The sequence below is a fragment of the Microcoleus sp. AT3-A2 genome (assembly GCF_036705685.1).
GTDB lineage: Bacteria > Cyanobacteriota > Cyanobacteriia > Cyanobacteriales > Microcoleaceae > Microcoleus.
Genome location: NZ_JAUBVF010000010.1, coordinates 57,672 through 107,582, shown reverse-complemented (window position 1 = coordinate 107,582; position 49,911 = coordinate 57,672). Strand labels below are relative to the sequence as shown.

The 49,911-nt window shown below is 46.0% G+C and carries 38 protein-coding genes and 1 pseudogene; 16 read left to right on the top strand and 23 right to left on the bottom strand.

Annotated elements, in window-relative coordinates; genetic code table 11:
- Nucleotides 1-804, top strand: an 804-nt coding sequence (locus tag QUB37_RS08970) for a Calx-beta domain-containing protein (RefSeq protein WP_333161077.1), incomplete at its 5' end; no start/stop codon positions are given.
- Nucleotides 805-1,263: 459 nt separating this feature from the next.
- Here QUB37_RS08970 and QUB37_RS08965 read toward each other — a convergent pair.
- Together QUB37_RS08965 and QUB37_RS08960 are read right to left on the bottom strand one after the other, a co-directional pair.
- On the bottom strand, nt 1,264-1,857 hold the full coding sequence (locus tag QUB37_RS08965) for a DUF4129 domain-containing protein (protein ID WP_333161074.1): 594 nt from the start codon (nt 1,855-1,857) through the stop codon (nt 1,264-1,266).
- Nucleotides 1,858-1,989: 132 nt separating this feature from the next.
- On the bottom strand, nt 1,990-2,115 hold the full coding sequence (locus QUB37_RS08960) for a hypothetical protein (RefSeq protein WP_333161072.1): 126 nt from the start codon (nt 2,113-2,115) through the stop codon (nt 1,990-1,992).
- 225 nt (nt 2,116-2,340) lie between these two features.
- On the opposite strand from QUB37_RS08960, the gene QUB37_RS08955 reads away from it, so the two are divergent.
- From QUB37_RS08955 to QUB37_RS08945, 3 genes are all read left to right on the top strand, one after another.
- On the top strand, nt 2,341-4,068 hold the full coding sequence (locus tag QUB37_RS08955) for a diflavin flavoprotein (protein WP_333161070.1): 1,728 nt from the start codon (nt 2,341-2,343) through the stop codon (nt 4,066-4,068).
- Between the two features lie 323 nt (nt 4,069-4,391).
- Entirely contained in the window at nt 4,392-5,021 is a 630-nt protein-coding gene (locus QUB37_RS08950; RefSeq protein WP_333161068.1) for a hypothetical protein, read from the top strand.
- Entirely contained in the window at nt 5,014-6,759 is a 1,746-nt protein-coding gene (locus QUB37_RS08945) for a diflavin flavoprotein (protein WP_333161066.1), read from the top strand. Before QUB37_RS08950 ends, QUB37_RS08945 begins: the two co-directional genes overlap by 8 nt.
- 104 nt (nt 6,760-6,863) lie before the next feature.
- On the opposite strand, the gene pgsA is transcribed toward QUB37_RS08945, so the two are convergent.
- From pgsA to QUB37_RS08920, 5 genes are all read right to left on the bottom strand, one after another.
- Nucleotides 6,864-7,382 carry a CDP-diacylglycerol--glycerol-3-phosphate 3-phosphatidyltransferase gene (gene pgsA / locus QUB37_RS08940; RefSeq protein WP_333161064.1) on the bottom strand — a complete coding sequence of 173 codons (519 nt, stop codon included), beginning with the start codon at nt 7,380-7,382 and terminating at the stop codon, nt 6,864-6,866.
- Between the two features lie 67 nt (nt 7,383-7,449).
- Nucleotides 7,450-8,295, bottom strand: coding sequence for an ADP-ribosylglycohydrolase family protein (locus tag QUB37_RS08935; RefSeq protein WP_333161062.1), 846 nt, complete (start codon nt 8,293-8,295; stop codon nt 7,450-7,452).
- A gap of 83 nt (nt 8,296-8,378) precedes the next feature.
- Nucleotides 8,379-9,089, bottom strand: a complete 711-nt coding sequence (locus QUB37_RS08930; RefSeq protein ID WP_333161060.1) for a sugar transferase — start codon at nt 9,087-9,089, stop codon at nt 8,379-8,381.
- A gap of 274 nt (nt 9,090-9,363) precedes the next feature.
- A complete protein-coding gene (locus QUB37_RS08925) occupies nt 9,364-11,262 on the bottom strand; it encodes a hypothetical protein (RefSeq protein WP_333161058.1) in 1,899 nt (632 codons plus the stop codon).
- 143 nt (nt 11,263-11,405) lie between these two features.
- Entirely contained in the window at nt 11,406-13,691 is a 2,286-nt protein-coding gene (locus QUB37_RS08920) for a hypothetical protein (protein ID WP_333161056.1), read from the bottom strand.
- A 1,226-nt stretch (nt 13,692-14,917) separates the two neighbouring features.
- Here QUB37_RS08920 and QUB37_RS08915 point away from each other — a divergent pair.
- The 4 genes from QUB37_RS08915 (at nt 14,918) to cobT (ending at nt 18,782) form a co-directional block, all read left to right on the top strand.
- The gene (locus QUB37_RS08915; protein WP_333161054.1) at nt 14,918-15,631 is read left to right on the top strand and encodes a Crp/Fnr family transcriptional regulator; all 714 of its coding nucleotides are present in this window, start codon (nt 14,918-14,920) and stop codon (nt 15,629-15,631) included.
- An 89-nt stretch (nt 15,632-15,720) separates the two neighbouring features.
- Complete coding sequence (locus QUB37_RS08910; RefSeq protein WP_333161052.1) at nt 15,721-16,209, top strand: universal stress protein; 489 nt, start codon at nt 15,721-15,723, stop codon at nt 16,207-16,209.
- A gap of 418 nt (nt 16,210-16,627) precedes the next feature.
- On the top strand, nt 16,628-17,383 hold the full coding sequence (locus QUB37_RS08905) for a DUF2232 domain-containing protein (RefSeq protein ID WP_333161050.1): 756 nt from the start codon (nt 16,628-16,630) through the stop codon (nt 17,381-17,383).
- A 292-nt stretch (nt 17,384-17,675) separates the two neighbouring features.
- On the top strand, nt 17,676-18,782 hold the full coding sequence (gene cobT / locus QUB37_RS08900) for a nicotinate mononucleotide-dependent phosphoribosyltransferase CobT (protein WP_333161048.1): 1,107 nt from the start codon (nt 17,676-17,678) through the stop codon (nt 18,780-18,782).
- 387 nt (nt 18,783-19,169) lie between these two features.
- Here the strand turns inward: cobT and QUB37_RS08895 are convergent, their stop codons facing one another.
- The 3 genes from QUB37_RS08895 to QUB37_RS08885 form a co-directional block, all read right to left on the bottom strand.
- On the bottom strand, nt 19,170-19,568 hold the full coding sequence (locus QUB37_RS08895) for a hypothetical protein (RefSeq protein ID WP_333161046.1): 399 nt from the start codon (nt 19,566-19,568) through the stop codon (nt 19,170-19,172).
- A 495-nt stretch (nt 19,569-20,063) separates the two neighbouring features.
- Nucleotides 20,064-21,359: a transposase gene (locus QUB37_RS08890; RefSeq protein WP_333161044.1), complete on the bottom strand. Its 1,296-nt coding sequence runs from the start codon at nt 21,357-21,359 to the stop codon at nt 20,064-20,066.
- Between the two features lie 162 nt (nt 21,360-21,521).
- Nucleotides 21,522-21,680 carry a hypothetical protein gene (locus QUB37_RS08885; protein ID WP_333161042.1) on the bottom strand — a complete coding sequence of 53 codons (159 nt, stop codon included), beginning with the start codon at nt 21,678-21,680 and terminating at the stop codon, nt 21,522-21,524.
- A gap of 39 nt (nt 21,681-21,719) precedes the next feature.
- Here QUB37_RS08885 and QUB37_RS08880 point away from each other — a divergent pair, with 39 nt between their 5' ends.
- A complete protein-coding gene (locus QUB37_RS08880) occupies nt 21,720-21,839 on the top strand; it encodes a hypothetical protein (RefSeq protein ID WP_333161040.1) in 120 nt (39 codons plus the stop codon).
- On the top strand, nt 21,836-22,948 hold the full coding sequence (locus QUB37_RS08875; RefSeq protein WP_333161038.1) for an extracellular solute-binding protein: 1,113 nt from the start codon (nt 21,836-21,838) through the stop codon (nt 22,946-22,948). The genes QUB37_RS08880 and QUB37_RS08875 overlap by 4 nt, the downstream gene beginning before the upstream one ends.
- 171 nt (nt 22,949-23,119) lie before the next feature.
- On the opposite strand, the gene QUB37_RS08870 is transcribed toward QUB37_RS08875, so the two are convergent.
- From QUB37_RS08870 to QUB37_RS08850, 5 genes are all read right to left on the bottom strand, one after another.
- Nucleotides 23,120-23,956 carry a DUF1963 domain-containing protein gene (locus QUB37_RS08870; RefSeq protein WP_333161036.1) on the bottom strand — a complete coding sequence of 279 codons (837 nt, stop codon included), beginning with the start codon at nt 23,954-23,956 and terminating at the stop codon, nt 23,120-23,122.
- Nucleotides 23,957-24,060: 104 nt separating this feature from the next.
- Nucleotides 24,061-24,591, bottom strand: coding sequence for a hypothetical protein (locus tag QUB37_RS08865; protein WP_333161034.1), 531 nt, complete (start codon nt 24,589-24,591; stop codon nt 24,061-24,063).
- A gap of 397 nt (nt 24,592-24,988) precedes the next feature.
- A complete protein-coding gene (locus QUB37_RS08860) occupies nt 24,989-28,222 on the bottom strand; it encodes a PAS domain-containing protein (RefSeq protein WP_333161033.1) in 3,234 nt (1,077 codons plus the stop codon).
- 671 nt (nt 28,223-28,893) lie between these two features.
- Complete coding sequence (locus QUB37_RS08855; RefSeq protein WP_333161031.1) at nt 28,894-30,024, bottom strand: aldo/keto reductase; 1,131 nt, start codon at nt 30,022-30,024, stop codon at nt 28,894-28,896.
- Nucleotides 30,025-30,029: 5 nt separating this feature from the next.
- Complete coding sequence (locus tag QUB37_RS08850) at nt 30,030-30,536, bottom strand: bifunctional nuclease family protein (protein ID WP_333161029.1); 507 nt, start codon at nt 30,534-30,536, stop codon at nt 30,030-30,032.
- 241 nt (nt 30,537-30,777) lie between these two features.
- On the opposite strand from QUB37_RS08850, the gene ribE reads away from it, so the two are divergent.
- Nucleotides 30,778-31,491 (top strand): riboflavin synthase, encoded by a 714-nt coding sequence (gene ribE, locus QUB37_RS08845; RefSeq protein ID WP_333150934.1) that lies wholly within the window; start codon nt 30,778-30,780, stop codon nt 31,489-31,491.
- Nucleotides 31,492-31,694: 203 nt separating this feature from the next.
- Here the strand turns inward: ribE and QUB37_RS08840 are convergent, their stop codons facing one another.
- The 3 genes from QUB37_RS08840 to QUB37_RS08830 all read right to left on the bottom strand — a co-directional run bounded on the left by QUB37_RS08840 (nt 31,695) and on the right by QUB37_RS08830 (nt 36,832).
- A complete protein-coding gene (locus tag QUB37_RS08840; protein WP_333161027.1) occupies nt 31,695-32,585 on the bottom strand; it encodes a glycosyltransferase in 891 nt (296 codons plus the stop codon).
- A 15-nt stretch (nt 32,586-32,600) separates the two neighbouring features.
- The gene (locus QUB37_RS08835; RefSeq protein WP_333161025.1) at nt 32,601-34,961 is read right to left on the bottom strand and encodes a hypothetical protein; all 2,361 of its coding nucleotides are present in this window, start codon (nt 34,959-34,961) and stop codon (nt 32,601-32,603) included.
- A gap of 74 nt (nt 34,962-35,035) precedes the next feature.
- Nucleotides 35,036-36,832: a peptidoglycan DD-metalloendopeptidase family protein gene (locus QUB37_RS08830; RefSeq protein WP_333161023.1), complete on the bottom strand. Its 1,797-nt coding sequence runs from the start codon at nt 36,830-36,832 to the stop codon at nt 35,036-35,038.
- A gap of 569 nt (nt 36,833-37,401) precedes the next feature.
- Between QUB37_RS08830 and pgeF the strand changes: the two genes are divergently transcribed.
- Nucleotides 37,402-38,280 (top strand): peptidoglycan editing factor PgeF, encoded by an 879-nt coding sequence (gene pgeF / locus QUB37_RS08825; RefSeq protein ID WP_333161021.1) that lies wholly within the window; start codon nt 37,402-37,404, stop codon nt 38,278-38,280.
- Nucleotides 38,281-38,523: 243 nt separating this feature from the next.
- Nucleotides 38,524-39,135 (top strand): CPP1-like family protein, encoded by a 612-nt coding sequence (locus QUB37_RS08820; protein ID WP_333161019.1) that lies wholly within the window; start codon nt 38,524-38,526, stop codon nt 39,133-39,135.
- A 146-nt stretch (nt 39,136-39,281) separates the two neighbouring features.
- On the opposite strand, the gene QUB37_RS08815 is transcribed toward QUB37_RS08820, so the two are convergent.
- Entirely contained in the window at nt 39,282-39,968 is a 687-nt protein-coding gene (locus QUB37_RS08815) for an HAD family hydrolase (RefSeq protein WP_333161017.1), read from the bottom strand.
- Nucleotides 39,969-40,545: 577 nt separating this feature from the next.
- Here QUB37_RS08815 and QUB37_RS08810 point away from each other — a divergent pair.
- Both QUB37_RS08810 and QUB37_RS08805 read left to right on the top strand, forming a co-directional pair.
- Nucleotides 40,546-42,597, top strand: a complete 2,052-nt coding sequence (locus QUB37_RS08810) for a diguanylate cyclase domain-containing protein (RefSeq protein ID WP_333161015.1) — start codon at nt 40,546-40,548, stop codon at nt 42,595-42,597.
- Nucleotides 42,578-43,111: a GNAT family N-acetyltransferase gene (locus QUB37_RS08805; RefSeq protein ID WP_333161013.1), complete on the top strand. Its 534-nt coding sequence runs from the start codon at nt 42,578-42,580 to the stop codon at nt 43,109-43,111. Before QUB37_RS08810 ends, QUB37_RS08805 begins: the two co-directional genes overlap by 20 nt.
- Nucleotides 43,112-43,131: 20 nt before the next feature.
- Here QUB37_RS08805 and hppD read toward each other — a convergent pair whose 3' ends face one another.
- Nucleotides 43,132-44,193, bottom strand: a complete 1,062-nt coding sequence (hppD, locus tag QUB37_RS08800) for a 4-hydroxyphenylpyruvate dioxygenase (RefSeq protein ID WP_333161011.1) — start codon at nt 44,191-44,193, stop codon at nt 43,132-43,134.
- A 401-nt stretch (nt 44,194-44,594) separates the two neighbouring features.
- Nucleotides 44,595-45,302, bottom strand: coding sequence for an SDR family oxidoreductase (locus tag QUB37_RS08795; protein WP_333161009.1), 708 nt, complete (start codon nt 45,300-45,302; stop codon nt 44,595-44,597).
- Nucleotides 45,303-45,442: 140 nt separating this feature from the next.
- On the opposite strand from QUB37_RS08795, the pseudogene QUB37_RS08790 reads away from it, so the two are divergent.
- Nucleotides 45,443-46,720 (top strand): annotated as a pseudogene (locus QUB37_RS08790) (RNA-guided endonuclease InsQ/TnpB family protein).
- Between the two features lie 73 nt (nt 46,721-46,793).
- Here the strand turns inward: QUB37_RS08790 and QUB37_RS08785 are convergent.
- Entirely contained in the window at nt 46,794-48,203 is a 1,410-nt protein-coding gene (locus QUB37_RS08785; protein ID WP_333161007.1) for an NYN domain-containing protein, read from the bottom strand.
- Nucleotides 48,204-48,245: 42 nt separating this feature from the next.
- Nucleotides 48,246-49,517: an APC family permease gene (locus QUB37_RS08780; RefSeq protein ID WP_333161004.1), complete on the bottom strand. Its 1,272-nt coding sequence runs from the start codon at nt 49,515-49,517 to the stop codon at nt 48,246-48,248.
- Nucleotides 49,518-49,911: the final 394 nt, after the last annotated feature.

Here is a 49,911-nt window from a genome sequence, read left to right as displayed (position 1 = left end):
TCGCCCGAAACGGTGAATTTGGTGCTCTTCGGTGGCAATGTCGGCAGTAGTCCGTCAATTTTGACGATTAATGATGTTGTCGCGCCAACTGGGACGACGGCAACTCCGACGCCGGCGGCGACAACTCCGGCGCCAACGGCCGTTCCAAACTATTTCTTCAGTGCGGCTAATTACAGCGTCAACGAGGGCAGCACTGCGCCGATTACCATCAATCGCAGTGGCAACGTTACGGCACCGAGTGCGATTTTGTTCCGCACGGGTGACGGTAGTGCTAGTTCTCCAGCGGATTACAACAGTGTGACTCAAGGGATCTTTTTTGCAGCCGGACAAACTAGCGCACAAGTTCCTGTTCAAACTTTATTTGACAGTCTCGCGGAGCCTACTGAAACGGTGAATTTGTTCTTGAGTGGTGGCAGCTTGGCTAGTCCGTCACTGGCAGTTTTGAGCATTATCGATCCTACTGCTGTCGCTCCGACTTCCTTCTTTTACGGTTCGTCTCCCGATCCTATTATTGATGGTGGTTCTGGAGCTTTTACAATTAATCGGACTGGCAATACTTCGGTTTCGGCTTCGGTGGACTATTTGATTGCTGGTGGTTCTGGTGTACCTCTAAACACCATAGACTACACAATTAGTCCATCGGGGAGTTTTACTGGAGGCACGGTTAACTTTAATCCCGGTCAAACTACCGTTAGTCTGATGATTACCAATAATCCAGGTTTGACTGGTGGGTCGGTGGGTTTAGGCTTTGGCCCAGGTGCGAATGTCGGCAATCCGGGATCGAATACAATTACTCTGATTTAAGGCTGTTAGTAGGGCGAGCAATCCTTGCTCTACTAATATGTCCCGCAAGTAGTTAAATGCTTTTTATCAGTCTGATTCCTCACTACAGCTTTTTTCAAGAAAGCGAGGTACGCGGGTAAAATCTTCGCTGTGTGACAGTCGCTGGCCCCGACAGCTAATGGGATTCACCTACAGGGCTGATTGTGGGCGGCCTCGACCAGAATCCCATTGCTGGTGCTAGTTTCGTGGCTTTCAACCCATTTGCTACTTCGGTCTGATAGAACCCCTTCAAGGTCGTACTCTTAGATGCTACGCGCGTTATTCGAGTACGACCTTGAACTCTTGTATATTGAAAGAAGTAGATGGCGATTTGCCCTTATGTGGGGGTTTTTGAGATTGTCGGTTTTTGCTAATTATTATAGGTAAAACCCGCCCCTAAAATTATCGATTGGATATTATTGTTTTTTTGCGTTTACCTACTTAATCCTTAATTTGTTGATAAGCTTGCTGACACTGTTCAAAGATTGAGGCGTCAGCTTCCGTATTCCCAAAATATAGTTGCTCATGTATTCTTATCAAAGTTTCGTAAGGCACTGGCTGGGGTAATTGCTGGATTAATTGCAAATATTCCCCATCAGTGCGACTGGGTTGGTAAACCACGGTTCCCGCATCATTTAACCGCTGCAACACCGCCATGTAAAGACAGCGGCAAGCTTGGCGGTATTTCCCTTGCTGCTGCAACTTTTGCGATCGCAACAACCACTCTGGCACCGATAAATCTTTAATTGTTTTTTTTGCACTGCCATCAGTTGTTTGATTCCTCTTTTTGAAATTATGAATATAAAAACGTAACAGTTGCCAAATCTGCCAACTTGCCCAGACTGCGAGCAATGCTAAGATTAACCAAAAGGCGGCTTTAGCGATCGCGCCCAAGATGGGGGAATCAAACCAAGATGGCAATTTGACATTTGGTATATTTTGGGCAGTTTTTAGTTCCCACCATTCCTGCAATCGTTGTTGCGACTGTCCTAATTGCCAACCCAAATTAGTTTTCTCAAAGGAACTTTCAGACATAGCTTTAAATCAATGAGTAAATTTTTGATTGCGGATTGGAAGTTTTTTTCTTCTATCATTATCCCCAAATCGCCGACTTCTTAAAGAAATCGGGGATAAGAGAAAGAGAGCGCGATCGCATTTGACGTTTGATTAGGTTGACTTAAATGCGGAGTTATTGTCTCTAATCCAAATCGCCGCGCGATCGAGAATCGCATTTGACTGATAGTGTTCTAAAGAGGCGATCGCCCAACCGATACAACTCAGTTTAATTACCACACTGTTCTGTTTTTTGTCAACTATTTATAGACTCAAAATTGATTTTATTGAATTTTCCTTCTTCCTCAAATCCGTTACATCCCGTACAGTGCGCGTTGCCGAACTACCTGATGCCATAAATTTTGGGATACTTAACAGCCTCATAAGAAAATTTATAAAGATTTACAAAAAAAACGTGTCAGAATGAAGACAATAAGGTAATGGGTAAAAGACAAGGAGGCACTGATGGTAGCGCTGACTGAACGAGTCCAACGCAGATTGACGGTGGAAAAAGTCGAAATTGCCTCTGATACAATGGCAATTCGATGCCTGGACTGGGATAGAGACCGCTTTGACATCGAATTCGGACTCAAAAACGGTACAACTTACAACTCATTCATCATTCGCGGTGAAAAAACTGCCCTCGTCGATACCTCGCACGAGAAGTTTCGCCAGCAATACATGGAAACTCTGACGGGCGAAATTGACCCGAAAGAGATTGACTATCTCATTATCAGCCACACCGAACCAGACCACAGCGGTTTAGTCAAAGACGTGCTGGCGCTGGCACCCCAAGCGATTGTCGTGGGGGCGAAAGTAGCCATTCAATTTTTAGAAAACCTTGTACACCAACCATTTGAGCGATTGGTAGTCAAAAACGGGGACAAACTAGATTTAGGAAACGGCCACATAATCGAATTCGTATCGGCGCCAAACTTGCACTGGCCCGATACTATTTTCAGCTACGACAGCAAAACTCAAGTGCTGTTTACCTGCGACGCTTTCGGGATGCACTACTGTTCCGACAGTACCTTCGATGACGATTTAGCAGCAGTTGAGGAAGATTACCACTTTTATTATGAGTGCTTGATGGCTCCCAATGCTCGATCGGTACTCGCTGCGATGAAGCGGATGGCAGAATTGGGAGAAATTGGTACAGTTGCGACCGGTCACGGGCCGCTGCTGCGGCACAATGTGGTGGAACTTACCGGACGCTACAAAAAGTGGAGCCAAGCGCAAGCTAAGGCAGAAACCACTGTAGCGGTATTTTACACTTCAGACTACGGATTTAGCGATCGACTCAGCCAAGCGATCGCCCACGGTATCACCAAAACCGGTGTCGCTGTGGAAATGATGGATTTGAGAATCGCGGACTTGCAAGAAGTTGCGGAACTTGTCGGTAATGCTGCCGGTATCGTAATTTGTTCGCCGCCAAGTAGTGGTACTGCTGCTGCGAATGCCGAAGCCGCAATCAACACAATTTTAGTTGCAGCTAACAACAAACAATCTTTCGGTTTGTGCGAATCCGGCGGTGGCGATGACGTATCTATTTACCCGCTGCGAAACAAATTCAAAGAGTTGGGTTTAAAAGAAGCATTTCCCAACATTTTAATTAAAGAATCACCGACAGAAGCAAGTTATCAACTTTGCGACGAAGCCGGCACTGACTTAGGACAGTGGCTGACGCGGGACAAAGCAGTCAAACAGATGAAATCCCTCGACAGCGACCTCGATAAAGCCTTGGGACGAATCAGCGGCGGACTGTACATCATTACCGCCCAAAAAGGCGATGTTAGCGGTGCGATGCTAGCTTCTTGGGTAACGCAAGCTAGCTTTAAACCGCTGGGTTTAACAATAGCAGTTGCGAAGGATCGGGCGATCGAATCGATGATGCACGCGGGAGATAAATTTGTTCTCAACGTGCTGGAAGAAGGCAATTATCAAACCTTGATGAGGCACTTTTTAAAGCGTTTTGCTCCTGGTGCCGATCGATTTGCGGGAGTTAAAACTCAACCAGCAACCAACGGTTCTCCCATTCTGACAGATTCTTTGGCGTACATGGAATGCGAAGTAGTCAGCCGGATGGAACTTTCGGATCATCATATCGTATATGCGATCGTCGATAGCGGCCGCGTATCCAATCCAGATGCACTGCCTGCAGTTCACCACCGCAAAGTGGGAAATCATTATTAGCAAGTCAGTTGTCAGTTGACAGTTGACTGTTGGCAGTTGTCAGGTGCAAAGGGGAAATTCCACGATATATTGATTGACTGTCTGAGTCAACACACCCCACACGTATTAGTAAGGTGCGTCAGCAGATGTTTTATTCGACTTCATCATCTACTATCTACTGACGCACCCTACAATTAGAGTCCAGGACGCAACTGGCTACGCAAAAACTCTCAACTTTGGGTGCTTGTGGCGCATCTTACCGGGTTCTCGGTGTTGGGTGCGCCACAAGCAGCAAACCGGGCAAACCGTTGTCATTTAGACTCCATTTTTACTAGGAATTGCCAATGCCTGCCAATCTTTTAGAAGACCGAGATTACACAATTATTATTGCCAGAAGCGATGCCAGCAGAAACCCTCAACATCCTTGGTACGAGGAGTGGGTAGAAGCACAGGCCTCTCTGATCGACTTAGCAAAAAAATGTCAGCAATTTGACAGCGACGGCATCACCCTTTACGAAGCTTCTACTCCTATGTGGAAGTATAAAAATTCAAATGTTGCCCGCTTAGCTGAAATTTTGCAGCGACAAAATACGGAACCGGATTCAGCAAAGCCGACTGCAATTAATTTGGAAGAAGCTCTGAAAGCAACTTTTAACGATTATTTTGCAAGCAAACCAAATGCCAAAGGGAAGAACGGAGCAATAATTGTTGCAGTCCTAGATCAAAAACCAGAAAATACCGCTGCTGTTGCCGAAATTCTTGTAAGTACGGCCAATACAATAGATAAAGATGAAGAAATTGGAGTCAGCTTTATCCAAATTGGGGATGATTTGGAAACTAGGGAATTTCTGACTGACCTGGATACCAATTTACAGGGTAGAGGTGCAAGGTTTGACATTGTAGATACCAAGTTTTGGCACGAAATCAAAAGAAGTTCTGTAGTTCAGTTTCTCATAGGTGCAATTAATGACTAACACTTTGACTCCTAGACTCGCATCTGATGCCAAACCCCGCGACGTGCAGTTTATCCCGATCGCACTCGATACTTTTATTGTGCGATCGCGCACTTGGGACAGACTCAAATTTGAAGTCGAGTATTCGCTGCAAAAGGGTACGACAGCCAATAGCTATATTATTCAAGCTGACAAAACAGCTTTGTTCGACCCGCCGGGGGAATCTTTTACTGAAAATTACCTGGAATTTTTGCAGCAACGGGTGGACTTGACCAAGCTAGATTACATAATTTTAGGGCATTTCAATGCTAACAGATTAGTAACAATTAAAGCTCTGTTAGAATTGGCTCCTGAAGTAGCTTTGGTTTGCACCAATCCAGCAGCAATTAGTTTGCGAGCCGCTTTTCCCGACCAAGAATTAAACATCATGATCGTTCGGGGAGAAGAAACTCTCAACTTAGGAAAAGGTCACGCCTTAAAATTCATTGCGACTCCGACTCCCCGTTGGCCTGATCAACTTTGCACCTACGATCCGCAAACTCGAATCGTGTTCACTGACAAACTATTTGGAGCTCACGTTTGCGGCGACCAAGTATTCGATGAAGGGTGGAGCGTTTACAGCGAAGATCGGCGCTATTATTACGATTCCCTGCACGCATCTCAGGCAAAACAAGTGCTGACCGCAATGGATAAATTCGCCGATTTACCAGCAGCATTTTATGCTCCCGGTCATGGCCCGATCGTCCGTTACGGCCTTAATGAACTGAGCAATTTGTATCGGGAATGGAGCCAGCAACAAAATTCAAAAGACTTGACAGTTGCTTTGATTTATGCTTCTGCTTACGGAAATACGGCGACTTTAGCGCAGGCGATCGCCAAAGGAATTACGAAAGCCGGCGTTGCGGTAGAAAGTATCAACTGCGAATTTGCCGAACCGGGAGAAATTAAAGAGGCGATCGAGAAATGCGCGGGATTTATCATCGGAACTCCCACGCTAGCAGGACACGCTCCGACGCAAATTCAAACTGCTTTGGGAATAGTTTTATCTACCGCAACTAAGAGCAAATTAGCGGGGGTTTTCGGTTCTTTTGGCTGGAGTGGAGAGGCGATCGACTTAGTGGAAAATAAGCTGAAAGATGCCGGCTATCGAATTGGATTTGAGCCGATTAGAGCCAAATTTAAGCCTACGGCGGCGACGATTCACGAGTGCAAAGAAGCGGGAACGGATTTTGCTCAAGCTTTGATTCGATCGCAAAAATTGCGGGCACCGAAACCGCAGTTAGCAGCGGGTAGCGATCGCACTGAACAAGCCGTAGGGAGACTCGTCGGTTCGCTGTGCGTACTCTCGGCGAAGCGGGGGGATGTTAGCAGTGCGATGCTGGCTTCGTGGGTGTCGCAAGCAACGTTTAATCCGCCCGGTGTGACGATTGCGGTGGCGAAAGATCGATCGATCGAAGGTTTGATGTACGCCGGAGATAAATTTGTGCTCAATATCTTAGCAGAAGGGCGACAGTTGCGGAAGTATTTCATGAAAAACTTTGCTCCGGGAGAAGACAGATTTGCCGGAGTCGAAACAATGGAAGCTAGCAACGGCTGTCCGGTTTTGACTGAGGCTCTAGCTTATCTCGAATGCGAAGTGATAAGTCGGATGGAATGCGGCGATCACTGGGTAGTTTATGCCGCGGTTGAAAACGGTCATTTGCTAAAAAATGACGGAGTGACAGCGGTGCATTACCGGAAATCTGGGAGTCATTATTAAACTACAGCTAGGACACGGCAATGCCGTGTCCCTACAAATACATCGAAGTTTTTATCTGCGTTCATCCGCGCTCATCTGCCCTCATCTGCGGTTTAAAAACCGATTTACTTGTCCTCAGCAGTCTTTTCCGGCCACAGATAAATAGCGCCAGAAATCAAAGTTAAAGCTACAGAAACCCAAAAAGCAATTAATGTGGGAAAATTCCACGCTTCAGACAGAGGAGCAATTAAAAGTGCGATCGCCACAATCTGACTTACCGTCTTCAACTTCCCCCAAATATTAGCTCCCGAAATCGTAGTTTTATTAACACGCCACCCCGCAATTGTCAACTCCCGACCAAAAATCAAAAACACTCCCCAAGCCGGGATTTTCCCCAACTCAATCAATACCAAAAGCGGCGCGAGAACCAACAATTTATCCACCAAAGGATCGAGAAACTTACCCAAATCCGTAATTTGATTCAGCTTCCTAGCCAAATAGCCGTCCAGCCAATCAGTAGCCGCAGCTACCACAAAAATTGCGGTGCAAATCCAGCGGCTTTGCGCGCTTGGGTCGTACAAACCGTAGAGCAGAAAAGGCACTCCCAGTAAGCGAGAAAACGTAATCAAATTAGGCAAATTCATAATAGCAAGAAGTTCGGCAACGCGCAGTGTAAGGGATTTAACGGATGTAACAGATATCAGGAAGAAATCAGAAGTCGATCGCGCAATTGATTAACTGTCGATCCAGTTCTATGATATAATCTCTGCCGTAAGATTGATTTTCTAATCCTTGTACCAGATTTTCTGGCAGGTCTTGGGCAATTTCACTGCTACAGGAACCAGCAGCTAAAGCAATAGTTGCTACTGTATCGACATCACCCGAAAAAGCAATGCAATCTTGGAGCAGTTTGCTCATACTATCATTTCGCATAACCGCAGTAATAGCTGCTCTAACACAGACCAAACCTTTAACGCTGACTTGTCCTTGCCAAGGTATCGACCACTCACCAGGTACGTGCTTTTCTAGAAAATTCCCCAAATTTTTCTTTAAACCTAGCTGATAAATAAAGTAATGGGACATCAAAGCTGCTGCTATAGCTGCTTTAATGCCATCAGGACTGTTGTGAGTAATGGCAGCTTGAATGGTAGCATTTTCGATGACTTTTTCAATAGTAGGAAAAATGCCGATCGGCCCGGCTCGCATCGCCGATCCGCTTTTATCGCTAGCGGAGTGAATTTTTTCTAAGAATTCTTTTCCGTCTTGAACTTGTAGCAAAAAATTGTAAAATTTGCCAGCATAACCAAATCGCCGATCGCGGTGAAAAGCTGCAACAAATTTGCTGGCTAGAAGTTCCGGTGTCCAAGGTTCTCGGCTGACGATCGCTTCTGCGACTGCTAAACTCATCTGCGTATCGTCTGTGTAACATCCAGGCTGGATGTCGTGACGGGGATGCTTTATGTAACCGTTGAGATTGTTGTACAATTCGATCGTCTGCTGGTCAACAAATTCAAAACCAGCACCGTAAGCGTCACCAATCGCTAATTCTATTAACATATATTTAATCCGTTTCCAACTATTTCATCCCCTGTTTTTTCCTAAAATTTAAAATCCAAAAACAACCCAAAACAGCAAGTCTATTAACACGCACCGTTTTTACTGAACACGACCCCAATTGTTTTGCAAATCAGAGTGATGTCGTAGACAACAGACCACTTGCCCTGATAGGCGAGATCCATCTGCACAATATCGTTAAAGTCTTTAACTCCAGACCGTCCGTGGACTTGCCACTCCCCAGTCAGCCCGGGTTTTACATTTAAACGTTGCCAGTGAAAATCGTCATAGGCAGCAACTTCATCAGGAGTGGGCGGTCGAGTTCCCACCAAACTCATGTCACCGACTAACACGTTCCAGAATTGAGGCAACTCATCCAAACTCGTGCACCGCAAGAAGCGGCCGACGCGGGTAATTCGCGGGTCATTTTCATTCTTAAAAATGTGACCCTTGGCTTGGTTGTTAACTAAATGTTTGAGATTTTCTGCATCGACAACCATCGATCGAAATTTCCACATTCTGAAATGTCGCCCTTGGAAGCTGCAGCGGACTTGACTGTACAGCAGCGGGCCTCGATCGTCCAACAGCATAGCCACTGCCACCGGCACCGCCACCACTGCAGCAATTGCCAGTCCCAGCAGCGAGCCCAAAATATCGATCGCCCGCTTTACCTTGCTCGTTACCGATCGGTGATGCTGTTGTTTTGATACACAGACTTTGTAAGTAAATACTTGAAAAAATAAGGACAGGATCTCTGATAATGATGATTTCGACGAGGCACCCATCGGAAATTTCATATGATTTGTCTCAACTTTAACGATCTCTTACCTCCATCTTATTAGCCATCCCAAATCTGCAGAACCTGAAATGCTTAGCTTTGCACAATCTTTAAAAACCAATCACACTTTTATAAAGTTTCTATGTATTTTTTATAAAAAAGTATAAAGTGTATGTAAAGTTACGTAAATTTACATACAAAAGTTAGTCCTGGACGCAAAAAAACCTGGTTTCGACTAGGACTCTTCCCGGAAGACAGGGAGGATTCTACTGAGAAACCGGGTTTTTTGCCGTTTAGCGATAAATATCGGTGCGAACATCCCAAGCAAGTGTTAGCGGCTCTAACAATTTTTGCTGGCTGCTAGAGGCGAGTTTGCCTAAATATTCACGAACAACAGAGGCGTGTTCCAGATTCAAACGATAACCCCGTGAGACATCTTCAAAGAAAAGTGGCTCGGCCAAAATTACTTCCCAATCGGGATTTTGCCTTGACTCCTCGGCCAACAGCATGAAATCTTCCTCCGCAGGCACAAGTCCCGCCGGCAAATTTCCTTCCAAAATCCGCAGAATTCGGGGTTCGCAGGTACGGGTATTCACGCCCTGGCGTTCCAACAACTGCAAAATTTCCTGAAAGCTCAGAGTTTCCTGGCCCAAAACCTGCATTAATTCCCACAGCAGAAAAAAGTCGCTGTACTGCTGCTGCGACACATCCAAAATTTGAGGATAGAGAGCCAAACTCGCTAAGCCGCAGGCAACTCGACCAATTTTTTGGGGAAAATTTGTACTTGGAGATACAGAATTTAATCCAGAATTGTCAATCTCAAAAATATCTTGATCGACCTGCAATTCCTGGTCTTGAACCACGATCGCATTCGGCAGCTTCTGTCGCAACCAGCGGGCGATCGCAGGCCAAGCACCCATACCCCCCGCACAAATCGCCTGATTAATCCCCGCCGGCGACATTCCCGCGCGGCTAAGCAAAGCATTCAATTCACGGTTCAACTGCTGCACAAAAGGCACTAAAACCAGACTTTCCAAATCTTTGCGCTTCACATCCCAATGCTGCTGGCCAATATCCAAAGCAAAACTTTTTTCATGCTGCAAAATAAATTTTATTTGCCTTGCCGCCTCTAACAATTGCAAACCAAAAGCAGAACCTTGTAACCGCTGCTGCAATTGATAGCGACTCGGCAAATCTGGATGGCCAGGACGTGGCAAATCGATCGACATTCCCCAAGTTTCATTTTTAGCCAACAACTGACAGATAATATCCTGATCGAAAGCATCGCCAGCAAAAGCAAAACTATGGCAAGTAAAATCAGCACGAGTTAAATCTTGAAGATTGGACGGCAACTCAACTAAAGCTAATTCCACCGTCGCCGCCCCAGCATTCAAAATCAAAGTTCCCCCGCTAAAAGACGAAGCATTCAGCGGTGCAGCTTCTTCACCGCCCTTAGCAGAATCCACGGCTGACGACTCGACTTCCATGCCATTTTCCACAGGATTTACAGCAGCAAGCAAAGTGGCGATCGCATCTTCCACCACAAAAATTTGCGAACCCGAAGGCACCAGAGACGCGCCCAAAACAGCCTCCCGCAGATTAAACATATAAACATCAGACCAGCCGGCCGGAGTCCCCAAAATTACACCCTGCAACTCTAAAAGTGCCGCATCGAGAGTTTCTGGCGTCAGTCCCGAAGCCCTACAAATTAAATTAGAAACTGGCAATCCTGCAAAATTCGCCCTTGGTGCAGAATCCAAAATTTCCCCTGATTCGGCAAATTTTTGCCCCTGCTTCCTCGGGTTCAAAGTAGCCAGCAGTGCCCGCACACATTGCAGCGGCAAGGCGATCGAAAAAGCCTGCAAGGGCGACCACTGCAACAGCGGTTCGTACATCCCAGCAGCCTCCGGCTGATAAGGAATGCCCACCTTTAAAGGCAATTTAAAATTTTCCAGTAAAAATTCTCCTGCAGGCAAAGCCTGGGGTCGGAATCCCACCGACTTGACTGTCACCTCTGACCCTGGGCTCCCTGGGGCTGTTTGGGCCAGCACCGCAGCCGAGGGAATCCGATAACTGGCGTCTGCTGCCCAAGCCTCAGCCTGCGAAGCTTCCCAGTAAATCGGGTGCAACTGGCCACTGGTACGATCGAGCAAAGCCGCAGACAGCCCACTGGAACCGAAATCAATGCCCAAATACCAGCTAGAATTCCGGCGTTCTGGGGATGGGGCGATCGCACCTGCTGCAGAATGCCCAGCCGAGTCTTGCTGCTGTGTCCCGGCAAACTCCCTAAAATCAGTTTTCTCCTCAACAACTCCTGCTTTACTCTCTGTCGAAATCAGGTTTTTTTTTTACTTTCTGGAGGAGTCGATCGCACTTCGTTGGTTTCGGCAGTTTCTGGAGGGGGAGAATCAGTCAAAGGTCGCTCAGTCTCGGTCAAACTAGCCAAAATCTCGTCTAGCGTCAAATTCGACTCGTCTTCCTCCGCAAACAAATCATCCTCAAGTTCGTCTTCCAAAACAAAAGGTTCATCATCAGAGGAGAGTTCCAACACATCGGAGAACAAATCCTCCAGCGTGCCGAGTTCTTCCTCTGCCGCCTCCGCAAAGGGATTGTTTGCAATGCCTTCGGGGGAACTCGCCGATAAATCCAAGCTGTTAGCGACTGAGAAATTCGATCGCCCGAAGCTAGTATTTTCCAATCCCTCCAGATTGTAGAGGTCCGCCTCCAAAAGTTCCAGAGTATTGTTGTCCAAATTTAGAGATCGATCGAGGTCATCTTCTAATACCTCGACCGGCAGCAAATCCTCGTCCGGCGAAGCTTGGATGTACCCATCATCGAGCCGCTGCGAGGATGAGTCGAACTCGCCAGTTTGAACGTCACCGGCACTCGGCACACGGGACTCGGCACTGGGGCGGTTTGGGCTAATTTCTGCAGGCGTTCTCACCGGCAAAGCTGCTGATTGAGGCACAGTAGCGCCGAACTGCTCGCCTTGGTTTTGAGCCGTTTCTAGAGTTTCTCGATCGTCCGCGTCAAGTTGCACCTCGGCGGTTGAGGCTGGTGGTTCTGAAACTTGAGGTACTGTTGATACTTGCGGTTCAAATAAATCGGCACTATCTAAAGTTAGAGGCTCTACAGAATTCCCCATTACAAAGTCTGAATCTTCATCTACTAAAATCTCTTCCAGAGATTCGCCTTCCTCTAGCAGATTTACAAACAAATCTTCGGTCATTTTTAGCGATTCGGCAGTTTCCTGATCCGTCGCCGCTTGATATTCTACGCCTTCAGTTTTTGTCTCAATTACAGTGTTTTCTACCGGGAAACTTTCGATTTGTAATTCTACTTCAGGAACCGCTTCTCCCGCAAACAAACTTGCATACAAATCCTCAATCTCTTCTTCGGTTTCTGTTAACCTATCCTCCGAGTCACCGCCAGTAAATCGAGTTGTATTTCGAGATGTTTCGGGTGTAGAACCCAACAAATTATCTTCCAACTCCGGGAGCAAAATTGGGGATTGAATGCGATCGCGATCGCGCCTCAACTGTCTGAATTGCGGAGAAATTTCTGTACCGGCGTAGGGAAATCTGTCTTGTTCTCCGAATTCGCCGGTGCGAATTTCCTGCACCGAGTCTCCTGTCTGAGTCTCTGCAGTATTTGAAGGGGCGGGAGCGACAGAAGAGCGATCGGCTGCGGTTGGGGTGACGGTTTCGTTTGCTAAATCGATCGGTTGTTGAACGTAGGAAGACGCTTCTCGCCCCAACTGTGAGGCCAAGTGGTTGACCAAAGCCGCGAACATCGCCTCGCTCTGCTGGCTCAAACCGTACATATTTTCGAGTTCTTGTCTCAAGGAAGCTTGATAGCTTTGCAGATTTGCTTGCAAAGCCTCGAACACGATAGCCATCCGAGAATCGAGACTCATCAGCAGACTGTCAGCATGAGATTGGAACAGTTGCATTTGCTCCAACCTCTGAGCCGGCGTCAGCAGCGGGTGCTCTTCTGAGGTTTGTGGGTTAAGTGTTACGTCAATAGCCGATTGTTCATCAGGCCCACTGCCCAAAGAGTATGGTACTGCGCTGCTTTGCAATAACTGATTTTCTAGGGAACTTAGAATTTGGGAGAAATCGCTAGTCAAGGTTTCTTCCAAGCGGGCAGTCAGTACCTGCAAGAATTCAGCAATGATTTGCTGTTGGTTGGCTTGTTGCTGAGCTAGGGATTGTTGCTGCTGCCGTTTTGCTTCTAGCTGTTTGATTTCTTGAATTAGAGCTTGCTGCTCTTGCCGCAGAGCTTCTATGTCTTCTTGGAGCGGCCCTGTCAGGCTGGAACGCAGGTGGCTGATTTCTCCGGTTACGGCAAGCATGATTTGCTCTGCGGCTGAGGGGCCAGGGGCGGGCAGAGGCACTTTGGGTACTGGAACTGGTTGCGGGCGGACATTTGGGCGGGCGGGGGCCTTTGGGGCCGTTAGCTTTGAGTCTGAGGAAACCAGATAAGCGCGAACTCGCTCTAAAAGTTGGCGCTGGTGGACAGTATCAATCGAACCCGTCCAAGGCAAGCGGGGTGCGGGCTTGCTGAGTACCTCGTCTATCTCAGCAATCAGTGCTTGAATTTTGTACTTCTGAGAATTCAAGGGCGGAACCTCTGGGAATGCGGCTTGGGAGAAACTTTACCGAAAAAAGACTCAAGTCAGGCGACAGCGATGCCAATAGATAGAATAATCTGAATGGGAGTCCGTCAATCGATTTTAGATTTGAGATTTTAGATTTTAGAATTGAAGCATTGACCCGACGGATAAATTTGGGGGTTCCTTTATCGGATACAGGTTTTTTATTTCTGGACGGATGAATCCGGGGGGTTGTATCCTGGATGCTTGATTGTCAATTACTCACTAATATTTTATGGCAACTGTTAATTAACGTTTTGTCTTCGGATAACTTCTATTGCCTTTGATAGGTTAGCCGGTACTTCCGCACCAAATGCCCGCTTCTATCAATTGCAAGTGCTTTCAAATTATGCGGCTCAGGGGCGAGTTTCCCTGCCCGGAGGCTGATTCCTGCTCGTAAGAGCTGCGCTCCCGAAGAACTTTTGCCTTCACCCGCTTAAACGGCTGACCGCACACTGTCATCGCGAGTTTCGTTAGCATGGCGGCGCGCCACTGTCTCTTCATCTTTCACCGACTTGGAAAAAACCTCAAACAATTTTCGATTTGGGATACCGAGATGCGGGATTGTCCCTGTGTACTGGGTTTGAGTAACCTTTAATTATAGCCTTTTATATGTATTCATGGCTAGATACTAATGGTACAATAATCTTGGGGTAGCAGAAAAGTTTGCTGGGAAGTGGGTGGGTTTCGATCGCCAAGAGCGCCAGTCTTTAGGCTCGCAATGGCTGTGGATTTTGCAGATTTTGCTGACATTGGCCAGGTTTTAGGCAGTTGCTCGGATTTGGGATCTGTCTACCGTGCTTCCAGGCTTGTGATCGTGGATTCGGCCTTCTCGACAGCAGGGCCGACTGACAACAAATCTCTCAGCAGTGTTAAGCTTATCTTCGCGAAGTGTTTTCAAAGGTAATTCGATCGGCTCAGTCGTTTGCCACATTGCTAAAATTTTGTTAATAAAATTTTCTCAGTGGTATATATCTAAAAAATTATGGTATATTCTTTAGTTTCTAGCTCCCAATCAGAGCTTGAGGCTATTAATTCCCATATTGAGCCTTTGACCGCAAAACTTTAGAGGTAAAATTGCCGATTTTAGATCCTTGTTTCTCAAATCTTGAATCTCAAATCGAATGACTCGGCTGCAAGCTATTTCTAACTGCCCAGCGCAGCTCAAGCGCATAAATTAAAATGATGGCCTCATGGAAGACCGCTTTAACACCCGAGATCCGCAGTCCAATATAAATCAATTGATAGTTTCTACTCCTTTTTTTGCAGGCTTGCCCGATCCTGTAATTGAGAGAGCAACTCTCCACATCGTTACCCGCAGTCATCCGGCAAATCAAGTGATTTTACTCGAAAATGACTGGGGAACATCAGTGTATTTTATATTGGATGGTTGGGTGAAAATTCGCACCTACAACCTAGACGGAAAAGAAGTAACACTGAATATTTTAGGGAAAGGAGAATTGTTCGGGGAAATGGCCGCGATCGAAGAAGCACCGCGATCGACAGATGTGATCACCCTAGCCCCGACACTGATCGGCAATATGCCATCTCAGGATTTTGTGCAGCTCATTCATACCGAGCCGCTAGCAGGCATTCGGCTAGCTCAACTGATGGCCAGACGCCTGCGACAAGTCAACCGCCGCCTGCGTTTGCGAGAGTCCGACAGTACCTCGCGAGTAGCAGATATTCTCTTGTTTTTGGCCGAGGGGCAAGGCAAAAAAATCCTGGAAACAGGAGGTACAGAAATACCGAACCTGCCACACAGAGAATTAAGCAGCCTCAGCGGGCTGGCTCGCGAAACAGTAACGCGAGTGCTGAGCAAGCTGGAAAAAAAAGGAACTATTCAGCGCGAACGTGACGTTTTGTGCATTCCTGACCTGCACGCCTTAGAGCGTCTGTTAGTCTAGAAGTATCAGAGATTGCTAATTTGAATTAGATTCAAAAGCACTCTCTGTTAACTAATTGATATGAATGATTTCCCGCAGGAGGTAAAGCTGTGAGTTTTAAGAAAATTTTCGCCGCCTTAGATGATTCTGAACTGGGCCACCGCGTCTTCACTCAAGCTTTAGAATTAGCTCTGAGCGATCGCGCCCAGGTGATGCTATTTAACTGCGTTACTGTCAACACGCTGGGCGAGACGGCAGTGCCAATTCCGGTAGATTTGGGCATGAATGTCGAGCTAATGAATCAAGCTTATCAAGCTCAACGTTTGCGACTGGAAAACGAGGAAAAACAAGCTTCGGGTTTGCTGAAAAATTACTGCGACGCCGCAGCAAACAAAGGATTGCAGGTGGAATATGACTGCAAAATGGACGGCGATCCGGGGCATTGTATCTGTGAAGCCGCCGAAAACTGGGGCGCAGATTTAATAGTGTTGGGGAGGCGTGGCCGCACGGGGCTCGCAGAAGCTTTCCTCGGCAGCGTCAGCAATTATGTCGTTCACCACGCACCTTGTTCGGTTTTTGTAATTCAGGAAGCCAATTGATTTTAGATTTTAGATTTTAGATTTTAGAATTGAAGCATTGACCCCACGGATAAATTCGGGGGCTCCTTGATCGGATACAGGTTTTTTATTTCTGGGTCCTGAGTCTGCTTTCGGAATGAATCCGGGGGCTTGTATCCTCGATGCTTTCGGTCAAAATCGAAAAATGATGCTGCTGAAAATTTTTGCGGAGAAAATCCATCTAAAATAAGACTTGCGTTCCTACCTAAACCCGGTTTCTGCGAGCAATATTAAATTTGGCGGCGAGGCATCCAAATAGTGAAACCAGGAATCAGCCGTATCGGGCGCAAGTCCCGTAAAATCTAAAATCTAAAATCGGAAAATCGGAAAATCGGGAATCAGCCGCATCGGGCGCAAGTCTCGTAAAATCTAAAATCTAAAATCTAAAATCTAAAATCGGATGAGTGATTTTTTGTCAGCAGATGCTGCGTCTAATTCGGGTAGTTCACCCAGTACAAATAACGAGCCGCAAACCGCCGATATTTCAGCAATGGCTGGCGATCGCACAAATCCAGATCCGGGGAAGCGGCCCTCTGGGGAAGAACCTTTAAGGCTGGTAGAAACGGCTTTTTTGGCAAGTACCGCTAGCTTAATTTGGCTGGTAAATTATTACTTTCCGCTGGGGCCTTTGCTGCGGGTTTTTTTCCCGATACCCATCGCCCTGGTTTACTTGCGCTGGGGCAACCGAGCCGCTTGGATGGCAGCTTTGGTATCGGGTTTGCTGCTGTCGGTACTGATGGGCCCGACGCGGAGCATTTTATATGTGATGCCTTTTGGAGTTATGGGAGTTGCACTGGGAGGACTTTGGAGGCGCAAAGCGAGTTGGTCACTCTCTGTTAGTGTGGGTGCAGTAATTGGTACTGTAGGCTTCTTTTTTCGGTTTTGGCTGCTGTCAGCGTTGGTGGGTCAAGATCTTTGGGTTTACGTAACCGCCCAGGTAACAGAGATGGTGGAATGGGTATTTGTGAAGCTGGGCTGGCTTAATGTACCGAGTTTGAACACAATTGGGGCGATCGCCGCCGGGATGATTTTGGTTAACAATATTGTCTATTTATTTGTAGTGCATTTAGTAGCTTTGCTGCTATTAGATCGTTTGGGAAATCCAATTCCGCGACCACCAAGCTGGGTGCAAGTTTTGATCGATTATGAAGAGTAGTTATTGGGCATGGGGCATGGGGCATGGGGCATGGGGCATGGGGCATTGGGCATGGGGCATTGGGCATTGGGCATTGCTAATTGCTACTAAATAAGTCATGACTAATAAGTAATGACTAATGACTAATGACTAATGACTAATATATCTCTCCTGAAAAGCAAGTCTTGAACAGGCAGGATGCCTGTTCCACAATAATTATTGGAGAGGTGTAATAACTAATGACTAATGACTAATGACTAATGACTAATGACTAATGACTACTGACTAATGACTACTGACTAATGACTAATTTATGATTGGTATTTATACAGAAATCGAACAGGGGCAGCGGTGGCTCGATCGCTATCGGGGACGAAAACCGATATTTGCCTGCGTGTTAGGATTTACCGCTACAGGCTTAATTCCGGGGATTTCAGCAGCAGGAGCAACCCCGCACGATCGACAATTTACTTGTTTAGCCGATGCAGAATTTTTGTATAACGGCCCTCAACCTTCGCCCCAATATCCTTTGCCACCCCTAGAAGCGGGTGCATCACCGGTACTCATATCTCACGCTGTAGTCGAAGCTTTGGAACTTCCGCTTTATCTATTTAATGCTGGTTTGCCCCTCCCACCTCCGGTACCTGCAATTGATTTGGGTGGCACTCCAGCAAAGTGTCTGATTTCTGGGAATGCTTTAGAACTCGAAACAGTCAAACATTTGCTCGAACAAGGATTAATTTGGGGAGCTAAATTGGCTGCTCAAACTAATGGCAGCTATTTAATTTTAGGGGAATGCGTAGTTGGGGGAACGACTACTGCTTTGGGCGTGTTAATGGGTTTGGGTATTGCAGCCGCGGGCAAAGTTAATAGTTCTCATCCTCGCTGCAATCACGCTCAAAAATTGGCTGCGGTGACAGCGGGACTCAATAATGCTGAGTGGAAAATTGGCGGACAAAACAGCACTCCCCTAGAATTGGTAGCGGCGGTGGGCGATCCGATGCAAATAGCGGTGGCTGCAATGGCGATCGCCGCGAGTCGGACTTGCGGGGTGCTTCTAGCCGGGGGGACGCAAATGCTGGCAGTATACGCTTTGATGCAAGCCTTAGCCCATGAATATGCTCTGCTATGGAGTCCCAAACAAGTTGCGGTGGGGACTACGCGCTGGGTAGCCGAAGACCCTACAGGAGACACTGTAGGACTTGCTAATGATATCGGCGGTGTACCTCTGTTGGCGGCGCAGCTAAATTTTGCTGGATCTCGCTACGCGCAACTGCAAGCTTACGATCGCGGCTATGTTAAGGAAGGTGTCGGTGCGGGAGCGTGTGCGATCGCCAGTGGTCTGACTGCAAATTGGACTCCAACTCAACTCCTTCAAGCTGTTGAAGCTTTAGCCTCGCGGTGTGAAATTCAACATTAGAGAGTCCTGGAGGCAAAAAACCAGGTTTTTACTGAAAATATTGGGGTTTTGCAGCGACGAATACACTCGCAAACCGGGTTTTTAGTTTTCTGTGCGTCTAGGAATGTTAGGAATTAAACATTAAAAATTCAGATGCGGCGATCGAACTGCGAACATGGTTGTGCTGCTCACCCAGCTTCCTTTTTGCTGAATAATTATATCACTTTTTCGAGCATTTCTGATTTTAGATTGACAGAATTTTCTACACAATATCTGGCTTTGATGCAGTATTCCCCTTGCTAATTGCGGGAGCTAAAAAACTCTATGCAATAAATCTATAAGTAGACGAGCATAAATCAACGCAACTTGTATTTTTTTTTAATTACTACCGATCCCCGCTAGCAATATTTAATTAGGCCCGCCTAGATGTTGCGAGTGCATTCTTTTGGAGAGCAACTGTTCTTCCAAGGCGGCAATTCGATTGTAAGCTGCTGTTAGCTGAGCTGTTAAGCGCTGGATTTGAATCTCGGCGCTCAGCTCTTTTTCCAGGCTTTGAGAATTCTTGTCGAAGTAGCTGTCATCTAACAGTATGTCTTTGTGTTCGAGGAGGCCGTCGAGACTGCTGTAGCTTTGATAGGGCGATGTTTGGTCATTTCCTACCGTTCCAGAGCGATCGTTTCTCTGTTGCTGGGTCAGCTTCGTCTCTTTGGCAGACTCCAAGAGCTTTTCATTGAGGTTTTCTATGAGTTTGTAGAGGGCCTCGACTTGTTGGCTCAATACTGTAACTTGCTGGCGGAGCGCTTCCATACAATCATCCTTTGGCTCGTAACTTATATCTTTACATTTTAGGTAAATCTTTACATAAGTTGGATTTATCACTAAATTATTTAATTTTTGACGTAATTGTTGTGTTCCCAATCCTGACGGTAGATTTAGGGAGCCAGCTTGAAGATAATCGCTCGCCATTGGTGAGTCGATTGTAGATTTTAGATTTTAGGTTTTACATAGTCTTGGACACAGGAACCGGGTGGGTTAACCCCCATACTTCGTTCAAACCTTCAATCAGAGTTAAAACCTCGGGTTTCTGAGACTCGGATCGCAGAGCGTCCTATTAGATTGACTTCGCTCTCGCCAGTGCTTTCAGGATTCAGATGAGTGGATTTTTAGTTTTTTTAGTTATTAAGCTGTCACCGATTTAAAAAGGATTTTTTACTTCGGTTGTGTAAAAAGCGTCATCCAACGGCAAATGGCAGCGCTCTCGTTGTTTCGTTATAGTGACATCCTCCCACACCAAATCAAAGATTATGGTATGGGCTTCCCAACATCACTGTTGGAAGATTTCCTAGTTCTTCCCTTGCGGGATTTCGCCTCTGACGCCGACTGACTTTCGTCAATCCCCGGCAGACCGACTGCATAGGCATTTTCTATTCCGCAAAGTCCTTGCGTACTAATGAGTTCTAAACCACGCAACCTAATAACTTCGGATGCTGCGTGATCTCTATCGGTTTGATATCCGCACTCACCACATTTATGAACTCGTTCGGAAAGCTCTTTTTTACCCGTATGTGTGTTGCACTTAGGGCAAGTTTGAGACGTTCCATCTGGATTGACGCGACAAAAATAGATTTGATGCTTCTTGGCGACCCACTCCAACAGATTGAGAAATTGACCAAAAGCAGCATCCAAGGTATGTTTTCTCAACATCCCCCTGGACATCGCTTTCAAGTTCAAGTCCTCAACAAAGACCATCCCAATACCTTCCTTGGTACACAGATGGTTAGCCAGTTTAAATTGCCAATCCTTCCGAACTCTAGCAATGTGGTGGTGGAATCTGGCAACCTTGATTCGAGCTTTCTCACGGTTCTTAGAACCCTTTTTCGTTCGGGCATACTTACGTTGCAGCAATTCCAGCTTGCGGTACAAGGATGTCAGGAATCGGGGTCTAGCAATAAACTCTTTATCCGAGGTTGTCAAAAACTTGGACAGTCCCAAATCGATACCCAGCGCATCGACCTGCGGTTGAGCGTCAGGTATCGACATATCAGACTCAATTGTCACTACAACTTCCCACCTATCAGCTTTCCTCAATACCCGTGCTTGCTTAACCACAAACCCCTCTGGGATAGGTCGATGCAAGTTGATAGGTATCTTCCCAAGTTTGGGCAAGCTTATCTGCCATCCCGTAATGGGATTGGTTTTGAATTGAGGAAACAGCATGGACTTGATTTGTCCAAACTTCTTGAAGCGAGGAAAGCCAAACCCCCGCGACTGAAAATAATTCCAAGCGTCATGCAATCTACGAATAGTAGTTTGCAGAACTTGAGAAGGGGCTTCGCCCAACAACGGAAACGTTTTTTTCGCTTTAGGAAGTTCGTTCTGTTGAGGGTAATAGGTAGGGAATGGCTTGTCGGCTGGAATGATGTATTCTCTCTCCAGCGAACAATAGTTTAAACTACATTTACGCGAATTGACCCAATCTTTGATTTCTCGCAAAGCGTAGTTATAAACCTTGCGAGAAATTTCCAACCAATGAAGCATCGTTTCTGCTTGGTTGGCGTCGGGATAAATTCGGTAGCAGTAGTTCATTATCAGAGTCATACAGTCAACTCTAACACAGAACTACGGGTCTATAAATCTATACCTGCTACCGATTTCACGCCTGATTGACCGGATAAAATCGGTGTGGGGGAGCAATAAGTCCCACACCATAATCTTTGATTTGGTGTGGGACTTATTGCTCCCCCAGACCCCCTCGAATAGTTAAAAAATGTAACACAGATGCAGTCGATCGCCCCGGCTGGCGAGCGAAACTGGCTCAAAGGAACTTGCAGCACAGAAATTAGGCGTTAAGTTGAGGGAGTTTTCGGCATCGGAAAGCTCGATCGACAAGGTAGAAGGTAAAATCAGGGCAAGACTCAAACAGACTCTCTTAGCAGCAGAACCGAGTACAATGGCTCTGTGTTTGAAAAAGAAATAAAACAAATCGGCGCCAACTACCGGACTCGACAAACAATTATTTCCGGGGCTGTAGAACACAAAACGATTGGTCAATATTTAGAAAAGCGGATTGACAGGTGAAACGAAGGTCTTTGCTATTGGGGGCCGCCACCCTAACTTTAAGTCAATTGGCGGCAGGGTGCGACTCGAAGCCCATTCTCAAAATTCGATCGCTCAAAAACGGTATTCCGGCCCAACTGGTAAGCAAATTTAGGCGCGATGTACAACCGTCTCCGCTTTTACAGGTAACGCAAGAACCACAATTAAAAGAATTATTCGCCCTGTTGCAGGAGTGGAAACGGGTTCCCGAATCAAAAAATCAAGCTAACTTGGTGATGTTGGGAGATTACTGGCTGAGTTTGGCAATTAGGCAAAAATTGATTCAGCCGATCGATCCTGCTAAGTTTGAGAATTGGGAACAATTGCCCGAAAGATGGCAAAAACTCGTCAGGCGCAACGATGAGGGTAAATTAGATCCTCAAGGTAAAGTGTGGGCTGCACCTTACCGCTGGGGAAGTACGGTAATTGCCTATCGAACCGACAAATTTAAGGCTTTGGGGTGGACTCCGACAGATTGGAAAGACTTGTGGCGAGTCGAATTGCGCGATCGAATTTCTCTGCCGGACAGTCCCAGAGAAGTTATCGGTTTAACATTAAAAAAACTCGGCAAATCTTACAATACGCAGCAATTAGATCAAGTCCCAAATCTCAAAAAAGAACTCGCAAATCTGCACCAGCAAGTTAAAGTTTATAGTTCTGATGCTTACCTGCAACCATTAATTTTAGGCGATACTTGGTTAGCCGTAGGTTCCTCTGGAGACTTGCTGCCGCTGCTGCAAACTCAAAAGGATATTGCTTTAGTAGTTCCGGTTTCGGGAACTGCACTTTGGACAGATTTGTGGGTACAACCAGCATCGTCGCGGAATCCAGTTTCTTTAGTGGAAAAATGGATTGATTTTTGCTTGCAGCCTCGGGTTGCTCCTCAATTATCTTTGCTGGCTAAGGCTAGTTCCCCGATAATTGTCGGCATGAAACCCGATAATTTGCCGGAAGCTATTCGCACTAATCCTGTGTTGTTGCCGAATGCTAAGATTCTTGCTGCTAGCGACTTTCTGCTGCCTTTTGGGGATGCTGGTATTGCCCAATATCGATCGCTCTGGCAAGAAATTCGCCAAGTAGTGAAAAGTTAAAATGTAGGGTTCGTCAGTCACCAACCCACAAGCGCCGAGAAAATCATCAAAACTGACGCACCTTAAACCGTAGGGTTCGTCAGTCACCAGCCTTGTGTGTGTAGCAAAGCAACAAACGGCAGTGAAATAACAAACACAACAGCAGGAGCGGAAAGTGTTAGTATTTTAATTTCAATAACAATCGTAATTATAAATCACCTGAGAAAAATCTAATTTTTCTAAGTCCTTAGCACGAATCAAAAAGTTGCCTACTCCATCATCACCCCAACAAATTTCATCATCACTAATCATGTGTAAGACTACAATTTTATGGTCTTGATATTGCGGGCTATACTCACGAGGGTCTGTTTGCGTAAAGTAGCCATATCCCCCTATTTTATGGTGAATGTCGTATAAATTATCATAATACCAATCATTTAATTTGTCATCATCTGCCTCCATTCTATCAAAGAATTGTTTAATTTTTTGTGGTCCCAAAATGTTAGTAATTTGATAGTCTTCTCGGCAAACCCACTCATAGTCAGGACTAAACTGTAAAGCCAAACATTCTTGCGGATTATTCACGTATTTATAGTTTAAAGGTGAAAATCCCTTAACTTCTTGATGCAACAAAAAAGCAAAATCTGTTTGACAATTATTTGTGTCAGTTTCGGAAAAATAGAATATTTTAAAATCTTTTTGGTTCTCCAAATTGTTTAAATCCATGCCATACAAATCTGTGTCACCGATATAAAACTGCAAAATTCCTTTTTTGGGGAAAGGCGCTAAATATGGCACTTGGGCAAAGATTTCCTCAAAATTGAGCTGTGCCAAAAGGTGCATATATTTTCCATCACTATCTTTGGGAAAATCGTAATCTTTCGGCAAGTAAGGCACTCCGCCAAATTTGCTTGACCAGAAATCAGTCGCCTTTCGTTCGTAAGTGATTTTGATAACAGGCTTTTCTGAACTTTCAATTTCTTGGCAAAAAGGTTCTAATTCAGCCGGAAGCTCAAGGTTTTTTTTCATTTTTTTCTACGTATTACAAACCGCATTTATCAGCTCAAATGCACGGTGCGTCAGCTCTTGATTTATCGATTCTCCAGAAAATAACTCGCTTCTGACGCACCCTACTAGAATTCCTTCCGCCCTCCTCGAATACGCGGATTTGAGAGAGATTCTAAATCAATGCGACAGCTAAGCCCATCGTCCTTGCACGAATAAACTGCCAAAGCTGTGCCTTGACGGTTGCAAACTCGCACATTGTAACCGTAGTCCCTGGCGACAGTGCCAAAGTGGTTGACAAACTGATAGCGTTCTATATAATCGAGCAAACTCCAAAGTTGGCGGTTGACTATGAGAATTACCCAAGTATTGCCGGGATCGACAAACCAGCGATCGAGCAATTTGCCGCCAAAGAGTTCTTGAGCTAACCACAGACTCGGCACGCTTTTTTCGGTTTGCGAAAGCGGGGGCGACGGTAAATTAGCAGCGTTGCCAGTCGGGCAGGCTGGCTGCTGGGAAAAGGCCGCAGATTGCTCACCCAGCAAGGCTCCGAGGCACGCAGAAGCCGCAATCAGGAACAAAAATAAACTTTTTGTCAAAATGCCGTGTTTGCGGCGGGAAACTTGATTTTTGTGGCGCATTTTGGGGTAATTCATCATATTCATCATATAGCAAAACCATTTGATTTGTAAACAATGGATTCAATCATCACAAACGTTTCAGGTGGTTCTACATTCACGACTCAAATAGACTTGCTATATTATTAGACAAGATTGTATAAATCATTCATTGATACAGAAACCGCAGATGTAAGGCAGATAAACACGGATAAACGCAGATTAATTTTAAATTACTCGTTACTAGGCTCCAGCCTAGTAATGCAGATCCGGAGGCTCTGCCTCCATGTTTCCAACCGAGGCAGAGCCTCTAGATTTATGTTCCCAGGCTGGAGCCTGGGAACCAGTTAATTTTATTATTCTTCAGTTCGCGGAGGCGGACATTGTTTGTATAGTAGCGGTTTCAACCGCCGACTCTTCTCTTATTTCTGCAAAATTATTAAAATTCCGATCGCTTAAACAATGAAGCAGGCAGACAAACAGTAAAAGTAGAACCGCAATCTAACTCGCTAATAACTTCAACATCGCCGCCCATCATCTGACAAAAACGCTGGCTGATAGTCAGTCCCAAACCAGTACCTCCGTACTTGCGAGTAGTTGAATTGTCGGCTTGAGTAAAAGGTTGGAACAGTCGCTCTTGCTGTTCTTGTGTCATGCCGATGCCCGTGTCCGTCACTCGGAAAATTAAAAAATCTGCATCCAAAATTAACATTTGAGCAACTTTCGGTTGATATTTATTTTTTAATTCTTCACTGGTAATTCTTGCGACAGTAAGCACGATCGTCCCATTAGCAGAAAATTTAGCAGCATTGCTGAGCAAATTCAGCATTACCTGCCGCACTTTCATCAAATCGCCGTGCATCGCACCGATATTGTCAGAACTCAATACTTCCAAAGTATTGCCGTTTTTATCCATTAGCGGTTTGATAGTTGTTATCACCTCCTCGATTAAGCCTCCCACATCGAAGCTTTCGAGGTAAATCTCCATCTTGTCAGCTTCAATTTTGGAAATGTCGAGAATGTCGTCAATTAGGCGCAGCAAGTGTTTGCCAGCAGTGCGAATTTTGTCTAAATCCGAGACTACCTCTAAGTTGCCTAACTCTTCGGCATCTTCCGCTAGCATATCGCTGTAGCCGATAATCGCGTTGAGGGGAGTGCGTAACTCGTGGCTCATGTTTGCCAGAAAAGCACTCTTGGCGCGGTTGGCGAGTTCTGCGGCTTCTTTCGCCAACTGCCATGCTTCCTCAGCGTCTTTGCGTTCGGTGATATCCCGCAGTGTCGCCACCACCGCTTCGACGCTGCCGTCTGTGGCACAAACCGGACTGAGAATATACTCGTAGTCGCGGGTTCCCCAGCTTGCCGTGGGGACAATTACTTCGCCTTTCACGGGCTCGGCTGTGGCAAATATGCTGTCGCATTCTTGGTGAACCCGCTGCATAATTGTTGGCGACCAGCCTAATTCCTGCCAGGTTTTGCCAATCATTTCTCTGGGGTTCATGCCGGCAGCTTGAGCGGCGGTGCGACTGACATAGGTGTATTTTCCCGATCGATCTACTAGAAAAATTAGGTCAAGAGAAGCGCCGAGAATGCCGTCAACTGTTCTGGCGTGTCGGGCTACCTGAGCAGTCATTTGTCTGACTGTGATGGCACCGCGGACTCTGGCGGCGAGTTCAAACCGCAAGAGTTCGTTGGCTTGTTTGAGGAATAGGGTGCGCTGTTCGACTTCTATTTCTAGTTCTGCTTTGGCTTTTTCTAGGGTGAGTTCGGCAAGTTTGCGATCGCTCACATCTGTAGAAATTGTACCGACTGCATAAGCTTTACCTTCGGAGTTGCAGAGGGGAAATTTCAGAGAAATATAAGTGTGCGGGCCGTCGTCTTGAGGGATGATTTCTTCGAGGGTTATGGGCGAGGAGGATTCGAGAACTTTCAGGTCGTTTTCTCGCAGGGCTGCTGCTTTGTCTTGGGGAAAAATATCGCCGTCGGTTTTCCCTGTTATTTGCTCTTTTGCGATGTCGAACAAATTGTCAAAATGGCGGTTGGTGAGCAGGTATTTTCCGTGAAGGTCTTTGATGTAAATTACTGCTGTTGAGTTGTCTAAAATCGCTTGCAGTAGTGCTTCGCTCTTTCGCAGGGCTTTTTGAGTGTTTTGGCGATCGAGTATTTCTGGCTGTAATTCCAAGCTGAGGCGATTTAAGTCTTGCCAAGCTTCCTGGACTAGATTTAAGGCGATCGCACTTTTTTCTAGTTCTGTATTTACCTGCCGCGACTCGTTTGAGACGGAGTTTTCGGGCAATTCTAGGGGTTGGAAAGCGAGCGGGATGTGGGGATTTGCGATCGGGCGTTGGCGAAGGGATCGAAGAGGATCGCCCGCAATTTTTTTATATCGAAAATCCAGCGCTAATTGACCGTCTAAACTGGATTTTTTTGGGAATAAATCGGGGAATTCGCCGAAATTTAAATGTTCAGAAAGGCGATCGAATTTGCGGGAGCACTGCTGCGGTTCGGCGGTGGAGTTAGATGTCCAATTACCGTCTGCTATTGATAAATCCGAGGTAGCGGGTTTTGCAATCCGGCGCGTGACTGTAACTACCAAGGCGAGAGGGGCGGCGACAGACAGTGCCAGCAGCAGCCAATTGTTGCCCCACAAAGTTGCGATCGATATTTCGGGGATGCCCCGCACTAAAATTACAGCGGGTTTTCCGGCTAAATTATTCAGAGATTTTGCTGCTACTGTATAAGCCTGATTCCCTATTTTTATTTGCTGAGCAACTGGTTTGCCATCGGCGGCGCGTGCAGACATCAGTAGCGATCTGTCCATCCACAGTAAGTCGGGCAACTGTTGATTTTTCCTAACACTTTGTCCACTTACCAAGACATATTTACCCTCATTAAGTGGTGCATAAATAGCGTAAAAGCCGACGGCTGAATTGACTATTTCGCTACTGGCAACCATCGGTATTTGGCTCAAATTCCTTCCTAGAAATAAAGCAGCAATAACAGTCTTATTTTTGGCATTTCTTACGGGAATTTCTGAGTAATTAACAAGGACACCTTCGCTCACTCCCGGTTGCAAATTTGGCAATTGTTTCTGATTTTCTGATTGAGCCAGAATTTTGCTGACCGTAATTGGCTCTTTTTTTGCTAATACTTGATAGTCTAGGTTACGAGGATTAAAACTTTGTCTATCTTTGTTGAGATTAACGCTAACAATTATCTTCCCATCTTTCCCCACTAAAGCTGCACTGTGTATTGCTCCTGTTTTGACTTGATTTTCTAGAATTTGCTTGACAGATTTTTGCAAATCTGATATTTTTCTACGGCTGTTGTAAGCTAAGGCTGTTTGGGCGATCGTTTTGCTGTCAGAGGAGTTTTGCAAACGGTCGGCGGCGCGATCTAGTTGGAGATTGTAGTTAATTTCACTAAGGCTCAATTCGGATTTAGCTTGATTTTGCAGTTGATTGCTTCCAACTGCCGATGTTAGCCACAGTGCTGCAGCCGTTAGTCCGACGGGCAAGATTGTTTGTATTGTCAGCAGTCCGATTAGCTGTTTTCTGGTAACAGATAAGTTGTAGGTACACGGCTTGAAAGCTGCTTGCAATCTTCTTTCGGAAGTCGCAACTTTCGTTTGCTGCAGACAATTTGGCTGGCTGTCGTTTAACTGAGTATGAGCCATAGTAGTTGATGCGGGATCGGTTGTAGATGACAGGCGATCAATTTTAGATTTTAGATTTTAGATTTTAGATTTTAGATTTTAGATTTTAGACTTCGGCGTGAGTGCTCAGTTGAACGATTTTAGATTTTATATCGAGTTCGGTTAATCACTAATCATAAAATTGTTGCCTCTCGCCACCAACCCAGCAAGAAAATGACTGGGGTATTCTCCAATAAATCAGTTTCTAGGTGCTAATCAGATTATCTTATTTAGCTGTTTTTACATATACTGTCGGCTCCTATTTAAAGTTTGTTGGGAGCATCCAAATGATTGCTTTCACAGGAGTGTTCGCGGTTAGATGTAGGCTTTGCTGTGCAAGATACTCGCACTCCTCAAAAACGCTTTTTACAAAATCGGGATGCTTCCGCATACAGTCGTAAAACGAAGTAGTTTATCGATCGACTGTATCGTAAATTCCGTTAAACTGAGATGTTGCACCATTCTCAATAAGGTTTTTATGAGCGGGCTCTCCTGCCCAACCCCTACTCCCCACAAAAAATTAATTCTTTGTGGAACAGGCCGGAAAGCCTGTTCTGGAGAATGGTGCAAGATTTCAGGTTAAACCAAAGTTTAGCGTAATTATTGCAACACTTAGATACGCTCGATCGCCTTTTCCCGGCTTCACGTTTTTTTCAATCCCACAACCGCCTGCCTGCTTTGCCACCCAGTCGCTGGTGAGTATCTTTGAGCAAGGTTGGGATGTCTAACTCTTCGGGACACCGGGGCAAACATTCGCCACAATCGGTGCAGCGGTTGCCTTTGCTGCCGGGAAACCAGTGTCCGGCATTTTCAAACATGGCGTAGCGGTATTTGCCAAAGTCAGTCATGTCGCACCCGACGGCGAGATTGCGGAGTCGCAATACTTCGGGAATGTTGATGTTTTCCGGGCAAGGCAAACAGGCATAGCACTGGCTGCATTTGTCGGTTTTCAAAGTGGCTGCAATAGCCGATTCTAGCCGATCGAACGCAGCGATTTCGGCGTTGGTGAGGGGAAAGTCGCGATCGCAATATTTCAGGGGTTGCTCTAATTCTGTGGCATTTGCAGGGCCCACACTCAAAGTCCCAATCCTAGTATCGCTGAGTAAAAATCGATAGTTCAACTCTAAGGGCGACAAAGGCGAGCACAATTGTGCGAGAGTTTCCGGGGGCGTGTAGAGTTGCCCTCCTTTATCTGCCGGGGAAATGATGAAAACGCCCATATCTTTGTCTTTGGCGAGTTCAATTGCCGGGGCGTTGCGCTGAAAAAAATAGTAATAATGCAGATTGACAAATTCAAACAAATCTGTATTGATTGCAGCCAAAATCAGATCCAGAGGCCCGTGAGTCGAAAAGCCGACGTGCCGAATGATCCCATCAGCCAGGGCTTTGCGTACAGCTTCCATGCAGCCTGTGGGCGATCGCACCCAAGCCAAATGTTCCCAAGTATTCAAACCGTGAATTGCCAGACAATCGATATAGTCTAAATTCAGGCGTTTGAGGGATGCGTCGATGCAGCGTTCCATGGCTGCTGCATCCTTGGTTGGGGAAATTTTTGTAGTGACGTGGAGGCGCGATCGATCGACAGACAAACCAGCCGACAGGGCCGCACCGAGATATTCCTCGCTGCAACCATAACCCGCCGCCGTTTCCAGGTGATTGATTCCCTGAGACAGGGCCTGTTGTACAGTCTGACAGGCAGTTTCCTCAGAAGCCAAATAGCGCATGGTTCCCAAGGAAAATACAGACAGGTACAACTCCGTTTTGCCAAACCGTCGATAGCGCATAAAGTTTAGGAAGTTTCGCCTGGGCTGAAGCCGCTTCTCTTAATCAAATCCTCTGGACGGAGGTTTGAGATAAATTCCCGGAAGGCCCGGCGTTCGGCCTCATCAGCATCTCGATCGACAGGTATCGAAGCATCGGCGACGACTTCTTCCATCACCCAGATGGGGCAGTTCGTTCGCAGGGCTAGGGCGATCGCGTCGCTAGGTCGGGCATCGATCTCTTTTTTAACTTCTCCCTGACGGACGATCAGGACGGCATAGAACGTGTTATCTTGCAGCGAGTGAATAACTATGCGCTCCAAGGTAAGACTCCATGACTCTAAAAAATTGACCATCAGATCGTGAGTTAAGGGCCGAGGAGGCTTGTGGCCTTCGATCGCGCTAATGATAGCCTTTGCTTGCTCCTGACCGATATAAATAGGCAAAGCCCGTCGCTCAGTAGCGTCTCTCAATAGGACAATAGGACTGCGCGTGGCTGCATCTAAGGCAATTCCAGCGACTTTCATTTCAATCATTCGATCGGCCTCATAGAATTAAGAAACTGTAAGGCAGTAGAGAACTTGGACATAAAGATCACCTAAATCCAGTATGACTTGATCTTCGCCGGAATCTGCAACTGATCTGGGACTCTCGATTTTAGATTTTAGATTTTAGATTTTCGATTGACTCCGGGGGAGAGGGGACGGCAAAAGCTGCTGCGTCTGGTTTGTGCCTGTGGTTTCATGTAAATAAGCGATCGACTACGGAAAAATACTTATGTTTACAGGACTAATTCAATCTCTCGGAAAGCTGAAGTCGCTAGGCAACGATTATTTCCAAATTTCCTGCACATCAAACAACTCCTACCAGATTTTACAAGATTTAGCCATTGGGGACAGCGTAGCCGTGGATGGAGTCTGTTTGACGGTAGTGGAAGTTCTGCCGCAAGGTTTTGTCGCCGTCGCTTCCCCAGAAACTCTCCGCCGCACTACTCTGGGATCATTCCCCGATGCTTTGGTGAACCTAGAAACCTCCCTGCGCGCCGGTAGCAAATTGGGGGGACATTTTGTGACGGGGCACGTAGATGCGATCGGCACTTTAGCAACATCAACCCAAACCGCCAACGCTTGGGAGATGCGGTTTACTGCCCCACCAACAGCAAATTCGGGATGGCAACGTCAAATCGCACCTTACATCGTCTCCAAAGGCAGCATCGCCGTCAACGGCATCAGCTTAACCGTGGCAGATTGCGATGCTGACGGTAATTGGTTTGAAGTTGCTGTCATTCCCCACAGTTTTGGTGAGACAAACCTCAGCTATTTGCAACCAGGAAGTTTAGTAAACTTAGAAGCAGATATTCTCGGCAAATATGTCGCCAAATTTCTCCGTAGCGGCTCAAAATCCCATCCCGAACCGTGGGAAGAAACCCCCACAATCAACAGTTTGGGAACAATTACACCAGAATTCTTAGCAGAACACGGATTTATTTAATCGTAGCCAAGATCATCAAACTCGGCGGTTGGAACCGCTACTATACAAACGAAGTCCGCCTCTGCAGACTAAAGAATAAATTTGTCGGGTGCGTCAGCAGCGAAATTATTATATCAATAATTGATTCTTCAAAGCAGACGCACCCCACTAACTCTTAATTCTCTCTGTGATCTCTGCGCTCTCTGCGGTTCAATAATCCAACTCTATTCCTCAACAAAATTGTTTTTCTCCCAAAACAATCCCGCAGCAATTCCCACCTGAGAAACTAAAAACAAAGCAGCAATTAATAGCTTTTGAAAGCCCGGTGCGTGGAAAAATGGATAAGTTAGCAAATTCAAATAAAATGACGGATGTTGTAGTTTCCCATTAGCCCCGCGTTTCGAGATCATTTGCTGAAACAAAAAAGCACCTCTACCATAATTGAATTGCTGTTTCCAAAATTTGCGAAGAGTTAGTGCGTGTGAGTGATAAACTATAACTTCGGGAGCGTAAATTGCGACATTGCCCGAATGCAACCACCGATCGCAAAATTCCCGGTCTTCTCCAGCCGCCAGAGAAAAAGCCGTGTCAAACCCGCCGATTTTTTGGAAAGCTTCAGCGGGAAGGGCAAAATTGTTAGAAGTAAAAAATTGCGCGCGATCGCCAATAGCATTATAGTAGCTGTAAAGGTAATCGATCAGTTGCTGGCTGGCAGTAGAATAAATGTTATCCGGCAGCGCGTTTACAGTTCGACCTCCGATTAAGCAATCTGGTGTTTCCACAAATCGCTTTTCCAGATTTTGCAGCCAATCTACCCCCACAGTACAGTCATCGTCTGTAAACACTAAAAATTTGCCTTCTGCGGCAAAAGATCCAGTATTTCGCGCGGTTGCAGGGCCGGAGTTTGGTTGTGTCAGAAGGGTGATATTTAGCTGATTTTGAAAAGGGGCAATTGTATTTTCTACAGAGATTTCGGTGCTATCGTTGACGACGATAACTTGAAATTTATCGCGCGGATATTCAATTTCCACAAAAGACTGAATACACGCCGCTAATTTATCGGGGCGATTGTAGGTCGGAACAATAATTGAAAATAGAGTTTTAGCTTGGTTCATGGTAACTAATAACTTTTAATTTTTCAAGCGATATAGCACCGACTCAGTATTAAAATCTTTACCGAAAACTGGTTGCAGCGGGCCCTGGGCACTTGTCAGCCAAGATAAAGCTTTTCTGGTAGCTGAGTCTGTCTCAGTCAGGGGCCCGAATCCCACAGTCCTAATTTTATTTTGCCGCAGGTTGTCAATCCATTCCGAAAGTTGATCGGCTCTAAACGGCACATATAAGACTTGTCTGTCCAAATTTCTCCCGTAAAACAGGTAGCTGCGCGAACTTAAAAAGAAGCCTATTCTTTCATCTGCTACTGTATTTTTATCAATATATTCGTAAATACCACGATACAGTTCGGTACGTGCAATATCTCGCTTTTCCCTCCAATGACCAATTACTATCAATCCTATACAGACACCAATTATTACTAGGTAAATCGATTTTTTTCGGGTAGGAAATAGATGATTCAGCCATCCTAAGCCCGGATTGATTTTTAACCATATCGCAGCCAGAGTCAGTGACACAATATAAAATATCGGATATGGTAATATATATTGCCAACTGGGGCGTAATATTGCTCCGATAGTATTAATACCTTCTATGGGGCTAGACTTCAAATTGTCAATCAACAAACTCCCCCAAACAATACTATCTCCGGTGAAAGAAGCATTTTTAATATAATCAAAAATTGTGTTGCTAGTAATACCCAACAAACCACTAACCAAAACCACTATCAGAACAACTAGATTTGGAGTTTTCAAGAGAGTTGCTGTAGCTGCTGCGGCGATGGCGAGTACGCTTAAAAAGGGAAATCCGTATCTGAGGTTAAAACCGAGTATAGGGCTGAGTTTACCGATCGCCTCTCCGACAGTACCGGAGGTGTAAGGTGTAATTAGATACAAAATTCCTGTGCTGGCGAGAAGTATAATTAAAATAATATTATTTTGATTAATTATTCTGGTTTTACCCTGGATAAAAGCTAGAGGCGCTGCCAATACCTGAAGCGCGATCGCCAGAAAGGGCAGTTGCAATCTAATGATAATTTGTAAGCCGACAGTTTGCCAGTGGGAAAATTTGCTGGGATTAAATTGAGCTGCTAAAGTGCTTTGCCAAATCTTTAGAAGTGGCGAAGCGGGCGGCTGCTGTACCGGAGGTGTTGGAGACGGTAAACGAACAGGCTCTAAGGGAATTTTAATATCGCCGACTTCGCCGACAGGATAATTGATTTGCAGCAAGTTTCTCACATACCAAAAACCTCCTAAAAGCAAGCAACAAGCTATGCCGCACAGTAAGACTGGTTTGAGAAAGTGGCGAATTCTAAAATTTGCTGGTGTGGATTTTTTATTAACCGCGAATCTTTTAAGTTCTAATATGGCTAATCCTCCTAAAAGTGAGGCTGCATAGACTATTCCAGTGATTTTTATTCCGGCTAGCATTCCTGTGGCTGCCAGAAATAGGGAAAGTTCGGATTGCGATCGGCTGTTATGATAGGATAAACCTAGATACAAACCGACTGTAAATATTGCAGCTAGCGGTAAGTCTGGGTGAATCGTGTTAATTTGGTTCAGCATCATTGGTACTGTCAATACTAAAGATGCTGCTGCCATACCGTGAAGTCGCGTTGCTCCAAATTTTACGCTCAATAGATAGACTGCAATTCCCTCAATTACCCACGCAATTAGCAGGGGAAAAGTGGCTAAAAAATCTTCTCCGAAGGGAAGCACACACAAAGCAGATAAAACGTGCCAATTGTAGGGGTAAACTCGTGCTTGTTCTTGTTCAAAAATCCAATTTCCGGCGGCATCTAATAAGGTAAATGAATGGGTTTGATACCATCGGGCGATCGCAGGTAGGTGAAACCACAATGAATCATAATTGGTTGTGGGTTTGGTTGCCAGAGTTTCCAACAGCACAACTCCTGCAACAGCGGTGGCAACAATAATTAGGGATTCTGATGGGCCCAAAGGTTGCTTGAGTTGGGGAATCGGCCAGCGCGAGAAGGTAAAAGTTTTGTGGTTTTTGGTATAAATCAGGATGAAGCCGATCGCACAAATGAGAATTTCTGCTATAATCACCGCAGTAATATTTAGTCGATCTGCACTTCCTAAAATCAAGCCGATACAAACTTGTGCAATACTCCACCCTGTCAGGAACACAAGGAGAAAATGGGGAAATGAATAGTTATTGTTTTCTTTCTGATTCTCGGCCGCCAGAGACAAGCTTAAGGGAATCGGCCCGACTACAATAATCAGAAATAAAATTAATTCCCACAAATGCTGCGCTATTAGCATAAGCTGCAAGTTACCATTTTTTATCAGTTTTTCATCGTTACCGGAAAGAGCCTGGTAACGATGAAAAGCAACGATCTCGCGAGCTCGTTGCACAAAACATTAATTTTCTTGTGGGGTGCGCTTTTCGACCGCTCCACAAGAAAATTTATCTAGCCAATCCCCAATTTTTACCTGTTAGCTTGCTTCTGAATTTTGGGTTTGACGGCTTCGGCATCTTTGGGCTTAGAAGTATCAGCTTTTAAGAATTCCGGGAATGGCGGCTGGAGGTTGTGAACTTCGATGTCCATTCCCAGCGGCAGAGGTGGAAGCTGGGGCAGATCGTTTTCCCAATCCTTGAGTGAGCTAGCGGTTTGTATTTCCACCATTTTTGGCATTTGCGGTACTTTGGCGGTTTCCAAACTGCCGATCATTTTTGCCAGAGCGAATTCTAGCTGAGAGCCCGGGTCGATCGCCACCCAACCCTGGTCAGTCATTTGCCGAACCTCGAAGTGAAGGTGAGGCCCTGTAGACATTCCCGTACTCCCGACGCGGCCGATCGTCTCTCCCTGTTTCACGAACTCTCCCGGTTTCACAAACAGTTCCGAAAGGTGGGCGTAGAGAGTTTCCTGAGACTTTTTGTTATGGTTGAGAACCACTGTCAAACCGTAACCGCCCAACCAATCGGCGATCGCCACTTGACCCGCATAGGCCGCCAGTACGGGCGTTCCCATCGGGGCCCCCAAGTCAGTTCCGGTGTGAAACCTGCCGTAGCCCATAACCGGATGAGTCCGCCACCCAAACGGCGAAGTAATTGCCGAAGCAATAGATAGCGGAAACAGCAAGCTGGTGTTGCCATTTCCGGGGACGCCTGGGGGACGCGGCGTGAGATTGTAGTAAGCAAAACCGGTATTGTTGCCGCTGCTGACACTAACGGCACCGACTTGAACCGGCCCGAGTCCCATGCTGGGCGCTGGAGCGCCGCCGCCGTAAGATGCAGATCCGGCATAATACCCAGCGTCTGCGGAGTATCCAGTGTTAGCCGAGTAGCCGATGTTAGTCGAGTATCCAGTATCTGCGGAGTATCCAGTGTCTGCAGAGTATCCAGCGTTAGCCGAGTAGCGCGGGGGTGCGTAAGCAGATTCCGGTGGGTTTGAACCTCTCCAAACCTGGCTGCCTATTTGTTGAACGGCTTGACCGAGTTTACTGACAGGATTTCCGCTACTATTTCCGGCAACAGTTCCCCGAACATCGCCCGGAAGGCTTTCTGGCCGATTTCGAGGAGGAGGGGCTGCAATATAACCGTCGTCTGCGATCGGAGTTTCCTGTCTGTAGTTGGGTTCTCCTGCATCTGCCGTCACCGGCTCGGAAATAGGAGGAGGCGCGCACAAACCGCCAACTCCTTCGCAGCCGGTCGATCGTTCTGCAAACTCTATTCTGGTTGGTGGTTCGTACTCTTGGTACTCTTCGTACTGGGTGGTAGCGCCAACACTGTAGTCTGTTTGGTCGATTTCAGCGTGGGCTGGGTTAACTGGCGCTTCAAAAGGCGGCTCCTGGGCCGTCGCTTCTGGCAGGGGAATCAGCGCTGGCTCCGGCAGATAATATTGCGTGGGAGCTGGTTCGCTGGCGTACTCCGGCTCCCAGGCGGGTTCAGGATCGAAAGGCTCGGACGGTGGAACTTCTGCCTGCGGTTCAGGGTATGGTTCTGGTTCCACTTGGCTGTATGCGGGTTCCGGGGGCGGTAGAGGAGCTTCAAATAATGGCTGGAGGTCTGCTGCGCCGGGGACGGCTTGTTCTGCTGGCGGAGTTTCGGCTTGGGCCAAAACTAAGCCTTTGCTGAGCAGTCCCAGACTGGCAAGACAACCCAGTCCCACCAGCAGTGAGCGATCGGACAAAAGGCGCGATCGACTCCGGGCGCCTGTAGGGTTCTTTTTTTGCTGTTTGGTGTTCAAATGGGCTGTTATTTGCTTGTCTGGAACTGGTTTCACGATTTTTTTTCCCAACTCAACAGGGGGCACAAGGATCTCGAAGTCAGGATCGAATGTATGGCAATCCTTGTCTTTATATACAGGCCTAACTGATTTTACCGGGCTTGAGGCAATTTTTTTTGCACATAGAACAAGCTCAAATGCCTTACGCATTCACTTGCGATCGATATCCGGTTTTTTTGATCCTGATGGCACTTGCGTAAAAGTGTCTTAGGGCCACACTGATGATAGCGCTTTGGCGTTCGTCTATGTTAATTAGTTGCCTATATTTGTCAGATTCTGCAAAATTTCTGCGCTGTCGATCGTCCTGAGATATTGCACCATTCTCAATAATCTTTTCAGGGCGGGTTCTCCTGCCCAACCCCTACTCCCCACAAGAAAATCTACTCTTTGTGGAACAGGCCGGAAAGCCTGTTAAGCGAGAAGGCTGCAAGATGTGAGTTGTTCTAAAACCGCCTACTCATCGCGATTTTTTTCTGAAAGCTGGCCCTGCTTTTAAAATTCGCGGACAAAATTTTTGATTGTTTAGAATACAAGCTAAATGATTCGCTTGGGTAAGGATAGGTTTCATGACTGTAGCTGGCGATCGCTTGACAAATTTTCCTGACTCTGAGTGTGGCGGAGGGCCTGACGGTATCAGTTGGGACTGGCAGAGTTCTGAAGGCTTGCCCTATCTGACTTGTAGCTTGCTTTCTCGCTGGTCTCACGGCTTTTTTACTCGCGATTTCTCGCCCCAGGGGCCGATCGATCTGACGGAAGTTCTCGAACCTGGAGCTAAGGTTTACCGACTCCAACAGGTACACGGCAATGCGGTACTCAAAACCACTGAGTTGTCTCCGGTTGTGGCTCCGGGCCCGGAAACCGCTGCCTCAAGCTATGCTGAGGCTGATGGCTTGGTGGCAGAGCGAGAATTGGAGGCGCTGTGGGTTTGCTCGGCTGACTGTGTGCCGGTGCTGATTGCTGACGATCGCACGGGACTCGTTGCGGCAGTTCACGCGGGTTGGCGCGGGACTGCTGCTAAGATATTACCAGAGGCGATCGCTCAACTTGTGGCACAAGGCAGTCAACTAGAAAATCTGAAGATTGCTATGGGGCCGGCGATCGCTGGAGAGGTTTACCAGGTATCTGTGGAAGTAGCAGCGGAACTGGGAGCCACCATTGCTCCTAAGAGTGCCGTTAGTGCGACAGCCGACGGCATTCTAGAGTTTTTGCACCAACTGCCGGAAACGCCTGTCTTGGCCGATCCAGAACCGGGAAAGGTACGCTTGGATGTTCGCCTCTGCAATGCTTTGCAATTGCAGCAGTTGGGGATCGATAGTTCTCAAGTGGCGATCGCTCCTTTCTGTACTTATTCTGACTCAGCTCGCTTTTTTTCGTACCGCCGCGATCGACTTAAAAAAGTCCAGTGGTCGGGAATTGTGAGTGCCTGCGGGACAAGTCCCTTCTGAGGGCATTTGGCAGAAGGTAAAATTTTAGACTGCCAAGATAAAAATAAAAATCTTTGGATTCATTATTTTTTATTTACGAATGCCAAATGCCTTCTAGTTTCTATTTTCGTAAGGTTTGCTGGTTCCTGTTTTAAAGCACCAAAAACTAGCAGCAAAACTTTTGGGAAAGCGGCAGAGATCCCGCCCCGCTTTCCTCTCTTGTTAAGATTGCTCTATAACGAGAGTCTTCAGCGGGTTATTACCATGAGTGAGCCAACTCCCTATCAACTGCTTGAAGTCGATGAAGATGCTTCCTTTGATGAAGTGCAAGAGGCCCGCACGCGCCTAGGCGAGCAGTACAGCGGTGACAAGAAACGTTTGGAATTGATCGAAGCAGCTTACGACGCGATCCTCATGGATCGCCTGCGGCAGCGACAGGAAGGGAAAATTAAAGTACCCGAACGCATTCGCTTTCCCGAACGGCTGACTCCCCCACCCCCAAGCTTTACTCCGTCTCCTCCTAGTGGCAGCCCAGCTTGGTTGCAGCGGATGATCGATACTCCTAGTCGATCGGACATTTTGTGGCCGGCTGGGGTGTATGTGGGTTTAGGCGGACTGAGTATTTATCCGGCAGCTAATGATGGTTTACTACAGTTAACTCTGGCTCTTGGGGTCGGCTCTTGTCTTTATTTTGTTAATCGCAAAGAACAAAAATTTGGTCGGGCTGTGCTGCTGACTGTGGCTGGCTTGGTTATAGGCTTGTTGCTGGGAGGATTTTTGGGTTCTTTGGTCAGTCCGGCATTTATAACAACAGAGAAATTTATCGCTTTGTTTACGTTTTTAATTCTGTGGCTGGTCAGCGGTTTTCTGCGATAGTCAGCAGTCATTAGTCAGCAGTTATTAGTCAGCAGTCATTAGTCAGCAGCCAACAACTAATAACTGTGAAATCAAGACCTCTGACAAATAACATCAGCTAACAATTAATAACTAATGACTAATGACTAATGACTAATGACTAACGACTAATTATTGCCACCTAAAATAATCTCAACTGCTTCGCTCAAATTGTTAGCAATTAAATCCGGTTGGTGAATTTCTAGTTGGGTTCGATCGCGAATTCCGCACAAAACACCAATTACCTTGACACCGTGCGTTTTTGCTGCTATAATATCTGCCTCCGTATCCCCAACCATCCAAACGTCAGAAGCCGGCGGCAGTTCGGCGAGAGCTTTTGCCATTAACAGGGGCTTATCTTTGACATCCCCGGTTTTGACGTAATCGTTGGGGAGGCAATAGCAGCGGTTTTCAGGGAAAAATTGCCCTAAATTGCAGCGGTTGAAGGCTTCGTCTAGTTCCCTAACGCGGCGCATGGTCATCACCGCTAAGTCTACTCCAGCGCGCTGCACCTTTTCGAGAGTCTCCAGAGCGGTGGGAACTGGTCGATCGTAAATCATGTAGGGTAGGGTGTGGACGGTTTGACGGCGTTTCTGGGCAAAATCGCGGGATTGGGCTGCGTCTAATCCTGAGAGGATGGCGATTTCGGTTTCGGGAACCCGCGCGCGCTTCATGTCCCAAAACTCTGCCTTGGGGAGTTCGCGCACTGGTTGCCCCTCACGTTGAGTCTCGGCGAGACAATACTGGTAAACTCGGTAGTAGCGATCGGACACGTCCATAATCGGGCCGTCAAAGTCGGTAATAAGTCTCAGCATCTAGCAGAGTATTTTTAAGCTTTTATACAAATCCTTCGATACTATATCATTTAAAGGTAACACTTTGTTTACAAAAATTGACACAAATACCCAGGGGAGGTAAGGTCTATAGGAATGGTGCTAATTAAAGCAAACATTTCAATTAAACTGTGCTGTTCCTCAACTTGAGCAGTTGTCAGCCATATCGGGGAATTTAAAATTAAAATGTGCCGGACAAATAGTGTAAACCGCTACATATTGTTCATAAATCTCAACCTCAATCGAGGCTGATTTTGACTGCGCTTTCTCAAAAGAAGTTGGTTCAATTACTATTTGGCACCATTTTTAAAATAAGCAAAAAACTGCTTGGAGAATCCAAAGTGTACTGTTTGCATAAATTAGCCAGCGGTAACAGGTGATGACATCTGCCAGTATAAAAATTCCCATGATAAATCGTCGCAGCCAAACAACAACTAACTTTACCGGCTAACCTTTGAGAGAGATGCTCTACAATAACGAGACGCTTCCAACATTAACTGTAGAGAGCAGCCCCAGAAGTATTAATATTCTTCTTTATAAGCTTTTATCCTTACGCAGGATGGAATACCTCGCAGTCGATCGGGAACTTAAGATTAAAGAAATATCTTTGAAAGTGCAAGATTTTGCCTACATTCATGAAGAAGTAGCCGAAGGAAAAGACGTGCGCGAGAGTTTTCCTGAACTGATTGGAATTGAAGGAATCCTTGAAGATATTATTGAAGAACGAGAACAAGATTTTCAGTTAAAATCAATTAACCGAGTTCTCAAAGACGGATCTTATTTGTATCTAAATTTGTACATATTTGGTTATAAGGGACAAGCCAACGCTGACAGATTGATTATTTTATGCGAAGATGTGACAGATAGCATTGCAGCTCAGAAAATCATGGTTCAGGCTGTAAACGAAAACAGTATGAAAGTCGATAACTTAGCTGCGGCTGGCGATTATATTGACAAAATTATTAATTCCCTAGGGGATGTTTTGTTCGTAACAGGAGCATCGGGCCAAATCAAAAAAGTGAATCAAGCTGCACAGCAATTATTTGGATATACCGAATCGGAATTAATCGGTCAATCCCTATCCATGATTACGGCAGAGGAGGAATTATTACGCAAAGTCAGCCAGCTACCTCCTGCACTTAAAAGCCAATATTGGCCTCAAGTAAAAGTAGCTTGCAAAACGAAAATAGGTTTAAATCTGATTGTCGCATTTTCATGTTCTACTTTCGAGACAATCACAGGAAGCCCGGATACAGATAGCGAGGTTATACAAGATTTTGTTTATATCGGCAAAGACATTACCAAGCAACAACGCATAAAAAAGTGTCAAGAAGCACAGTATGCTGTGACTCATATCCTGTCAGAATCGAGTTCTCTAGATAGCGCAACTCCGAAAATTTTGCAAGCTATTTGCCAAAGTTTTGGGTGGGATTTTGGCGAACTTTGGACGCCTGCAGAGGCGGAGAAAGAAACTAGATTGGGTGAGGAAATACAATCTGAAACAGATCCGCTTTGGTGCCTGCCACTTTGTTGTCCGATCAAGGAAACTCCTTGTTGGCGGCGGGTGGCCGTTTGGCAGGCAGCGGAGGAAGTTAGGGAGTTTGCCGAAAACGATCAGCAGATTACTTTGGCTGCGGGTGAGGGTTTGCCGGGAGCGGTTTCCCGAAGCGGTTCTACGCAGTGGATTACTGATCTTGTGGGCGATCCCACTTTCGTGCGATCGCGCTTGGCCCAGGAAGCGGGACTGCGATCGGGATTCGGTTTCCCCATTCACGCTAGGAGCCAAGTTGTAGGAGTAATGACTTTTTTTTGCCGGGAAGAACTGCCACCGGATCAAGATTTACTTCAGATCATAGCTGTGGTAAGTTCTCAATTAGGAGAATTTGTCAAGCGCAAATATGCGGAGCAAGAATTGCACGAAGCTGAAGCTTCAATCCGATTTTTGTACGAACAAGAAAAACGGCAAAGCGAAGAATTAGCTCTGCAAAATTTAGCTTTAGAACAAGCAAAATTAGAATTACAAGCAGCTAACATGGAATTGCAGCGGCTCGCTTCGGTGGATGGATTGACTCAAATTCCCAACCGTCGCTGTTTTGACAAAAAATTGGAATTAGAATGGCCGTTGATGGAGCGAGAAAAAGAGTCGCTATCTTTAATTTTGTGCGATATCGATTTTTTCAAACTTTACAACGATCATTACGGGCATCCAGGAGGCGACGAATGTTTAAAACAAGTAGCCCAGATTTTAGCTAGCAACGCTCAGCGGGTAGGAGATTTAGCCGCCCGCTACGGCGGCGAAGAATTTGCGGTAATTTTGTCGCGGACTGATGTGCAAGGAGCAATGCGGGTAGCTGAAGCAATTCGCAGCGATTTGAAAGCTGCTGCAATTTTTCATGCTGCTTCCAAGGTAAGTAAGTTTATAACTCTCAGTATGGGGATCGCTAATGCTGTGCCTGCTGCTGGTTTATCGATTGAGCAGTTAATTGGACAGGCCGATCGAGCGCTGTATCGAGCTAAACTAGAAGGGCGCGATCGTATAGTTGCCCTAGACTTGAAAATAGAATTTCAGGGCCAAAAAGGAGTATGTTCTGATGATTGTGAGAGAAGCTAAAATCGCTGACGCACCTGCAATCGCACGGGTGAATCTAGATACTTGGCGGACAGCTTACCGAAAAATTGTACCAGCAGATTACCTCGCGCAACTGTCCTATGAAAAAGCAGAAAGCCGTTGGCAAGAAACCCTGACAAACGTCAAAAATACTGGGGTTTTTGTCTGCGTTGCTGAGAATGAATCGGGAGAAATTGTAGGTTTTGCTGCGGGTGGTTGCGAGCGCACCGGCAAATCTGTATATAAAGGAGAATTATTTGCCATCTATATTTTGGAGGAATATCAGCGTCAAGGAATCGGACGGCAACTCGTGAGAACAGTTGCCACAAAATTGGCAGAATTAAGTTTGAACTCGATGCTAGTTTGGGTACTAGGAGACAATTCAGCCTATAGGTTTTATGAATTATTAGGAGGTGAAAAAGTAGACGAACAGCAAACAACTAGAGCAGGAGTTGCACTCAAAGAAATTGCCTATGGTTGGAAAGATATCGCAGTGCTAATTAACACGCCTTTATGACCTAAAAAGAGGAGTTTTTGTCAATCATCTATTAAACTTCCCCTCTTCATTTGTTCGCGTTCAATTGCCTCAAACAAAGCTCTAAAATTCCCCGCACCAAAACCTCCAGCTTGCACCTGTTTGCCGTTAACTAAACTAACTCGGCGCTCAATAATCTCGAAAAAGAAAGTCGGTTCTGAAAAAATTGGCTGGGTAAAGATTTGCAGCAGCATCGCTGCGGGAGTATCTTCTTGCCAATCTGCCAAAACTTGACAAGCTGCAATTGCTGGCCAATCTGCGGGCAAATAGTTTTGCCGCTGCTGCAATTCGGAGTAGTATGTTGGAGGAACTGGCAGAAAAGGCAAACCGCACGATCGCAAATCGGCAACAACACCCACAATATTATTAGTTTGCAAAGCCATGTGCTGAATTCCCGGCCCCCGATTTGCACTCAAAAACTCTTGAATTTGAGAATTAGCTGATGCCGGTTCATTAATTGGGAATTGCACTCCACCTTCAGCGTGCACCATAACTTGGCTCCGCAAAGCCGATTTCTCAGTCTGAATGTCAAAATTTTGCTGCGCTTGAAAACCTAATATTTTTTGATACCAACTCACAGCACTTGACAAGTCCCCAGATTCAACATTTAACACTACGTGGTCTATCCGGGTAAACAACGGCAGCTTATCCGAAGCCGATAGCAGTGAATGGCTACCAATTCGCTCCACGAGCGTATGGCTTAAATCTCCCCAGCCCGCGATTTTTGCCCGCTTAAAATAGCCTCCTGCGTTTAGGTCTTCTTGAATCGGTTCCAGGATTTTAGCGCCTTCAGCAGCCGCTCTAGCTACCGCTAATTCAATATTTTTTACCCGAAAACCCACATCGGCAATCCCTGGAGGATGAAACTTGAACCAACTAGCAGCGGGACTAGCGGGTGTCAGGGGCGAAGATAAAACAAAACATACATTGCCACTGCTGACAACTTCAGTGTGAGTGTGGCTATTGGCATAACCTGCTATTGATTGAAAGCCTAACTGGCTCACAAACCAGTCGCGGGATATTTTAGCGTTTTCAACGTAAAATTGAATGCGATGGAACTCCATAATCAATAATTGAAAATGGAAACTGAAAAATGGAAAATCTGCTGATTTTCAAGGCGAAATCGCAAGGGAGGGACTGAGTAATGGATATTTTTCATACTTTTTATTGCGTAACCACATAATAATAACCTAAAGATTGAATACCCTAACTCTTCCTGAAGGCAGAAATAGGTCGGCAATTAAAAGAAACCCGGTGTCTGCGATAACTTGGATTTGGTCGCTAGGCCTTGGCCAATAGGACTAAGCCAAAAAAATGGTTTGACGTGCTACTTATAGGGGTAAGGTGCGCCCGCCCGTACACCCTACATAATTAAGTGCTGTACAAGTTCTCAAACCTAAAAATATCATAATTTTTCCGGTCTTCAGCTTCCACTGCCTTTGGCCTTCTAATCACTCCTTAATAGCTAAAAGAACAAATGACTTTCCGGCTGAATATTAATCTCCATCGGCACAGCTTGCGGGTCAGCCGAAAGAGCAAACATAATCGCATTAGCGGCAGTTTCGGTACTCAGCATTTTTGACCTGTCTACCTTCAAACTCACATTATCCCAAAACGGAGAATCCACCCCGCCAAAATAGAATAGCGTAAACTTAATGCCGTAGCGTCGCAGCTCATCTGCCATGCACTTGCTGAAACCAACCACCCCAAACTTTGAAGCGCAATAAGCCGTTCCCATCGCCATCGAATGCTTGCCCAAAATCCCGATGACATTGCAAATGTGGCCGGCTTTGCGTTCTTTCATCACATTGGCAGCGGCTTGAGAGGTGTAAAAACTGCCTTTTAAGTTCAAGTCTAGCATTGCATCTAAATCAGCGGGTTCTAACTTGTTCCACTGCTTGAGAATTCCGGCACCGGCGGCGTTTACGAGGGCATCAATTTGTCCGAAATGTTCCACAGCTTTGTGCATCAGCGTTTCGACTTGGGGCAAATCGGTGATATCCGTGGGCACGCACAGTACCTCTGTTGCCGAAAGTTCGCTAGCTAAAGCGTCTAACTTAATGCTGTCTCTGGCGGCGAGCACTAGCCTCGCACCCGCATCAGCGAGTTTGCGGGCCACCGCTGAACCGATGCCGCCACTCGCACCCACCACAACCACAACTTTGTCGTGCATATCCCTTTACATTTCTTTACGTCCCGATTGTATCATAAAACTTCATTAAGATTGTAAGCATCAATAAACAATGGTAGTATCCGATAGTCAAGAAAGTCCAATCCAAAATTGTTGCGCTAGTTAAAAAATGGAGAGTCTGGATGCAACTAGCAGAGAGGCACATCATTAAATCTACGGAACACCGTTTCGCCCAGATTGATGAATTAGCTTTTAAATCCAAGAATCTCTACAATGCCGCTAACTACGTCATCCGTCAGAGTTTTGTCTATGGATGGGGTTACATTAATTACAACGAGATGAACCCTTTAATGAAGTCTCATCAAGCCTACAAGGTTTTGCCAGCCAAGGTAAGTCAACAAATCTTGATGATATTGGACAAGAACTGGAAATCGTTTTTTGAAGCTGTCAAAGCTTACAAAGTTGATTCCTCTAAATTTACTGGTCGCCCGAAACTACCGAAGTACAAAGATAAAGTCGAGGGTCGAAATATTCTTGTCTATACGATTCAGGCGATTAGTAGCAAGCAGTTGAACAAAGGAATTATCAAGCTTTCGGGTACACAAATCTCAATAAAAACCCAAATAAAATAAGATAAAATTTGCCAAGTTAGGCTGGTTCCCAAATGTGATTCCTATGTAATTGAGGTAATTTATAATGAACCGGAGTCCACCGTCGAACAGATTCAAACAGAAGCAGTAGCTAGTATCGATTAGGGACTAAATAATTTAGTGGCGTTAACTTCTAATCAGTCGAGTTTTACCCCTCTCCTGATTAACGGGCGACCATTGAAATCGCTCAATCAGTTCTACAACAAGCGTAAGGCAAAACTACAATCTCAATTGAAAGGAAGTAGCAAGAAATCATCCCGTATTCAACGCCTAACTCGTTGTCGCAATCAAAAAGTAGATAATTACTTGCACTCCTCCAGCAGGCTTATAATTAATCTTCTCGTCGCACGAAAGATGGGGAAGCTAATAATTGGAAAAAACCTACAATGGAAGAGCGAGATTAGCTTAGGGAAGCAAACCAATCAGAACTTCGTAAGTGTTCCTCATTCCCGATTAATTGAAATGTTGGAATACAAAGCTGAATTGGTTGGGATACGGGTGATTGTGCAAGAAGAATCCTATACTTCTAAATCGAACTTTCTAGCTTTAGACCCAATCCCTGTTTATGGGAAGACTGGCGCTAATGATGTCGCATTTAGTGGCAAGCGAATTAAGAGAGGATTGTACAAAACATCGGTCGGTCAATTAATCAATGCGGATGTTAACGGATCTTACAATATTTTGAGAAAAGCAATCCCAAATGCGTTTAGCAATGGGATAGGGAGCTGCGTAGTTCAGCCAAGGCGGGTCAATCCGCTCGAAGTGAAAGTGAAAGGGGAGGGATTCAACGCCTCCCATGTCATGCAATAAATGACTATACTTTTACCAACTATGATAACTCAAGTTGCTAGTAATGGGGATGCTTATATATTTGAAATTTTAATTAATTGAGGGAAACTTGCCAGCCTTTTTCGGCTTTTTTTAGCTGGAGAGAAGCGCAGGATTGCAAAAATTTAGTAAATTTCCTACCGAGATTAAAATCTTTAATTATTTGGGTAATTTGTTTGCCGTATTGTCGGTGAAATTCGCTGCCTACATTGGAGAGAAATACAGAATTTTCAGGAGAGTTGTCTGTTAAGTCGCCAACGATTTTGACCAGAGCTCTTTCCAAGTCTTCCAGAGAATTAATATCTGTCAAAGTCGCAGGTGCTGCCTGGTGATTATTCAGATTTTCTTGGTTAAGTATTGGCGGTGGGGGCGATAATCTCACCTCAAAAAGAGTGACATAAGTTTGAGAAGTTTCTGAGGGCTTGTGGAGGGCAAAATCGGTGGGATATTTGAGAAAGATATCCCTGGTTTTAGTGCCGAGCAAATGATGGGCAACAACTTGATTGAGGACTAAACCGTAATTCTCTTTAAATAAAGCTGAAATTGTAGAAAGTTTGATCCACTGAGTTGAGGTGCGTTTTTGCTCTTTTTTGATTAATTCTTTTAGCTGAATAACTAATTGTTCTAGGGGTGTAATTTCCGGTGTGGTTACGAGGGAATGGGTTTCCACTTGTCCGGTTTTGCTGTTTAAAACTATGATTTTATCTATTTGTTTGCGGACTTGAAATACGGTTAGTCCGTGGGCTTGCAGTGTATTGCTGAGGTGAGTGAGGGCGCGATCGGACGAACAGACAAAAATCTCTTTGGCTGTGGGATAATGTACGAAAATCGATGCGCCGACTGTAGCCATTTTTAAGTCGGCGCTGTCTTTGCCGGGGGGGACGTGAATTAGTTGATAGCCGCGCTGGTGAAATTCGGCATCTTTTTTGCCCATGCTGCGCCAGTTGGCAAAGGCAACTTTGATTTGGATGGGATAGTGGCAAATTCCCTCTAGGAATTTTTCGGTTTCGATGGTGAGTTGCAAGTTTTCGACATCTAGCAGCAAGATAGCAATGCCGACAGGAAGCGGAGCTGGTTGATTGGCTGTTGGAGTTGGAGGTTCTGACGAAACTGAGTTTTCTGATTTAGCTGGTGCTGTTTGAGATTGGGCTAGCTGCTGAATTTGGGCACATAATTTGCTGAATTGAGGTGAATTAACGAATTCTGGAATCAGCAGAATTTGTAGGTATTTTTTTGCAGTCAGCAGCAGGGAATCTGTATCGCTGGCTACGCTGAAACTTTTTGTCAATTTTCCAATCAAAACTGACTGAAAATCAGGTTTGGCCCAGGGGGTTTTCCTATATTTTTCAGTTATCCATTCGGGATGCTTTTCCTGAATGGTAATTAGCGTTTGAGCGATATAGCGACTGATGGCGCTGAATGCCAGAGATTCTTGAGTCGCCAGCAAGGGAGTTCGATCGGGCATGGCCCTCTACAATGCGGAATGCTGTTTCAATTTATCACAATTCTAGTTTTTCGCCGGGAGTCGGACGATCGCCCGCCAAATTAAACCCGCGACAATTAATGCCAATCCTGTCAGCCAAATTTGCCTCTCCACCCAGAAAGCCAGAAACAGACAATTTCCCAAACCCACCCAAGCCAACCACTGCGGATAAAGCCTTTCGGCGGGGGAAAGTTGCAGCGCGGCGAGGTTGGTGATAGCGTAGTAAATCAAAACGCTAAAAGCGCTAAATGACCAAGTGGTTTTGACATCGCCGACGAGGATTAAAAGTGCGATCGTAACTTCCACAACCACCACAGCCACATAGGGAGTTGTCCCCGAAGGATTCAGCCGCGCCAAGACTCTCGGCATATCCAAGCGCCGCCCCATCGCCAGCCAGATGCGCGACAGCCCTAAAATCAAGTTCAGCAAGACTCCCAACATAGCGGTAATTGCGCCGACGGCTAGCAGTTGAGAAACTCCCGGAATTCGGAAACTCCGGGCGATGACTTCCAAGGGTGCAGCCGTGCCCCCTGTTTGTAAAGACAATTTATCGGCTCCCCCCGCGCCCGCGACAACTACTGCTACCCCGACGTAAAGCAGCATTGTCAGCACCAAAGTGAAAATTATGGCTTTGGGAATGGTTTCCCTCGGTTCTCGCACTTCCTCGCTCATTGTGGTGATGCGGGCGTAACCGCTATAAGCGACAAACATCAGGGCGGTGGCCTGGAAGATGGAGCCGATCGAGCTATTATTCTGTACGGTGGCCATTTCCCACCTTACCTCTGGCAAACCGACAGCAACAAACACCGCTAAGGATAAAAGTGTAACTGAGACTATGGCAGTATTGGCAATATTCGATCGCCTAATTCCCGTCAATACAATTAAAGTAACGGTGGCGAGGGCGACTAAAGCTGTTAGGATCAAGTAAGTGCGATCGGCTACACCAACTGCATTTAAAAAATACCCCGCAAAACCTAAAGCAGCAGTAGCCGCAGAAGCCGTTTTCGCCAACAAAAACATCCAGCCTGCAGTGAAACCCAGCCAAGGATTGAGATATTTGTAGCCATATTCATAAGTACCGCCGCTAACAGGATGATTTGCCGCTAATTGAGCGCTGTTAAGGCCATTGCAAACAGCAACAAAAGCTGCAATACCTACAGCAAAAATCACTCCCTGCCCCGCAACTTCCGTCGCAATGCCGATACTCACAAATACTCCGGTACCGAGGATTGATCCCAGGCCCATGAGAGTTGCGCCGAAAATACCCAACTCTCGCTTCAGAAGTGGTGAAGACATAAATATAGCAGGCAAGATGCCTGCACAAAAATATTTGTCTGTTGTGGAACAGGCATCTTGCCTGTTCTGAAGATATAACTATAGCAGGCAAGATGCCTGCACAAAAATATTTGTCTGTTGTGGAACAGGCATCTTGCCTGTTCTGAAAGAGGTTCAAGATTTGACAACTCTCCGCCCTAGAAGGGCAGAGATTCTTGTATCATTCAGTCCACTTAATAAGTACAGCTTCCTGTACTTACCAGAGATGGTTCTGTCCTCAAGCTTTCGACTCATTGCAGAGTCTTGTTCCCGTGTGCCTCACGGTACAATTCAAAACCCAAAATACTGGTTTCTAGGCGTACTTGTTGCTCGAAGTTTTTACCCGCGCAAGCTTTTCTGCGCCCAAGCCCATAAC

Excerpts from the sequence above, each read along its gene's own strand:
- pgsA (WP_333161064.1), bottom strand. The coding sequence starts at position 7,382 with ATGAATTTGCCTAATTTGATTACGTTTTCTCGCTTACTGGGAGTGCCT.
- QUB37_RS08810 (WP_333161015.1), top strand. The coding sequence starts at position 40,546 with ATGGAATACCTCGCAGTCGATCGGGAACTTAAGATTAAAGAAATATCT.
- ribE (WP_333150934.1), top strand. The coding sequence starts at position 30,778 with ATGTTTACAGGACTAATTCAATCTCTCGGAAAGCTGAAGTCGCTAGGC.
- pgeF (WP_333161021.1), top strand. The coding sequence starts at position 37,402 with ATGACTGTAGCTGGCGATCGCTTGACAAATTTTCCTGACTCTGAGTGT.
- QUB37_RS08820 (WP_333161019.1), top strand. The coding sequence starts at position 38,524 with ATGAGTGAGCCAACTCCCTATCAACTGCTTGAAGTCGATGAAGATGCT.
- QUB37_RS08905 (WP_333161050.1), top strand. The coding sequence starts at position 16,628 with ATGAGTGATTTTTTGTCAGCAGATGCTGCGTCTAATTCGGGTAGTTCA.
- QUB37_RS08965 (WP_333161074.1), bottom strand. The coding sequence starts at position 1,857 with ATGTCTGAAAGTTCCTTTGAGAAAACTAATTTGGGTTGGCAATTAGGA.
- cobT (WP_333161048.1), top strand. The coding sequence starts at position 17,676 with ATGATTGGTATTTATACAGAAATCGAACAGGGGCAGCGGTGGCTCGAT.
- QUB37_RS08815 (WP_333161017.1), bottom strand. The coding sequence starts at position 39,968 with ATGCTGAGACTTATTACCGACTTTGACGGCCCGATTATGGACGTGTCC.
- QUB37_RS08945 (WP_333161066.1), top strand. The coding sequence starts at position 5,014 with ATGACTAACACTTTGACTCCTAGACTCGCATCTGATGCCAAACCCCGC.
- QUB37_RS08890 (WP_333161044.1), bottom strand. The coding sequence starts at position 21,359 with ATGACTCTGATAATGAACTACTGCTACCGAATTTATCCCGACGCCAAC.
- QUB37_RS08840 (WP_333161027.1), bottom strand. The coding sequence starts at position 32,585 with ATGAACCAAGCTAAAACTCTATTTTCAATTATTGTTCCGACCTACAAT.
- QUB37_RS08950 (WP_333161068.1), top strand. The coding sequence starts at position 4,392 with ATGCCTGCCAATCTTTTAGAAGACCGAGATTACACAATTATTATTGCC.
- QUB37_RS08865 (WP_333161034.1), bottom strand. The coding sequence starts at position 24,591 with ATGATGAATTACCCCAAAATGCGCCACAAAAATCAAGTTTCCCGCCGC.
- QUB37_RS08915 (WP_333161054.1), top strand. The coding sequence starts at position 14,918 with ATGGAAGACCGCTTTAACACCCGAGATCCGCAGTCCAATATAAATCAA.
- hppD (WP_333161011.1), bottom strand. The coding sequence starts at position 44,193 with ATGGAGTTCCATCGCATTCAATTTTACGTTGAAAACGCTAAAATATCC.
- QUB37_RS08955 (WP_333161070.1), top strand. The coding sequence starts at position 2,341 with ATGGTAGCGCTGACTGAACGAGTCCAACGCAGATTGACGGTGGAAAAA.
- QUB37_RS08785 (WP_333161007.1), bottom strand. The coding sequence starts at position 48,203 with ATGCCCGATCGAACTCCCTTGCTGGCGACTCAAGAATCTCTGGCATTC.
- QUB37_RS08895 (WP_333161046.1), bottom strand. The coding sequence starts at position 19,568 with ATGGAAGCGCTCCGCCAGCAAGTTACAGTATTGAGCCAACAAGTCGAG.
- QUB37_RS08935 (WP_333161062.1), bottom strand. The coding sequence starts at position 8,295 with ATGTTAATAGAATTAGCGATTGGTGACGCTTACGGTGCTGGTTTTGAA.
- QUB37_RS08855 (WP_333161031.1), bottom strand. The coding sequence starts at position 30,024 with ATGCGCTATCGACGGTTTGGCAAAACGGAGTTGTACCTGTCTGTATTT.
- QUB37_RS08870 (WP_333161036.1), bottom strand. The coding sequence starts at position 23,956 with ATGAAAAAAAACCTTGAGCTTCCGGCTGAATTAGAACCTTTTTGCCAA.
- QUB37_RS08795 (WP_333161009.1), bottom strand. The coding sequence starts at position 45,302 with ATGCACGACAAAGTTGTGGTTGTGGTGGGTGCGAGTGGCGGCATCGGT.
- QUB37_RS08780 (WP_333161004.1), bottom strand. The coding sequence starts at position 49,517 with ATGTCTTCACCACTTCTGAAGCGAGAGTTGGGTATTTTCGGCGCAACT.
- QUB37_RS08850 (WP_333161029.1), bottom strand. The coding sequence starts at position 30,536 with ATGATTGAAATGAAAGTCGCTGGAATTGCCTTAGATGCAGCCACGCGC.
- QUB37_RS08930 (WP_333161060.1), bottom strand. The coding sequence starts at position 9,089 with ATGAAATTTCCGATGGGTGCCTCGTCGAAATCATCATTATCAGAGATC.
- QUB37_RS08805 (WP_333161013.1), top strand. The coding sequence starts at position 42,578 with ATGATTGTGAGAGAAGCTAAAATCGCTGACGCACCTGCAATCGCACGG.
- QUB37_RS08860 (WP_333161033.1), bottom strand. The coding sequence starts at position 28,222 with ATGGCTCATACTCAGTTAAACGACAGCCAGCCAAATTGTCTGCAGCAA.